Source organism: Pseudomonas sp. 2835 (genome assembly GCF_050435905.1).
Taxonomy (GTDB): Bacteria; Pseudomonadota; Gammaproteobacteria; order Pseudomonadales; family Pseudomonadaceae; genus Aquipseudomonas.
Genome location: NZ_JBNDLE010000011.1, coordinates 112,433 through 158,844, shown reverse-complemented (window position 1 = coordinate 158,844; position 46,412 = coordinate 112,433). Strand labels below are relative to the sequence as shown.

Annotated in this window: 42 protein-coding genes (1 of these 42 cut by a window edge); 25 read left to right on the top strand and 17 right to left on the bottom strand. The window is 63.5% G+C overall.

Annotated elements, in window-relative coordinates; genetic code table 11:
* Positions 1 to 104 precede the first annotated feature (104 nt).
* Complete coding sequence (gene serA / locus ABIE20_RS17565) at positions 105 to 1,334, bottom strand: phosphoglycerate dehydrogenase (RefSeq protein WP_045201808.1); 1,230 nt, start codon at positions 1,332 to 1,334, stop codon at positions 105 to 107.
* 172 nt (positions 1,335 to 1,506) lie between these two features.
* Between serA and ABIE20_RS17560 the strand changes: the two genes are divergently transcribed.
* The 4 genes from ABIE20_RS17560 (at position 1,507) to ABIE20_RS17545 (ending at position 5,692) form a co-directional block, all read left to right on the top strand.
* Entirely contained in the window at positions 1,507 to 2,904 is a 1,398-nt protein-coding gene (locus tag ABIE20_RS17560) for an FAD-binding oxidoreductase (RefSeq protein WP_429506224.1), read from the top strand.
* Between the two features lie 41 nt (positions 2,905 to 2,945).
* Positions 2,946 to 3,611, top strand: a complete 666-nt coding sequence (locus tag ABIE20_RS17555) for a fumarylacetoacetate hydrolase family protein (RefSeq protein ID WP_429506223.1) — start codon at positions 2,946 to 2,948, stop codon at positions 3,609 to 3,611.
* A gap of 150 nt (positions 3,612 to 3,761) precedes the next feature.
* Positions 3,762 to 4,694 (top strand): SdiA-regulated domain-containing protein, encoded by a 933-nt coding sequence (locus ABIE20_RS17550; protein WP_429506222.1) that lies wholly within the window; start codon positions 3,762 to 3,764, stop codon positions 4,692 to 4,694.
* 86 nt (positions 4,695 to 4,780) lie between these two features.
* Positions 4,781 to 5,692: an SdiA-regulated domain-containing protein gene (locus ABIE20_RS17545; RefSeq protein ID WP_429506220.1), complete on the top strand. Its 912-nt coding sequence runs from the start codon at positions 4,781 to 4,783 to the stop codon at positions 5,690 to 5,692.
* A gap of 3 nt (positions 5,693 to 5,695) precedes the next feature.
* Here ABIE20_RS17545 and rpiA read toward each other — a convergent pair whose 3' ends face one another.
* Positions 5,696 to 6,373 (bottom strand): ribose-5-phosphate isomerase RpiA, encoded by a 678-nt coding sequence (gene rpiA, locus ABIE20_RS17540; protein ID WP_429506218.1) that lies wholly within the window; start codon positions 6,371 to 6,373, stop codon positions 5,696 to 5,698.
* A gap of 136 nt (positions 6,374 to 6,509) precedes the next feature.
* Here rpiA and ilvA point away from each other — a divergent pair, with 136 nt between their 5' ends.
* Both ilvA and ABIE20_RS17530 read left to right on the top strand, forming a co-directional pair.
* A complete protein-coding gene (gene ilvA / locus ABIE20_RS17535) occupies positions 6,510 to 8,024 on the top strand; it encodes a threonine ammonia-lyase, biosynthetic (RefSeq protein WP_429506217.1) in 1,515 nt (504 codons plus the stop codon).
* Between the two features lie 41 nt (positions 8,025 to 8,065).
* Complete coding sequence (locus tag ABIE20_RS17530) at positions 8,066 to 8,494, top strand: DUF2269 family protein (RefSeq protein WP_045201819.1); 429 nt, start codon at positions 8,066 to 8,068, stop codon at positions 8,492 to 8,494.
* 41 nt (positions 8,495 to 8,535) lie between these two features.
* Here the strand turns inward: ABIE20_RS17530 and ABIE20_RS17525 are convergent, their stop codons facing one another.
* Positions 8,536 to 9,192 carry an HAD family hydrolase gene (locus tag ABIE20_RS17525; protein ID WP_429506216.1) on the bottom strand — a complete coding sequence of 219 codons (657 nt, stop codon included), beginning with the start codon at positions 9,190 to 9,192 and terminating at the stop codon, positions 8,536 to 8,538.
* Between the two features lie 140 nt (positions 9,193 to 9,332).
* Between ABIE20_RS17525 and ABIE20_RS17520 the strand changes: the two genes are divergently transcribed.
* Positions 9,333 to 9,812: an RNA pyrophosphohydrolase gene (locus ABIE20_RS17520; protein WP_010222140.1), complete on the top strand. Its 480-nt coding sequence runs from the start codon at positions 9,333 to 9,335 to the stop codon at positions 9,810 to 9,812.
* Between the two features lie 22 nt (positions 9,813 to 9,834).
* On the top strand, positions 9,835 to 12,114 hold the full coding sequence (gene ptsP, locus ABIE20_RS17515) for a phosphoenolpyruvate--protein phosphotransferase (RefSeq protein WP_429506214.1): 2,280 nt from the start codon (positions 9,835 to 9,837) through the stop codon (positions 12,112 to 12,114).
* A 48-nt stretch (positions 12,115 to 12,162) separates the two neighbouring features.
* On the opposite strand, the gene ABIE20_RS17510 is transcribed toward ptsP, so the two are convergent.
* A complete protein-coding gene (locus tag ABIE20_RS17510) occupies positions 12,163 to 12,909 on the bottom strand; it encodes an NRDE family protein (protein ID WP_401288772.1) in 747 nt (248 codons plus the stop codon).
* Between the two features lie 129 nt (positions 12,910 to 13,038).
* On the opposite strand from ABIE20_RS17510, the gene ABIE20_RS17505 reads away from it, so the two are divergent.
* The 3 genes from ABIE20_RS17505 to ABIE20_RS17495 are packed head-to-tail and all read left to right on the top strand — an operon-like array spanning position 13,039 to position 15,664.
* The gene (locus tag ABIE20_RS17505) at positions 13,039 to 13,821 is read left to right on the top strand and encodes a sulfite exporter TauE/SafE family protein (protein WP_401288769.1); all 783 of its coding nucleotides are present in this window, start codon (positions 13,039 to 13,041) and stop codon (positions 13,819 to 13,821) included.
* A gap of 14 nt (positions 13,822 to 13,835) precedes the next feature.
* A complete protein-coding gene (gene lgt, locus ABIE20_RS17500; RefSeq protein WP_429506213.1) occupies positions 13,836 to 14,645 on the top strand; it encodes a prolipoprotein diacylglyceryl transferase in 810 nt (269 codons plus the stop codon).
* Positions 14,646 to 14,692: 47 nt separating this feature from the next.
* On the top strand, positions 14,693 to 15,664 hold the full coding sequence (locus ABIE20_RS17495; RefSeq protein WP_429506212.1) for a thymidylate synthase: 972 nt from the start codon (positions 14,693 to 14,695) through the stop codon (positions 15,662 to 15,664).
* 48 nt (positions 15,665 to 15,712) lie between these two features.
* On the opposite strand, the gene cadR is transcribed toward ABIE20_RS17495, so the two are convergent.
* Positions 15,713 to 16,156, bottom strand: a complete 444-nt coding sequence (gene cadR, locus ABIE20_RS17490) for a Cd(II)/Pb(II)-responsive transcriptional regulator (RefSeq protein ID WP_038997693.1) — start codon at positions 16,154 to 16,156, stop codon at positions 15,713 to 15,715.
* 82 nt (positions 16,157 to 16,238) lie between these two features.
* Between cadR and ABIE20_RS17485 the strand changes: the two genes are divergently transcribed.
* The 7 genes from ABIE20_RS17485 to ABIE20_RS17455 all read left to right on the top strand — a co-directional run bounded on the left by ABIE20_RS17485 (position 16,239) and on the right by ABIE20_RS17455 (position 25,206).
* Entirely contained in the window at positions 16,239 to 18,500 is a 2,262-nt protein-coding gene (locus tag ABIE20_RS17485; RefSeq protein ID WP_429506210.1) for a heavy metal translocating P-type ATPase, read from the top strand.
* A 7-nt stretch (positions 18,501 to 18,507) separates the two neighbouring features.
* The gene (locus ABIE20_RS17480) at positions 18,508 to 19,377 is read left to right on the top strand and encodes a LysR family transcriptional regulator (protein WP_429506209.1); all 870 of its coding nucleotides are present in this window, start codon (positions 18,508 to 18,510) and stop codon (positions 19,375 to 19,377) included.
* 168 nt (positions 19,378 to 19,545) lie between these two features.
* Complete coding sequence (locus tag ABIE20_RS17475) at positions 19,546 to 20,610, top strand: putative 2-aminoethylphosphonate ABC transporter ATP-binding protein (RefSeq protein ID WP_045201841.1); 1,065 nt, start codon at positions 19,546 to 19,548, stop codon at positions 20,608 to 20,610.
* Position 20,611: 1 nt separating this feature from the next.
* Positions 20,612 to 22,336: a putative 2-aminoethylphosphonate ABC transporter permease subunit gene (locus ABIE20_RS17470; RefSeq protein ID WP_429506208.1), complete on the top strand. Its 1,725-nt coding sequence runs from the start codon at positions 20,612 to 20,614 to the stop codon at positions 22,334 to 22,336.
* Positions 22,337 to 22,375: 39 nt separating this feature from the next.
* A complete protein-coding gene (locus ABIE20_RS17465) occupies positions 22,376 to 23,401 on the top strand; it encodes a putative 2-aminoethylphosphonate ABC transporter substrate-binding protein (RefSeq protein WP_429506207.1) in 1,026 nt (341 codons plus the stop codon).
* A 120-nt stretch (positions 23,402 to 23,521) separates the two neighbouring features.
* Positions 23,522 to 24,649 (top strand): TIGR03364 family FAD-dependent oxidoreductase, encoded by a 1,128-nt coding sequence (locus ABIE20_RS17460; RefSeq protein WP_429506205.1) that lies wholly within the window; start codon positions 23,522 to 23,524, stop codon positions 24,647 to 24,649.
* A gap of 2 nt (positions 24,650 to 24,651) precedes the next feature.
* Positions 24,652 to 25,206: a phosphonate degradation HD-domain oxygenase gene (locus ABIE20_RS17455; protein ID WP_429506204.1), complete on the top strand. Its 555-nt coding sequence runs from the start codon at positions 24,652 to 24,654 to the stop codon at positions 25,204 to 25,206.
* Here ABIE20_RS17455 and ABIE20_RS17450 read toward each other — a convergent pair.
* Both ABIE20_RS17450 and ABIE20_RS17445 read right to left on the bottom strand, forming a co-directional pair.
* Positions 25,189 to 26,553: a GTPase/DUF3482 domain-containing protein gene (locus tag ABIE20_RS17450; protein ID WP_429506203.1), complete on the bottom strand. Its 1,365-nt coding sequence runs from the start codon at positions 26,551 to 26,553 to the stop codon at positions 25,189 to 25,191. The genes ABIE20_RS17455 and ABIE20_RS17450 overlap by 18 nt on opposite strands.
* Positions 26,546 to 27,937, bottom strand: coding sequence for a DUF2868 domain-containing protein (locus tag ABIE20_RS17445; RefSeq protein ID WP_429506201.1), 1,392 nt, complete (start codon positions 27,935 to 27,937; stop codon positions 26,546 to 26,548). Before ABIE20_RS17445 ends, ABIE20_RS17450 begins: the two co-directional genes overlap by 8 nt.
* Before the next feature lie 63 nt (positions 27,938 to 28,000).
* Here ABIE20_RS17445 and ABIE20_RS17440 point away from each other — a divergent pair, with 63 nt between their 5' ends.
* Positions 28,001 to 28,519 carry a dihydrofolate reductase gene (locus ABIE20_RS17440; RefSeq protein ID WP_429506199.1) on the top strand — a complete coding sequence of 173 codons (519 nt, stop codon included), beginning with the start codon at positions 28,001 to 28,003 and terminating at the stop codon, positions 28,517 to 28,519.
* A 93-nt stretch (positions 28,520 to 28,612) separates the two neighbouring features.
* Here ABIE20_RS17440 and ABIE20_RS17435 read toward each other — a convergent pair whose 3' ends face one another.
* Positions 28,613 to 30,004, bottom strand: coding sequence for an L-cystine transporter (locus ABIE20_RS17435; RefSeq protein WP_429506197.1), 1,392 nt, complete (start codon positions 30,002 to 30,004; stop codon positions 28,613 to 28,615).
* Positions 30,005 to 30,244: 240 nt separating this feature from the next.
* On the opposite strand from ABIE20_RS17435, the gene ABIE20_RS17430 reads away from it, so the two are divergent.
* The gene (locus tag ABIE20_RS17430) at positions 30,245 to 31,300 is read left to right on the top strand and encodes a haloacid dehalogenase-like hydrolase (RefSeq protein ID WP_429506195.1); all 1,056 of its coding nucleotides are present in this window, start codon (positions 30,245 to 30,247) and stop codon (positions 31,298 to 31,300) included.
* 62 nt (positions 31,301 to 31,362) lie between these two features.
* Here the strand turns inward: ABIE20_RS17430 and ilvD are convergent, their stop codons facing one another.
* Positions 31,363 to 33,204 carry a dihydroxy-acid dehydratase gene (gene ilvD / locus ABIE20_RS17425; protein WP_093377274.1) on the bottom strand — a complete coding sequence of 614 codons (1,842 nt, stop codon included), beginning with the start codon at positions 33,202 to 33,204 and terminating at the stop codon, positions 31,363 to 31,365.
* A 315-nt stretch (positions 33,205 to 33,519) separates the two neighbouring features.
* Here ilvD and ABIE20_RS17420 point away from each other — a divergent pair, with 315 nt between their 5' ends.
* A complete protein-coding gene (locus ABIE20_RS17420) occupies positions 33,520 to 35,193 on the top strand; it encodes a DUF4153 domain-containing protein (RefSeq protein WP_429506194.1) in 1,674 nt (557 codons plus the stop codon).
* A 58-nt stretch (positions 35,194 to 35,251) separates the two neighbouring features.
* Here ABIE20_RS17420 and ABIE20_RS17415 read toward each other — a convergent pair whose 3' ends face one another.
* Positions 35,252 to 36,448, bottom strand: a complete 1,197-nt coding sequence (locus ABIE20_RS17415) for a class I SAM-dependent rRNA methyltransferase (protein WP_130262400.1) — start codon at positions 36,446 to 36,448, stop codon at positions 35,252 to 35,254.
* Between the two features lie 154 nt (positions 36,449 to 36,602).
* On the opposite strand from ABIE20_RS17415, the gene ABIE20_RS17410 reads away from it, so the two are divergent.
* Entirely contained in the window at positions 36,603 to 37,469 is an 867-nt protein-coding gene (locus tag ABIE20_RS17410) for an HDOD domain-containing protein (RefSeq protein ID WP_429506193.1), read from the top strand.
* Between the two features lie 3 nt (positions 37,470 to 37,472).
* Positions 37,473 to 38,285, top strand: coding sequence for a bifunctional DNA-formamidopyrimidine glycosylase/DNA-(apurinic or apyrimidinic site) lyase (mutM, locus tag ABIE20_RS17405; RefSeq protein ID WP_429506191.1), 813 nt, complete (start codon positions 37,473 to 37,475; stop codon positions 38,283 to 38,285).
* A gap of 6 nt (positions 38,286 to 38,291) precedes the next feature.
* Here the strand turns inward: mutM and ggt are convergent, their stop codons facing one another.
* The 6 genes from ggt to ABIE20_RS17375 form a co-directional block, all read right to left on the bottom strand.
* The gene (gene ggt / locus ABIE20_RS17400; protein WP_429506190.1) at positions 38,292 to 39,980 is read right to left on the bottom strand and encodes a gamma-glutamyltransferase; all 1,689 of its coding nucleotides are present in this window, start codon (positions 39,978 to 39,980) and stop codon (positions 38,292 to 38,294) included.
* A complete protein-coding gene (locus ABIE20_RS17395; RefSeq protein ID WP_038997674.1) occupies positions 39,980 to 40,231 on the bottom strand; it encodes a YfhL family 4Fe-4S dicluster ferredoxin in 252 nt (83 codons plus the stop codon). Before ABIE20_RS17395 ends, ggt begins: the two co-directional genes overlap by 1 nt.
* 108 nt (positions 40,232 to 40,339) lie before the next feature.
* Positions 40,340 to 40,819, bottom strand: coding sequence for a pantetheine-phosphate adenylyltransferase (coaD, locus tag ABIE20_RS17390; RefSeq protein WP_038997673.1), 480 nt, complete (start codon positions 40,817 to 40,819; stop codon positions 40,340 to 40,342).
* A 112-nt stretch (positions 40,820 to 40,931) separates the two neighbouring features.
* A complete protein-coding gene (locus tag ABIE20_RS17385) occupies positions 40,932 to 42,530 on the bottom strand; it encodes a GMC family oxidoreductase N-terminal domain-containing protein (protein WP_429506188.1) in 1,599 nt (532 codons plus the stop codon).
* Between the two features lie 27 nt (positions 42,531 to 42,557).
* Positions 42,558 to 43,091 (bottom strand): twin-arginine translocation pathway signal protein, encoded by a 534-nt coding sequence (locus ABIE20_RS17380; RefSeq protein WP_429506187.1) that lies wholly within the window; start codon positions 43,089 to 43,091, stop codon positions 42,558 to 42,560.
* Positions 43,092 to 43,115: 24 nt separating this feature from the next.
* Entirely contained in the window at positions 43,116 to 44,549 is a 1,434-nt protein-coding gene (locus ABIE20_RS17375) for a coniferyl aldehyde dehydrogenase (protein ID WP_429506186.1), read from the bottom strand.
* 150 nt (positions 44,550 to 44,699) lie between these two features.
* Between ABIE20_RS17375 and ABIE20_RS17370 the strand changes: the two genes are divergently transcribed.
* Entirely contained in the window at positions 44,700 to 45,365 is a 666-nt protein-coding gene (locus ABIE20_RS17370; protein ID WP_429506185.1) for a TetR/AcrR family transcriptional regulator, read from the top strand.
* A gap of 39 nt (positions 45,366 to 45,404) precedes the next feature.
* The gene (locus ABIE20_RS17365) at positions 45,405 to 46,259 is read left to right on the top strand and encodes a sulfurtransferase (protein ID WP_429506184.1); all 855 of its coding nucleotides are present in this window, start codon (positions 45,405 to 45,407) and stop codon (positions 46,257 to 46,259) included.
* Between the two features lie 50 nt (positions 46,260 to 46,309).
* Here the strand turns inward: ABIE20_RS17365 and ABIE20_RS17360 are convergent, their stop codons facing one another.
* Positions 46,310 to 46,412, bottom strand: partial view of a hydrolase gene (locus ABIE20_RS17360; protein ID WP_429506183.1) — the 3' end only. It continues 899 nt past the right edge of the window; 103 of the gene's 1,002 nt are visible here — the last part of the coding sequence; its start codon lies off the right edge, out of view — the gene reads right to left on this strand; its stop codon occupies positions 46,310 to 46,312.

The window sequence follows — 46,412 nt, the reverse complement described above, 5'->3', positions numbered from 1 at the left end:
GGGCGCCCCCCCCCCCCCCCCCCCCCCCCCCCCCCCCCCCCCCCCCCCCCCCCCCCCCCCCCCCCCCCCCCCCACTCCCCCCGCGATTTGCCGCCTGAATTAACTTAGAACAGAACGCGGGAACGGATGGTGCCCTTGATCTGTTGCAGTTTTTCTTGCGCCAGGTCCGAGTACTCGGCGTCAACGTCGATAACCACGTAACCGACTTTCTCGTTGGTCTGCAGGAACTGACCGGAGATGTTGATCCCGTTTTCGGCGAACACTTTGTTGATTTCGCTGAGGACGCCCGGAATGTTTTCGTGGATGTGCAGCAGACGGTGCTTGCCCGGGTGTGCCGGCAGGGCAACTTCAGGGAAGTTGACCGACGACACGGAAGTACCGTTGTCGCTGTACTTGACCAGCTTCTCGGCCACTTCCAGACCGATGTTGGCCTGGGCTTCAGCGGTGGAACCGCCGATGTGCGGGGTCAGGATCACGTTGTCCAGGCCACGCAGCGGGCTTTCGAACTGCTCGTCGTTGGAGCGCGGCTCGACCGGGAACACGTCGATGGCGGCGCCGATCAGGTGCTTGTCCTTGATTGCCGCGGCCAGGTGATCCAGCTCGACCACGGTGCCGCGGGCCGCGTTGATCAGGATCGAGCCTTTCTTCATCGCGCGGATTTCTTTCTCGCCGATCATCCACTGGGTGGATGGCAGCTCAGGTACGTGCAGCGAGACGATGTCGGCCAGGCCCAGCAGCTCGTTGAGGCTGGTGACCTGGGTAGCGTTGCCCAGCGGCAGCTTGGTCAGCGGATCGAAGAAGAACACCTGCATGCCCAGGCTCTCGGCCAGGACCGACAGTTGCGTACCGATCGAGCCGTAGCCGACGATGCCCAGCTTCTTGCCACGGATCTCGAAGGAGTTGGCCGCGCTTTTGATCCAGCCGCCACGGTGGCAGGAAGCGTTTTTCTCGGGGATGCCGCGCAGCAGCAGGATCGCTTCGGCCAGTACCAGCTCGGCCACCGAACGGGTGTTGGAGTACGGCGCGTTGAACACGGCGATACCGCGCTCACGAGCGGCGTTCAGGTCAACCTGGTTGGTACCGATGCAGAAACAGCCGACAGCGACCAGTTTCTTGGCGCAGTCGAAAACCTCTTCGGTCAGTTGAGTGCGCGAGCGGATGCCGATGAAGTGGGCATCAGCGATCTTTTCTTTCAACTCAGCGTCGGGCAGAGAACCGGTGAGGTACTCGATGCTGGTATACCCGGCGGCCTTGAGGACGTCCACGGCGGATTGGTGGACGCCTTCGAGAAGAAGGAACTTGATCTTGCTCTTATCGAGAGAAGTCTTGCTCATCTGCGTAAACCTGTGTCCCGGAGAAAAATGGCAGGGAAGTGAAGCTCTCGCAGCATCGGCCTGAAGCACGATCAGCGGGGGGCGTATGCTAGCATGAGTACCCCCCGATACGCCCATCCCTGGGACGTGAAGAGTGCTCAGGGTGACTATGAATAGTTCGAGAGTTCTATCGATGACCGATTCTGCGCTGATTGATGAGCTGATGACCCTGGTAGAGCCCGGCAAGGTGCTGACCGACGCGGCCTCCCTTGAGGCCTACGGTAAGGACTGGACCAAGCACTTCGCCCCCGCGCCCTCGGCCATCGTCTTCCCCAAGAGCATCGAACAGGTCCAGGCCATCGTGCGCTGGGCCAACCGGCACAAGGTCGCCCTGGTGCCGTCGGGCGGCCGCACCGGGCTGTCGGCTGCAGCGGTGGCGGCCAATGGTGAAGTGGTCGTGGCGTTCGACTACATGAACCAGATTCTCGATTTCAACGAATTCGACCGCTCGGTGGTCTGTCAGCCGGGTGTAGTTACCCAGCAGCTGCAGGATTTTGCCGAAGACAAGGGCCTTTACTACCCGGTGGACTTCGCCTCGGCAGGTTCCAGCCAGATTGGCGGCAATATCGGCACCAATGCCGGCGGTATCAAGGTGATTCGCTACGGCATGACCCGCAACTGGGTGGCCGGCCTCAAGGTCGTCACCGGCAAGGGCGACCTGCTCGAGCTGAACAAGGACCTGATCAAGAACGCCACTGGCTACGACCTGCGCCAGCTGTTCATCGGCGCTGAGGGCACCTTGGGTTTTGTGGTCGAGGCGACCATGCGCCTGGACCGGGCGCCGAACAACCTCACGGCGATGGTGCTCGGTACTCCGGATTTCGACTCGATCATGCCGGTGCTGCACGCCTTTCGCGCCAAGCTCGACCTGACCGCCTTCGAGTTCTTCTCCGACAAGGCCCTGGCCAAGATCATGGGCCGCGGCGACGTGCCGGCACCCTTCGAGACTGATTGCCCGTTCTACGTACTGCTGGAATTCGAAGCCAGCAACGAGGAGGTGGCCAATGACGCCCTGGCCACGTTCGAGCACTGCGTGGAGCAAGGCTGGGTGCTCGACGGGGTCATGAGCCAGAGCGAGCAGCAACTGCAGAACCTGTGGAAGTTGCGCGAATACATCTCCGAGACCATCTCGCACTGGACTCCGTACAAGAACGACATCTCCGTGACCGTGTCGAAAGTGCCAGCGTTTCTCAAGGATATCGACGCGATCGTCGCCGATAATTACCCGGACTTCGAAGTGGTCTGGTACGGCCACATCGGCGACGGCAACCTGCACCTGAACATCCTCAAGCCCGATAACCTGAGCAAGGACGAGTTCTTTGCCAAGTGCGCGACGGTCAACAAGTGGGTATTCGAGACTGTCGAGAAGTATAACGGCTCGATCTCTGCCGAGCATGGCGTCGGTATGACCAAGCGCGACTACTTGACCTACAGCCGTTCGCCGGTCGAAATCCAATACATGAAAGCAGTGAAGGCGGCGTTCGACCCCAACGGGATCATGAACCCGGGCAAGATCTTCGCTGTCGAGTAAGCCACAGGCACAAGAGCATCCAATAGCGCCAGGAGTCGGTAATGAGCTATCAGCACCAGTATGTAGACGGCACGCGTATTCACTTTCCGCTGGGCAAGGTGGTGTGCATCGGGCGCAACTATGCAGAGCACGCCAAAGAGCTGGATAACCCGATCCCGAGCGAGCCTCTGCTGTTCATCAAGCCGGGTAGTTGCGTGGTGCCGCTCGACGGCGGCTTCAAGATCCCTACCGAGCGCGGCTCGGTGCACTACGAGACGGAAATTGCCGTGTTGCTCGGCAAGTCGCTATCTACCAGCCCCACTGAAGAAGAAGTGCTCGACGCCATCTCCGGTTTTGCCCCGGCCCTGGACCTGACCCTGCGCGACCTGCAGGCGCAACTCAAAGAGAAGGGCCTGCCGTGGGAGCGCTCCAAGTGCTTCGATGGCGCCTGCGTGCTGCCGCCGTTCGTGCCGGTCAGTGCTTTTGAAGACCTGACCGACATCGGCATCCGCTTGACCCTCAACGGTGAAGTGCGCCAGGACGGCAACAGCGCGCTGATGCTCAACCCGATCGTGCCGATGATCCAGCACATGGCCACGCAATTCTCGTTGCTGGCCGGCGACGTGATCCTTACCGGTACCCCGGTTGGCGTCGGCCCGCTCAACCCCGGCGACACACTGGTCGTCGAACTGCCAGGCGTCAGCCGTTTCGAAAGCCAGGTGCTCTGATCCACCGCCGTGGCAGCCAGAGAACCTGGCTGCCATACTGCCTGTCGGCTTTTGCCATTTTTTTCACAATCTATCCGGATAATGCTTGCGGACCTGGCTCTGCGAACGTGCCGGTAACGTGTTATCAACTGGCAAAAAGAGCACAACCCCATGGCCACTCCTCTTCCTTCGAGCAACTCCCTGCCGCCTGCGCGCAAGCGCGGCCTGGCGTTGCGCTGGTCCACCTGGCTGGTGGCCGCGGCGATCATCGGCTACGGCGTGGCGATCGCCATGCATTGGGATGACCGTGGCCTGCTCTGGTTGCAGGAGCGCTTTGAAAGCAAGGTCGAGCAGCAGGCCAGCATCTGGTTGCCGGACTATCAGGTCGATATCGATGCCAAGGTGCTGCCGGGCATGGAAGATGACGAAGCTTCCGACCTGTCCTACAACCCGGTGAGCAAAACCCTGTTCGCGGTCATGGGCAAGAATCCCTTCCTGGTCGAACTGACCCTTGAGGGCGACGTGCTGCGCAAGATGCCCCTGGTGGGCTGGAGCAACCCTGAAGGTGTGGCCGTTCTCGAAGGCGGGCGCCTGGCGATAGTCGACGAGCGCGATCACAAGATGACCATCGTCACCCTTGCTGCCGACACCAAATCGCTGAATATCGCCGACTTCCCGCAGTACGACCTCGGCCCCTCGAATAACCAGAACAAGGCCTTCGAAGCCGTTGCCTGGGACCCTCTGCAGCAGCGCATCATCCTCGGCGAAGAGCGACCGCCGGCTCTGTTCACCTGGAAAAGCGACGGCCACAGCCCGCTGACCGGCAACAAACAGCCGCTGCCAAGCGACGAGCTGGACCTGCGCAACCTCTCGGCCCTGGGTGTCGACCCGCGTACCGGGCACCTGCTGGTGCTGTCGGCCGACTCCAACATGCTCCTGGAGCTGGACGAGAAGGGCGAGCAGGTCAGCTTCATGACCCTGTTGGGCGGCTTCAACGGCCTGAAGAAACGTATCCCGCGCGCCGAAGGCGTGGCGATGGACGAACACGGCACGCTGTACATCGTCAGTGAGCCGGACTTGTTCTATCGTTTCAAAAAGCCGTGATTTCAGACTTTTCCTACGTCAGGATTTAAGTTTCGTTTCAGTTGAGTGTGGGAAGATTCAGGCTGTCACCCAAAGAGTCCACCTGAATGCGTCGCTACATCCGCCTGCCGCTGATTTTCCTGGTTCTGAGCCTGCTCGCCTTGCTCCTGGTTGCCGTTGCCGGGCAGCAATATCGTCTGTTCGAACGCGGCTGGTTCAACGTCAAGACCTGGTGGCAGCCGTTCGAGCAGAGCATCGGCCTGGATCAGTACCAGGTGGTGCTTGAGGCGCAACCCATCGAAGGCCTGGACGACGATATCTCGGCGCTGACCTTCGACCCTGACCGCAACAGCCTATTCACCGTGACCAACAAGCGCTCCGAGCTGATCGAACTGTCGCTGGACGGGCGCATCCTGCGGCGCGTGCCGTTGACCGGTTTTGGCGATCCGGAGGCGGTGGAGTACGTCGGCCCCAACAGCTACGTGATCACCGACGAGCGCGAGCAGCGCCTGATTCGCGTGCGCCTGAACGACAACACGCCGTTTCTCGATGCCAAGGATGCCGAACAGCTGACCCTGGGCATTGGCCTCAATGGCAACAAGGGCTTTGAGGGTCTGGCCTACGACTCGGTTGGCAAGCGCCTGTTTGTCGCCAAGGAGCGCGACCCGATGCTGATCTACGAGGTGCACGGCTTCCCCCATGACAACCCCGAGCAGCCGTATGCGGTGCATGTGGTACAGGACCAGAAGCGTGATTCGCGGTTGTTTGTGCGTGACCTGTCGAGCTTGCAGTTCGATGAGCGCAGCGGCCACTTGCTGGCGCTGTCGGATGAGTCGCAACTGGTGCTGGAGCTGGACGTGCAGGGCAAGCCGCTGAGCACCTTGTCGTTGCGCAAGGGCTTTCAGGGCTTGAAGAAGAGCGTGCCGCAGGCCGAAGGCATCGCCATGGACGATGCCGGGACCATTTACCTGGTCAGCGAGCCGAACCTGTTTTATGTGTTCAAGAAGCCGGCCGAATAGGCATTATCGCGAGGCTTTGAGGCTCTTGACCCCTTCCGAAGTCCCCAGCAACAGCAGATCCGCTGGGCGCGCCGCGAACAGGCCGTTGGTGACCACGCCGACAATCGCGTTGATCTGGCTTTCCAGCTCGACCGGGTTGGTGATCTGCAGGTTGTGCACATCGAGGATGATGTTGCCGTTATCGGTCAGCACGCCCTCGCGGTACACCGGGTCGCCTCCGAGCTTGACCAGCTGGCGGGCTACGTGGCTGCGGGCCATGGGGATGACTTCGACCGGCAGCGGGAAGGCGCCCAGAACCGGCACCAGCTTGCTGGCGTCAGCGATGCAGATGAAGGTCTTGGCCACGGCGGCAACGATCTTCTCGCGAGTCAGGGCGGCGCCACCGCCCTTGATCAGGTTCAGGTGCTCGTCGCTTTCGTCGGCGCCGTCGACGTAGAACTCCAGGTCGCTGACGGTGTTCAGCTCATACACCGGAATACCATGACCCTTCAGGCGTGCAGCGGTCGCTTCGGAGCTGGCCACGGCGCCGTCAAAGGCGGTCTTGTGCTTGGCCAGGGCGTCGATGAAGCAGTTGGCGGTCGAACCGGTGCCGACGCCGACGATGCTCTTGTCGTCGAGCTTGGGCAGAATGAAATCGACAGCGGCCTGGGCGACAGCCTGTTTGAGTTGGTCCTGGGTCATGCGGGCTCCGAAGCGGGGAGGAGTATCGTGAAGGCGCGTAGTATAGCGGCTAAAACCCCTGCCTTGCTGTGGTCGCCCGACAGGGCGCTGGGGTAGACTCGCAAACCCCGCCCAACCGCTCAGTGATGCTTTCCCGATGCTCGAACAGTACGTCAAGAAGATCCTCACCTCGCGCGTTTACGACGTTGCCGTCGAAACTCCGTTGCAGACCGCCGGCCAGCTGAGCAAGCGTCTGGGCAACAACATCCTGCTCAAGCGTGAAGACTTGCAGCCGGTGTTCTCATTCAAGATTCGCGGTGCCTACAATAAGCTGGCCCAGCTCAGTGCCCAGGAGCTGGCCCGTGGCGTGGTCACCGCATCGGCCGGCAACCACGCCCAGGGCGTGGCCCTGGCGGCCCGCGAGCTTGGGATCAAGGCCACTATCGTGATGCCCAAGACCACCCCCGAGATCAAGATCGAAGGCGTGCGTTCGCGCGGCGGCAAGGTGGTGCTGCACGGTGACTCGTTCCCGGAAGCACTGGCCTATTCGCTGAAGCTGGTGGACGAGAAGGGCTATGTCTACATCCACCCCTATGATGATCCGCACACCATTGCCGGGCAGGGCACCGTGGCCATGGAGATCCTCCGCCAGCACCCCGGCCAGCTGGACGCTATCTTCGTCCCGGTCGGTGGCGGCGGCCTGATCGCTGGCATCGCTGCCTACGTGAAATACCTGCGTCCGGAGATCAAAGTGATCGGCGTCGAGCCGGACGACTCCAACTGCCTGCAGGCCGCCATGGCCGCAGGTGAGCGCGTGGTATTGCCGCAGGTCGGGCTGTTTGCCGATGGCGTGGCGGTGGCGCAGATCGGCCAGCATACCTTCGACATCTGTAAGGACTACGTCGACGAGGTGATTACTGTCAGTACCGACGAGATCTGCGCAGCCATCAAGGATATTTACGACGATACCCGCTCGATCACTGAACCTGCCGGCGCCTTGGGCGTTGCCGGGATCAAGAAATACGTCGAACTCAGTAGCGCAACCGGCCAGACCCTGGTGGCCATCGATTCCGGCGCCAACGTCAACTTCGACCGCTTGCGCCATGTTGCCGAGCGCGCCGAGCTGGGCGAGGGCCGCGAAGCCATCATCGCCGTGACCATCCCCGAGCAGCCGGGCAGCTTCAAGGCCTTCTGCGAGGCGGTGGGCAAGCGCCAGATCACCGAATTCAACTACCGCTACCATGCCGACGGCGAAGCACACATCTTTGTCGGCGTGCAGACCCATCCGGATACCGACCCGCGTAGCGCGCTGATCCAGAGCCTGACCGAGCAAGGCTTCCCGGTGCTCGACCTGACCGACAACGAGCTGGCCAAGCTGCATATCCGCCACATGGTCGGCGGCCATGCGGCGCGGGTCAGCGACGAGCTGGTGCTGCGGTTCGAGTTCCCGGAGCGTCCGGGGGCGCTGTTCAACTTCCTCAACAAGCTGGGCGGGCGCTGGAACATCTCGATGTTCCACTACCGCAACCATGGCGCGGCCGATGGTCGCGTAGTCGCCGGCCTGCAGGTACCGGATGATGAGCGCCACCTGGTGCCGGCGGCGCTGGCCAAGATTGGCTACCCGTACTGGGACGAAACCGATAACCCGGCGTACCGGCTGTTCCTGGGCTGAGCGTCTACGCTGTTGGGCAACGCCTGAGGAAGAAATAAGAAATGGAACTGCTGACTACCCTGAAAACCGCCCACATCCTGGCCACCGTGTTGCTGCTGGGCAGCGCCCTGGGGCTGGCGATCTGGACCTTTATTGCGCGCCGCAAGGGCGATGCCAGTGCCCACACCCGGCTGATGGCCCGGCCGCTGGTGTTTGTCTGGCTGTTGATGGGCATCTGCCTGGTAAGCATGCCGTTCACCGGCTGGTGGCTGGTGCACCTGATCGGCTGGCCGTTGGGCCAGACCTGGGTGCTGGGCTCCAGCGTGATCTACACCTTCGCAGCGTTTAGCTGGTTCTGGTTGCTGGCGCGAGTCAACCGCCTGCGCACGGCGCCGACTGTGGGCAACCCGAAATTCACCCTGGCGCTGGCGGTGTTCAGCGGTGTCTGTTTTATCGCCATCGCCGGGCTGATGGGTGCCAAGCCGGTCTGATCATGCCCGCTCCCACCGAGCAGTCGCTCCCATAGCGGCGATCAATCGCGCAGGCTGATCACTTTCCAGCCGCGCTTCTGGGCTTCGGCGCGCAGGTTCGGGTCCGGATCGACGGCGACCGGGTTGGCCACCTTCTCCAGCAGCGGCAGGTCGTTCATCGAGTCGCTGTAGAAGTAGCTGTCGTCCAGGCTGTAGCCGTTTTCCAGCAACCAGCGGTTCAGGCGCGTCACTTTGCCTTCACGGAAGCAGGGTATATCGGTACTGCGCCCGGTGAAACGGCCGTCGAGCATTTCGCATTCGGTCGCCAGCAGGGTCTGTACGCCCAGGCGCTTGGCGATCGGGCCGGTGATGAAACGGTTGGTGGCGGTGATGATCACCAGCTTGTCGCCGGCATCCTGGTGCTGTTTCAGCAGGGCCAGGGCCTTGGGCAGGATGATCGGCTCGACGCAGTCGCGCATGAAATCGCGATGCCATTCGTCGAGTTGCGCCATTTCCGTGGTCGCGAGGATTTCCAGGCTGAAGTTCAGGTAGGCGTTCAGGTCCAGCTTGCCGGCCAGATAGTCCTGATAGAAGGCGTCGTTGCGGTTCTGGTACTCGACCGGGTCGAGAATGCCGCGTTCGCACAGGTAGTCACCCCAGGCGTGGTCGCTGTCGCCACCAAGGAGCGTGTTGTCCAGATCGAATAAAGCCAGGCGCATTTAAGTCACTCGCATAACATCTGAAAAGTCCCACAGAATACGGACTTTTCACATCGGTGCACATAAGGTAAACAGGCGCGTTGCTGGCCTTGTGACCTTTGTGGAACAATGCCGTGACATGCGTTTGCGAGGTTGCTGCCGTGATCGACCCCGATGGTTTTCGCCCCAATGTCGGGATCATTCTGACGAATGATCTTGGGCAGGTGCTATGGGCTCGACGGATCAACCAGGATGCCTGGCAGTTTCCCCAGGGAGGTATCAACCCCGAGGAAACGCCGGAAGATGCCCTGTACCGCGAGCTGAACGAAGAAGTGGGGCTTGAGCGAGATGATGTTGAAATTCTTGCCTGCACCCGCGGCTGGTTGCGTTATCGTTTACCCCAACGCCTGGTCCGTACCCACAGCCAACCGCTGTGTATCGGCCAGAAACAGAAATGGTTCCTGCTGCGCCTGGTCTCCAACGAGCAACGGGTGCGGATGGACTTGACCGGTAAACCGGAGTTCGACGGCTGGCGCTGGGTCAGCTATTGGTATCCGCTGGGCCAGGTGGTGACATTCAAGCGCGAGGTTTACCGCCGCGCTCTCAAAGAGCTTGCCCCGCGCCTGCTGGCGCGCGACTGACGACGGAGTTCGACCCCGAGCCATGCTCAATACGCTGCGCAAGATCGTCCAGGAAGTTAACTCCGCCAAGGATCTCAAGACGGCGTTGGGGATCATTGTGTTGCGCGTAAAAGAGGCCATGGGCAGTCAGGTCTGCTCCGTCTACCTGCTCGACCCCGAGACCAACCGTTTCGTGCTGATGGCCACCGAGGGCCTGAACAAGCGCTCGATCGGCAAGGTCAGCATGGCCCCCAACGAGGGCTTGGTGGGCCTGGTCGGTACCCGCGAAGAGCCGCTGAACCTGGAAAACGCCGCCGACCACCCGCGCTATCGCTACTTCGCCGAAACCGGCGAAGAGCGCTTTGCCTCCTTTCTCGGTGCGCCGATCATCCACCACCGCCGCGTGGTCGGGGTGTTGGTCATCCAGCAAAAGGAGCGGCGCCAGTTCGACGAGGGCGAAGAAGCCTTCCTGGTGACCATGAGCGCGCAGCTGGCCGGGGTTATCGCCCATGCCGAGGCCACCGGCTCGATCCGCGGCCTGGGCCGTCAGGGCAAGGGTATCCAGGAGGCCAAGTTCGTCGGCGTGCCGGGTTCACCCGGCGCTGCGGTGGGCAAGGCGGTGGTCATGCTGCCACCGGCCGACCTCGATGTGGTGCCGGACAAGAGCGTCGATGACATCGACGCCGAACTGAAACTGTTCAACAACGCCCTGGAAGGGGTGCGCGAAGACATGCGCAACCTCTCCGCCAAACTCGCCACCCAGTTGCGCCCGGAAGAGCGCGCGCTGTTCGACGTCTACCTGATGATGCTCGAAGACGCGGCCCTGGGCGGTGAAGTGGTGCAGGTGATCAAGACCGGCCAGTGGGCCCAGGGTGCGCTGCGCCAGGTGGTCGGCGAGCACGTCAACCGCTTCGAGCTGATGGACGACGCCTACCTGCGCGAGAGGGCTTCGGACGTGAAGGATCTGGGCCGGCGGCTGCTGGCCTACCTGCAGGAGGCCCGTCAGCTGTCGCTGGTCTATCCCGACAACAGCATTCTCATCAGCGAAGAACTGACCCCGGCGATGCTTGGCGAAGTGCCAGAAGGCAAGCTGGTCGGCCTGGTTTCGGTGCTGGGCTCGGGCAACTCCCACGTTGCCATCCTGGCCCGGGCCATGGGCATTCCGACCGTCATGGGCCTGGTCGACCTGCCGTATTCCAAGGTCGACGGCATCGACATGATCGTCGATGGCTACAAGGGCGAGGTCTATACCAACCCCAGCGAAGTGCTGCGCAAGCAGTACGCTGAAGTCGTCGAAGAAGAACGCCAGCTGGCCCAGGGCCTCGACGCCCTGCGTGAGCTGCCTTGCGTGACCCTCGACGGCCATCGCATGCCGCTGTGGGTCAACACCGGCCTGCTTGCCGATGTCGCTCGCGCCCAGCAGCGTGGCGCCGAGGGCGTCGGCCTGTACCGCACCGAAGTGCCATTCATGATCAACCAGCGCTTCCCCAGTGAGAAGGAACAGCTGGCGATCTATCGTGAGCAACTGGCGGCCTTCCACCCGCTGCCGGTGACCATGCGCAGCCTGGATATCGGCGGCGACAAGGCGCTGTCGTACTTCCCGATCAAGGAAGACAACCCGTTCCTCGGCTGGCGCGGTATCCGTGTCACCCTCGATCACCCGGAAATCTTCCTGGTGCAGACCCGCGCCATGCTCAAGGCCAGTGAAGGCCTGAACAACCTGCGCATCCTGCTGCCGATGATTTCCGGTATTCACGAACTCGAAGAAGCCCTGCACCTGATCCACCGGGCCTGGGGCGAAGTGCGCGACGAAGGCACCGACGTGCCGATGCCGCCGGTGGGGGTGATGATCGAAATCCCTGCGGCGGTGTACCAGACCCGCGAGCTGGCGCGCCAGGTGGACTTCCTCTCGGTCGGCTCAAACGACCTGACCCAGTATTTGCTGGCGGTCGACCGCAACAACCCGCGCGTCGCCGACCTCTATGACTACCTGCACCCGGCGGTGCTCCAGGCCCTGCAGAACGTGGTGCGCGATGCCCACGCCGAAGGCAAGCCGGTGAGCATCTGCGGCGAGATGGCCGGTGACCCGGCGGCGGCGGTGCTGCTGATGGCCATGGGTTTCGACAGCCTGTCGATGAACGCTACCAACCTGCCCAAGGTGAAGTGGATGTTGCGTCAGGTCAGCCTGAGCAAGTCCAAGGAACTGCTGGCCCAGGCCATGGGCATCGACAACCCGCAAGTTATCCACAGCTCGCTGCAGCTGGCCCTGAAGAACCTGGGCCTGGCACGGATGATCGGGCCAGGAGTGGGCAAGCCTTTGTGAGGTTTGGGGGCTGCTTTGCAGCCCATCGCTGGCTTGCCAGCGATAGCGTCAGACCTGCAAACACACCTCCCCCAGATGCCCGCCAAGCGGCCCGAAGCTGCGCTCCACCATTTGCCGTCGGCCATCGGCCTCGACTATCAGCACGGTACTGGCCCGCGTCCCGTAGTTCTGGCTGGCAATAAACACGCTCGACAATAACCGCTCGGTACCCAGGCCGACGCCGGTCTCCGGCAGCTCGCTGTCTGCCGCCGGCAGGTTATCCCCAAGTAATTCCAGCAAGCGCTGCGGCTGTGGATCGGCCAGTTGCAATTGCAAGCCCGCCCGCGCCTTGACCAGCTTCGGCCAGGGCGTATCCAGGCCGGCATTGGACAAACCGTAAACCCCGGCGCCCAGCAACTGCGGCGTGGCTTGCCGGGCATTCAGGTAACCCAGTTGCGTGCTGTCGGCGACCAGCAGGTTGAACCCCGAATACTGCTGGCTGCGGCTGGCAACCTGATCCAGGTAAGCCTCAACCCCCAGCTCTCCGCGCAAAAACGCCGCCACCAGCTCGCCGCGCGAGCGTGCGCCCTGGGGCTGCTGCGGGTCGCGGATATTGGTCAGCGCGGCAAAGCGGCCATTGGGGCCGACCCCCAGCCAGGTGCCGCCGGCTTCCAGGTCGCGCCCGGCATAAACCCCCGGCGCATCCTCCCAGGCCCCCAGCACACGGCTGGGGCGGGCGTAGAACTCATCACGGTTGGCCGCGACGATCAGCGGCTGGGCATGCCCGGGCCGCCAGGCAAAGACGATCAGACACATAGGTGGACCTCTGTGTTTTTGCCCACTCTACCGATAGCGTCCGACGCGATCCATCGACTTAATGTGTCTTCACTAGAGCCGCAGGCCTACCTTCCGTTACCATGCCGGACTGAATTTACGGGGGCGACAATGGAATTCGTGCTCTATCTGGCGCTGGGCGCCTGCGCAGGCGTGCTGGCCGGGCTGTTTGGGGTTGGTGGCGGCATTATCATCGTGCCGGTGCTGGTGTTCAGTTTCACTCTGCAAGGCTTCGACGCGTCGGTGCTGACCCACCTGGCGGTGGGTACCTCGCTGGCGACCATTGTCTTCACCTCGGTCAATGCCATCCGCGAGCACCACCGCAAGGGCGCGGTGCAGTGGCCGATTTTCGTCTGGATGACCCTGGGGATCCTGGTCGGTGCCGGTATCGGTGCAAAGACCGCCTCGGCGATCCAGGGCCCGATGCTGCAGAAGATCATCGGCGTGTTCGCCCTGGTGATCGCCGTGCAGATGGCCCTCGACCTCAAGCCCAAGGCCAGCCGTGGCATCCCCGGCAAGCCCGGGCTGACACTCGCCGGCAGCGTGATCGGCTGGGCCTCGGCGATCTTCGGCATCGGCGGCGGCTCGTTGACCGTGCCGTTCCTGACCTGGCGCAGCCTGCCGATGCAGCAGGCGGTGGCAACCTCGTCGGCCTGCGGCTTTCCGATTGCCGTGGCCAGTGCCCTGAGTTTTATCTGGCTGGGCTGGCACGACCCGCACCTGCCGGCGCATAGCCTGGGTTTTGTCTATCTGCCCGCACTGCTGGGGATTGCCCTGACCAGCATGTTTTTTGCCCGCTTCGGCGCGCGCCTGGCACATAAACTGTCGCCACGCCTGCTCAAGCGGCTGTTCGCCGCGCTGCTGTTTTGCGTCGGCCTTAGCTTTTTGCTTTAACGAGAGGAGTCACCATGCTGCCTTATCCGCAGATAGATCCAGTAGCCCTTGACCTGAAATGGATCAAAATCCATTGGTACGGTCTGATGTACCTGGTCGGCATCGGCGGCGCATGGCTGCTGGCCTCGCGTCGCCTGAACCGCTTCGACCCGACCTGGAGCCGCGAAAAACTCTCGGACCTGGTGTTCTGGCTGTCCATGGGCGTAATTGCCGGCGGGCGGTTGGGCTACGTGCTGTTCTATGACCTGCACGCCTACCTCGCCAACCCGACCTTGATCCTCGAAGTGTGGAAGGGCGGCATGTCGTTCCACGGCGGCTTTATCGGCGTGATGCTCGCGGCCTTGTGGTTCGGCAAGCGCAACAACAAGTCGTTCTTCGAGCTGATGGACTTCGTCGCGCCACTGGTTCCGATCGGCCTCGGTGCCGGGCGTATCGGCAACTTCATCAACGCCGAACTGTGGGGCAAGGCCACCGACGTGCCGTGGGCGATGGTCTTCCCGCCGTTCAGCGACCCGGCGCAGTTGCCGCGTCACCCGTCGCAGCTGTACCAGTTCGCCCTGGAAGGTGTGGCATTATTCCTGATCCTTTGGCTGTACTCGCGCAAACCGCGCCCGACCATGGCCGTTTCCGGCATGTTCGCGCTGTTCTACGGCATTTTCCGTTTCATCGTAGAGTTCGTGCGGGTACCCGATGCCCAGCTTGGCTACATCGCCTTTGGCTGGTTGACCATGGGTCAGTTGCTCTGCGTGCCGATGATTGTCGGTGGCATCTTCTTGATCTGGTTGGCCTACAACCGCAAACCCACGGTCAAGGCCGCCGTTTGAATTTCCACGGCAGGGCGATCCCCTGCCGTCTTTGCTACAGGTAAGCCATGAAACAGTATCTAGATCTGGTCCGCGACGTCATCGAAAACGGCACCCTGCAAGGTAACCGTACCGGTATCCGCACCATCAGCCTGCCTGGCGCCATGCTGCGCTTCGACCTGCAGAAGGGCTTCCCGGCCATCACCACCCGCAAGCTGGCGTTCAAGTCGGCCATCGGTGAAATGGTCGGCTTCCTGCGTGGTGTGAAGAATGCCGGCGAGTTCCGTGAGCTGGGTTGCAAGGTCTGGGACCAGAACGCCAACGAAAACGCCCAGTGGCTGGCCAACCCGTTTCGCCAGGGCCATGACGACCTCGGTGAGATCTACGGCGTGCAATGGCGCCAGTGGCCGGCCTACAAGCGCATCCCGCTGAGCAACCCGGCCGCCATCGAACTGGCCAAGAGCCAGGGCTTCCAGCAGATCGCCCAGGCCGAGGAAGACGGCGAAGCCTTCGTGGTGCTGTACAAGGCCATCGACCAGATCCGCCAGTGCATCGATACCATCCACAACGACCCGGGCAGCCGGCGCATCCTGTTCCACGGCTGGAACTGCGCCCAGCTCGACGAGATGGCCCTGCCGCCGTGCCACCTGCTGTACCAGTTCCACCCGAATGTCGAGACCAAGGAAATTTCCCTGACCCTCTACATCCGCTCCAACGACCTGGGCCTGGGCACGCCGTTCAACCTCACCGAAGGCGCCGCCCTGCTGTCGCTGATGGGCCGCCTGACCGGCTACACGCCGCGCTGGTTCACCTATTTCATCGGTGATGCGCACGTCTACGAAAACCACCTGGACATGCTCAACGAACAGCTCAAGCGCGAGCCGCTGGCTGCGCCGAAGCTGGTGATCAGTGATCGTGTGCCGGAATTCGCCAAGACTGGCGTGTACGAGCCAGAGTGGCTGGAGAAGATCGAACCGAGCGACTTCAGCCTCGAAGGCTACGAGCACCATGCGCCGATGACGGCGCCGATGGCGGTCTGAGTTCTGCCAGTGAACTGGCTGGGCTGCCTGTGGGAGCGGGCACCTCAATCAGTGCCCGTGGCTTCTGCCCACATGTGAATGCTCCGCCTCTGGCGCCGTTACTGCGCCATTGACCTCAAGATGCTGCAGGATCGAGCACTGGACCTCCTTGGGATGGCAGTGCTGACGCAGTTCCAGCAATTGGGCCTGCAGTGCCTGCAGCCCATCGATGCGCGCCTTGACGTGCTGGATGTGTTCATCGATCAACGCGTTGACGCTTTCGCACTGGTCATCCGGGCTGTCGCGCAGGCGCAGCAGGCTGCGGATTTCTTCCAGGGTCATGTCGAGGGTGCGGCAGTTGCGGATGAAGGTCAGGCGCTCGACGTGGGCCTGGGTGTACATCCGGTAGTTGCCTTCGCTGCGCGCCGGCTCCGGCAGCAGGTTTTCCCGCTCGTAGTAACGGATGGTTTCCACCGCGCAATCGGTGGCTTTGGCCAGTTCTCCGATCTTCATCTGCAAATACCTCGACAAGTGGCTTGACCCTATAGTGGCTACAGGGTGTTCACTTGGCAACAGGACATTTAAGGATGAACCCATGAATCAGCCTGTCAGCCACACTCCCGGTAAAGCCCCTCACGATCATGACCACAGCCATGATCACGCCAGGCATGAACATGCCGAGCACGCCCACAGCTGCTGCTCCCACGACGCCGCACCGGCCCTGGTGCAGTTGAGCAAGGCGAGCAGTGCCGGTGCGCGGTTGAGCCGTTTCCGTATCGAGGCCATGGATTGCCCGACCGAACAGACCCTGATCCAGAACAAGCTGGGCAAGCTGGCCGGGGTCGAGCAGCTGGAGTTCAACCTGATCAATCGCATCCTCGGCGTGCGCCACACCCATGCCGATACTGTCGCCATCGAGCAGGCGGTCGCCTCGCTGGGCATGCAGGCTGACCCGTTGAGCGAGGCCAGCGAAGAAGCTACCGCTGCGCCTGCGCCGGTGAAAAAGCACTGGTGGCCGCTGGCGTTGGCCGGTGTGGCGGCGCTGGGCGCCGAGGCAATCCACTTTGCCGAGCTGGCGCCTTCCTGGGTGGTGGCCCTGGTCGCTCTGGTGTCGATTCTCAGCTGCGGCCTGGGTACCTACAAAAAGGGCTGGATCGCCCTCAAGAACGGCAACCTCAATATCAACGCGCTGATGAGCATTGCCGTGACCGGTGCGGTGCTGATCGGCCAGTGGCCGGAAGCGGCCATGGTCATGTTCCTGTTCACCGTCGCCGAGCTGATCGAGGCGCGCTCGCTGGACCGCGCGCGCAACGCCATCGGCGGGCTGATGCAGTTGAGCCCGGACCTGGCCACCGTGCAGCAAGTCGATGGCCAGTGGCGTGAGCTGGACGTCAAGCAGGTCGCCCTCGGTGATCTGGTGCGCGTGCGTCCTGGCGAGCGCATCGGCCTGGACGGCGAGGTGGTCAGCGGCCAGTCGAGCATCGACCAGGCGCCGATCACTGGCGAGAGCCTGCCGGTAGAGAAGGGCCCCGGCGACAAGGTTTTTGCCGGCACCATCAACCAGGCCGGGGCGCTGGAGTACCGGGTGACGGCAGCGGCCGGGCAATCGACCCTGGCGCGGATCATCAAGGCCGTGGAAGAAGCCCAGGGCGCGCGGGCGCCGACCCAGCGCTTCGTCGACCAGTTCTCGCGGATCTACACCCCGGCGGTGTTTGCCTTCGCCCTGGCGGTGGCGGTGATTCCGCCGCTGTTCATGGCCGGTGCCTGGTTCGACTGGATCTACCGCGCGCTGGTGTTGCTGGTGGTGGCATGTCCGTGTGCGCTGGTGATTTCCACCCCGGTGACCATCGTCAGCGGCCTGGCCGCTGCGGCGCGCAAAGGCATTCTGGTCAAGGGCGGGGTGTACCTGGAAGGCGGGCGCAAACTCGACTTCCTGGCCCTGGACAAGACCGGCACCATCACCCACGGCAAGCCGGTGCAAACCGACCATGAAGTGCTCGAACCGCTGTTCGAAGGCCGTGCCCAGGCGCTGGCGGCCAGCCTTGCCGATCGCTCCGATCACCCGGTATCGCGCGCCATTGCCGTGTTTGCCAATCAGCAGCAGTTGCCCCTGAGTGAAGTAACGGCCTTTGAAGCCCTGGCCGGTCGTGGTGTGCGCGGGGAAATTGATGGCGAGCTGTATCACCTCGGTAACCATCGCCTGGTCGAAGAACTCGGCCTGTGCTCGCCACAGCTCGAAGCCCGGCTCGATACTCTGGAGCGGCAGGGCAAGACCGTTGTGCTGCTGCTCGACAAGTCCGGCCCGCTGGCGCTGTTCGCCGTCGCCGACACGGTCAAGGACAGCAGCCGCGAGGCGATCGCCGAACTGCATGAGCTGGGTATCAAGACTGTCATGCTGACCGGCGACAATCCGCACACGGCCCAGGCGATTGCCGCCCAGGTCGGGATCGACCAGGCCCATGGCAACCTGCTGCCGGCCGACAAGCTCAAGACCATCGAGGACCTGTACGCTCAGGGCCATCGGGTCGGCATGGTCGGCGACGGCATCAACGATGCCCCGGCCCTGGCCCGCGCCGAGATCGGCTTTGCCATGGCCGCGGCCGGTACCGACACCGCCATCGAGACCGCCGACGTGGCATTGATGGATGATGACTTGCGCAAAATCCCGGCCTTCGTCAGGCTCTCGCGCCAGAGTGCGGCGATCCTGACTCAGAACATTGTTCTGGCGCTGGGGATCAAGGCGATCTTCCTGGCAGTCACCTTCGCCGGCATGGCAACCATGTGGATGGCGGTGTTTGCCGACATGGGCGTGAGTTTGCTGGTGGTCTTCAACGGCCTGCGCCTGCTGCGTAAATAGAGGATGTATGTTGAGTTCCGAGTTGAAAGCCTTCTACATGGTTGCCCGCCTGGGCAGCATTACCCTGGCGGCGAAGAAACTCGGGCTCAGCCAACCGACGGTCACCACGCAGATCCGCAACCTCGAAAGCCAGTATGCGGTCGAGCTGTTCTACCGCGGCGGTCGCCGTCTGACCCTCAGTGACGACGGCACGCGCCTGCTGCCGATGGTCAAGGCGCTGCTGCAGCAGGAAGCCGATATCGAGTTCTTCCTGCGTAACAGTGGCCAGGGCCAGGGCAGTTTGCGTATCGCTGCCACGGCGCCGTACTACATCCTCGACCTGGTGAAGATCTTTCGCGAGCGCTTGCCGCAGGTGGAGGTGTCGGTGGAGATCGGCAACTCCCAGCAGGTGCTGGAATTGCTCGAGGACTACCGGGTCGATCTGGCCGCCTCATCGCAACTGGTCGAGGATGCACGCCTGGTGCGGCGGGTGCTGGGTACCGACCCGCTGGTGGTGGCGGTGCATCGCAACCATGTGCTGGCCAGTCGTGAGTCGCTGCCGCTGTCGGCGCTGGCAGGGCATTGCCTGCTGGTACGAGAGCAGGGTTCGACCACGCGCAAGCTGACCGAGCAGATGCTCGAAGCGGCAGGGGTTAAGGTTGGCTCGCTGCTTGAGATTGGCAGCCGCGAGTCGATTCGCGAAGCGGTGCTGCGCAATATCGGCATCAGCATCATTGCCCGCCATGAAGTGCCGCATAACCCCGAGCTGCGGGTGCTGAGCCTGGAGGGCGCGCCGGTGATGCATGAGTATCTGTATTGCTTGAAGGAACGGCGTCAGGCACGGTTGCCGGCGGCTTTTCTGGGGTTGGCTCAGGAAGTGGCGGCGGTAGAGGTGTAGCAGACGGGCGCTTCGCACCCGTTTCGCCGGCAACGCCAGCTCCCACAGTGCCAGCCGAGATCACACCAAAATCTGCCTATACCACTATCGGCAACTTTTGCCTCTGCGCCACAGAACCTTCGCATTGCCCGCCTAGCATGACCCTCATTCGCTCGATGAGGTCCTGCCATGAACACTCCGGTCGCAAACCCAGGCGCACAAATGAAAGTGCGCGGTATCCATAAGCGCTTTGGCGCCTTTACCGCCCTGCACGATGTTTCCCTCGACGTCGCCGCTGGTGAGCTGGTGTGCTTGCTGGGCCCGTCCGGCTGCGGCAAGACCACCCTGCTGCGCTGCATCGCCGGCCTCGAGCGCCAGGACCGCGGCACCCTGTACATCGGTGACCGCGATATCTCCGAGCTGCCACCCCAGGCCCGGGATTACGGCATTCTGTTCCAGTCCTACGCGCTGTTCCCCAACCTCACCGTCGAAGCCAACATCGCCTATGGCCTGGCCGGCAGCGGTCGCGACGAAGTACGTCAGCGGGTGGCGCAGATGCTCGAGCTGGTGGGCCTGAGCGGCAGCGAGAAGAAGTACCCCGGCCAGCTTTCCGGCGGCCAGCAACAGCGCGTGGCCCTGGCCCGAGCCCTGGCCCCGGCACCGTCGTTGCTGCTGCTCGACGAGCCGATGTCGGCCCTCGACGCTCGGGTGCGCGAGCACTTGTGCAGCGAATTGCGCCAGCTGCAACGCCAGCTCGGCATCACCACCCTGATGGTCACCCACAACCAGGACGAAGCCATGTTGATGGCCGACCGCATCGCGGTGATGAACAACGGCCAGGTCGAGCAGTACGCCACCCCGCAGGAAATCTACGACAAGCCGGCCACGCCGTTCGTTGCCGAGTTCGTCGGCCAGGGCAACTGGCTGCCGTTCCAGCGCCACAGCGATAGCCATGCCCAGGTCGGTGCACTGAACATGCGCCTGGCCGATGGGGCCAGCCAGGCCCGCAGCGGCCGCCTGTTCTGCCGCCCGGAAGCGATCAGCGTCAACCCGCCGGTGCATGAAGAGAACCTGTTCCCGGCGCGGGTGCGCGAAATCACTTTCCTCGGCAATCGCTGCCGCATGAGTTTCGAATTCAACGAGTTGCCGGGCCATGCCCTGCTTGCCGAGGTCGCCCCCGAGTCGATGCCGCGCCTGGGCTCCCAGGACATCTGGGTCGCCTTGCCGCCGCGCAGCCTGCAGGTGTTTGCCTGAGATGGCCGCGCCAATCGCCATGCCGATCGCGCACGCGAAGGCAACCCGGCGCGCCGGTGTTTCGCTGGGTGATCGACTGTTCGTGGTCGGTGGCAAGTGGTTGCTGCTGCTTTTGCTCACCGTCGCGGTGCTGATGCCGCTGCTGGCGATCTTCTGGCGCGGTTTCAGCAGCGATGCCGGCCAGGGCGGTGGCCTGGTCGCTGCTCGCGAACTGTTTGCCAGCGCCAACTTTCACTGGCTGCTGGGCAATAGCCTGAAGGTCTCGCTCAGCGTTGCGGCCATCGTAGTGCCGCTGGCCTACCTGTTCGCCTACGCCCTGCAGCGCACGTTGATCCCGGCCAAGGGCCTGTGGCGCGGCATTTCGCTGCTGCCGTTGCTGGCGCCGTCGATGCTGCCGGCCATTGCCCTGGTCTACCTGTTCGGCAACCAGGGGCTGCTGCGCGGGCTGCTCAGCGACAATATCTACGGCTTCTGGGGCATTGTCCTCGGCGAGGCGATCTACACCTTCCCGCATGCGCTGATGATCCTGCTGTCGGCACTGTCGCTGGCCGATGCGCGCTTGTTCGACGCCGCCTCGAGCATGGGCGCCGGGCCTTGGCGGGCGTTTCACAGCATCACCTGGCCAGCCACCCGGCAGGCGGTGTTCGCCGCCTTCTGCCTGGTGTTCACCCTGACCATTACTGACTTCGGCGTGCCGGTGGTGGTCGGTGGCGACTACCAGGTGCTGGCGCTGGAAGCCTACAAGGCCGTGGTCGGCCAGCAGCAGTTCGGTCGTGGCGCCTTGATCGGCATGGTCCTGCTGGTGCCGGCGCTGCTCAGCTTTGCCGTCGATGCCTGGCTGCGCCGCCGTCAGGGCGATTCGATGAGCGGCCGGGCGCAGGTGTTCCAGCCACAGCCGTCGCGGCGTCGCGATGCCTGCTTCCTGGCCGTGGTCATCCTGATTTGCGCGGTGCTGTTGCTGGTGGTGGGCATGGCGGTGTACTCATCGCTGGTCAAGTTCTGGCCTTACAACCTGTCGCTGTCGCTCAAGCACTACCAGTTCGACGAAACCGCCGGTGGCGGCTGGCTGGCCTACCGCAACAGCCTGACCATGGCCCTGGGCACTGCGCTGATCGGCAGCGCGGTGATTTTCACCGGCGCCTACCTGATGGAAAAAACCAAGGGCCAGCGCAGCTTGAACCTGCTGCTGCGCCTGCTCAGCTTTGTGCCGATGGCGGTGCCGGGCCTGGTGCTGGGGCTTGGCTACGTATTCTTCTTCAACCTCAGCAGCAACCCGCTGCATGTGTTCTACGGCAGCATGGCGCTGCTGGTGGTGTGCACCATTGCCCACTACCTGACCACCGCCAACATGACCGCAACCACTGCCCTGCGCCAGCTCGATGGCGAGTTCGAAGCCGCCGCGCTGTCGCTCAAGGCGCCGCTGTACCGGCACTTCATGCGAGTCACCGTACCGATCTGCCTGCCGGCCTTGCTCGACATCATCCGCTACCTGTTCGTCTCGGCGATGACCACGGTGTCGGCGGCGATCTTCCTCTACAGCCCCGACACCATCCTCGCCGCGGTCGCTGTGCTGAACATGGATGACGCCGGCAACGTCGGCGGCGCCGCGGCGATGTCGACCCTGATCCTGCTGACCAGCGCCACCGTTTCGCTGCTCCTGGCCTGGGCCTCGCGTGGCCTGTTGCAACGCTCCCAAGCCTGGCGCCAGCGCGCGCCGGGTCACTGATTGCCTCTCCCAACCTGTACCGTTCAAAGGAACCGCATCATGTTCAAGCCACTTGCTCTTGCCGCTGCCGTCCTCACTGCGTTCAGTGTTCAGGCCTTGGCCGCCGACACCCAGCTGACGGTGTACACCGCGCTCGAAGCCGAACAGCTCAAGAGCTACAAACAGGCTTTCGAAAAGGCCAACCCGGACATCGAAATCAAGTGGGTGCGTGATTCCACCGGCATCATCACCGCCAAGCTGCTGGCCGAAAAAGACCGCCCGCAAGCCGATGCCGTGTGGGGCCTGGCGGCATCGAGCCTGGCAATCCTCGACCAGCAGGGCATGCTGCAAAGCTATGCCCCGAAAGACCTGGGCAAGATCGGCGCCAACTACCGCGATGCCGCCAATCCGCCGGCCTGGGTGGGCATGGACGTCTGGGCTGCGACCATCTGTTTCAATACCATCGAGGCCGAGAAGCAGGGCCTGAGCAAGCCGCTGAGCTGGCAGGACCTGACCAAGCCTGAGTACAAGGGCAAGATCGTCATGCCTAACCCGGCATCTTCCGGCACCGGTTTCCTCGATGTCAGCGCCTGGCTGCAAACCTTCGGCGAGAAGCAGGGCTGGGCCTACATGGACGGCCTGCACCAGAACATCGGCCAGTACGTTCACTCTGGCTCCAAGCCGTGCAAGCTGGCTGCTGCTGGCGAATTCCCGATCGGCATCTCGTTCGAATACCCGGCCGTGCAGCTCAAGCGCCAGGGCGCGCCGCTGGACATCGTCCTGCCGAAGGAAGGCCTGGGCTGGGAGATCGAAGCCACCGCGGTGATCAAGGGCAGCAAGCATGAAGACGCGGCCAAGCGTCTGGCCGACTTCTCGGCGAGCCCGGCGGCCATGGAACTGTACAAGGAAAACTTCGCCGTACTGGCCCAGCCCGGCATCGCCAAGCCGCAGACCGAACTGCCGGCCGACTACGAGCAGCGCCTGATCAAGAACGACTTCGCCTGGGCTTCGAAGAACCGCGACAGCATCCTCGCCGAATGGCGCAAGCGCTATGACGGCAAGTCGGAGAAGGTCGCGCAGCAGTAATACCGGGTTGGCTTCATCGCCGGCAAGGCCGGCTCCCACAGGTCCTCAGTGCTGCAGAGATCTCTGTGGGAGCTGGCCTTGCCAGCGATGGGGCCACTGCAATTCTTCAAGGAACCTCAGATGACCGATCTACTCATCGTCGGCGCCGGCATCCTCGGCCTGTCCCATGCCTACGCCGCTGCCCGACGCGGGCTCAAGGTGCGGGTCTTCGAGCGCAGCGCGACGCCCCTGGGCGCTTCGGTGCGCAACTTCGGCCAGGCCCTGGTTACGGGGCAGCCACCCGGCCAGATGCTCGAACTGGCCAAGGCCAGCAGTGGTATCTGGAAGCACTGGGCGCAGCAGGCCGGCTTCGAGCTCAAGGCCAATGGCTCGCTGCTGTTTGCCCGCACCGCGCTGGAGCTGGAACTGCTCGAAGCCTTCTGTGCCGAGCGCGCACCACAACATGATTACCAGGTGGAACTGCTCAGCGGCGCCGCCTTGAACGATCTGTACGGCGGCCAGTTTCGTCACCACCGCGCGGCCTTGCGCGGCTTGCAAGACCAGCAGTTGTATTCCCGCGAAGCGCTGCCGAGCCTGATCCGCTTCCTGCAGCAGGAACTGGATGTAGAGTTTCACTTTTCAACCTTGGTACGCGCTATCGAACCTGGTCGCGTATCGACCACGGTGGGGGACTTCAGCGCCAGGCAGGTTGTGGTTTGCTCTGGCCACGACTACCAGACCCTGCTCGCCGAACCCATCGCCGCCCTGCAACCGCAGGTTTGTCGTCTGCAGATGCTCCGCGCCCGGCCGCGCTTCAAGCTCGACCTGCAGCACGCCCTGCTGACCGGCCTGAGCTGCGTGCACTACGGCGCCTTCGCCGACCTGCCGCAAGCCCAGGCGCTGAAAGCGCAACTGCAGGCCAACAGCCCGCACCTGCTGGAGCATGGTATTCACCTGCTGATCAGCCCGACGCCCCATGGCGAGCTGATCATCGGCGACTCCCATGCCTATGGCAGCGATGCTTCGCCGTTCAACGCCGAGCAGGTTGACAACTGGATGATCGAGCTGGCCGAGCAGACGCTCGGCGGTCGCATCGAGGTGGTCGAACGCTGGCAAGGCGTCTATGGTTCTGGCGGGCCGGGGCCGTTTTCCTTGCTGCAGGTGGCGCCGGGCGTCAGCGCCGCATTAATGCACAGCGGTGTCGGTATGAGCGTCGGCCCGGCCCTGGCCGAGCAACATATCGCCCGTTTGCTGGAGGAGAGTGACTGATCATGGGTAGCGCCGAACAGATTGTCAGCGAGGTCTTCGCCTTGTATCAGCAGCATGGCAATGAAGACTACATCGGCGAGCCGGTTTCGCAGCTCGAGCATATGTCCCAGGCGGCGCAGCTGGCATTGGCCGAGGGCTATGACGACGAAGTGGTGTTGGCGGCGTTCTTCCATGACATTGGCCACATCTGTGGCGGCGCTGAAGGCGACATGGGCGGCTACGGCGCGGTCAGCCATGAGCGTGTGGGCGCCAACTACCTGCGCCGCTGCGGCTTCAGCGAGCGTTTGGCCAGGCTGGTGGAGTACCACGTCGAGGCCAAGCGCTACCTGACCTTGCGTCAGCCGGGTTATTACCAGCGCTTGAGCGAGGCCAGCCGGCGCACCCTGGAGTACCAGGGTGGGGTGATGAGCGAGGCCGAGGCCGATGCCTTCGAGCAAGACCCACTGTGTGCGGTGAGTCTGCGCATGCGCCAGTGGGATGAGCTGGCCAAGGAGATGGATGTGCCGGTGATTGACCTGCAACTGCTCAAGGGCAAGGCGCTAAAGCTCCTGCACTAGCGCATCAATCTGCTCCTGGCGTTCGGCCTGATTGACCCTCGCCCCCGAATTGAGCGACGACCACTGCGGATGCGCCCGGGCCTTGCCCAGCGCTTGCGGCAGCTTGCCTTCGCGCCAGGTCTGCTCTTGCGGCGCCGCTAGCTTGATTCGCTCCAGCGCCGCATGGCCCCGGGCATCCAGGGCGTGAATCAGCTGATGCTGACGCAACGCCAACAGGCGCAATACGCTGTCATCCACCGTCAACTCGCGCTGGCCCTTGAGCTTGCCGAGCAGGCGCGAGCCATAGCTGCGGGCAGTCTGAAGCGCGCCACCGGCAATCGCTCCGGCCAGCGCCGCGGCACCGAGGGTCAGGCCGCCGACCAGCAAGTCGACCCCGGCCCCGGCCGCCGCACCGGCTGCCACGCCACTGCCCAGGCGCACGCCGAGCAGCTTGAGGGTTTCCGGGTTGAACAGGTCATCGCCCCAGCGCCCGTCGAGCAAAGGCAGGTCGCTGCTGGCGGCGTCTTCCTTGCGAAACGCATAGAGCTTGAGCAGCGCTTCGACGCAGCGTTGCTCGCGCTGGCGCACATCGCGGCGCAGGGCTTCAATGGCCAAGGCTTCGGCGTCAGGTTCGGCGACCACGCTGCGCCGGCAGGCGGCGCAGTCGAGCAAAAGGTCGGCGACCAGGCGCTTGGCGCTTTCACGCCGCGCCTGGCGCTGGGCCTGCTGATCGTCGATCAGGCGTTGCAGCGCTGGTCGCGAGTGCTCCAGCATCAACGCCAGGCTTTCGTACAGGCGGCGTTCGCCGTCTTCTGGCGGCGCGACGCTGTCAAAGCGCACCAGCGCATGCAACCCCAGCCGCGCCAGGGCTTCGCGCCAGTCAGCTTCGCGATGGTCGCTGCTGGCGACGAAGTTGAGCACCGGTAGCAACGGCCTGCCGCAGCCGGCCAGCACTTCCAGCTCGTCGCGGTACTTGGCCAGCACCGGCTCGCGGGCATCGATCACATACAGGCCAGCGTCACTGGCCAGGAGCTGGCGCAGCACCTTGGCCTCTTGCTCGAAACGCTGGCGCGCCTCGCTACTTTGCAGAAAACGCTCCAGCCGTGCCGGGCCATCGAGACGCTCGCCCGGGCGTTCCAGGCGCTCAACGTAGTCGAGCAGGGCGATGGCGTCTTCCAGCCCCGGGGTGTCGTAGAGCTCCAGCAGCGGCTCGCCGTCTACGGATAACCGCGCGCCTTCGACATGGCGCGTGGTGCTCGGCCGATGTGACACTTCGCCGAAGCCGACATCGCGGGTCAGGGTGCGCAAGAGCGAGGTCTTGCCGACATTGGTGTGGCCGACCACGGCCAGTTTCAGCGGCTTAGTCATGGCCATGCTCCAGCCAGGTCAGCGGGGCGGTGTCGGCGTAGCTCAAGCCGAGGTGCTCCAGGGCCTGGTGCCAGTCCCCGAGACGGTCAGCGTCCAGCGCCTGGCCGGGCATCGCCTGCAGCAGCCAGATGCGCGTGGCACCGGCATTACGCGCAAGCTCGGCGAGCAGCGCCAGGCTGCCGCGGTCGGGCGAGCGGCGCGGGTCGCAGGCAATCGCCAGGCGCGCTGGCGGAAAACGGCTGAGTTGTTCGAGCAGTTTGTTGCGCGACTCGCGGCTATCGAGGATGCCGGCGTTGCTTACCGTTGCCGGTAGGACGGGTGGCCACGGGCGTTGATCGTCCAGCTCCAGGCCTACCAGCAGGGCGCCTTCGCTGTGTTCGTCACCGACTCCGCGCACAATCTGCGGCAAGGCATCAGGCGCGGCGTCGTTGACGCCCAGGCGCTCGCTGCTGGGCATCAGCGCATCGCGCAGCTGGCTGTAGCCGGGCAGGTTGAGGTCCAACTGCAAGCGCGCCCGGCCACTGTGCCAGCGCCACAGGCACAAGGCGCCAAGCAGCAGGCGCGGAACGATGCCGTACACCAGCAGCACGCCGAGCAGCCATCCGGCCCAGGCCTGGCGGGCCAGTTCCAGTGCCGGTTGAGTGTCGCCGCTGGCGCGGATCATGGCCACGTCCGGCACGCTGAAACCGAGCAGTGCCGGCAGGGCGCCAAGGGCTTGGGTCAGGGCTACGAAGGTGTCGGCGCCAAGAATGGTGGTTTCCCAGACGAAGCCGTAACGCCGGGTCGCCAGCAGAATCAGCAGCATCACCAGCGCCGTGCCCAGGGCCACCAGCCACAGGCTGTGCACCAACAGGCCAAGCAGCCAGCGGTTGAGTTTTTGCCGCTGCAGCATCACCAGCAGGGCCGGGGCCAGGTGCGCGGCCTGGGCATCGCGGGCGAATTTTTCACTCAGCCACAGCCACAGGCGGCCAAGGGTAGCGCCCTGTTCACCGGCGAAGAAAAAGCCCAGCAGCCAACCCAGCAATAGCAGGATATTGAGCCCGAGCAGGCTGCCCAGGGCCCAGAACACGTTGACCGGGCGCAGGCTGTCGCCGAGGGCGGCCAGGGCCAGGCCGGCGCCGCTGAGCACGGCCAGCACCACCAGGGCGGCCAGCGCCAGGCGTGCGCCTTGTTTCCAGTGCTGCAGGGCGCTGCGCATGCCGTCGCGTTCGGCCAGCCACAGGGCGCGGCTTTCGATGCGCGCCGGCAGGTCGCCACCGGCCTGGCGGGCGCGGCGGTTGGCTTCCTGGTCTTCCAAGGGGCCTGCATGCTCTTCGCGCAGGCGCACGGCTTCGGTAAGCCAGCGTTTGTCCAGGTCAGTCAGTGCAGTCACACGGTCTTCCATTGATCAAGTCAGCCCAAAGCATAACCCAGGCATCGAAGATCGGGCTTTGCTATCCTCGCCGGCATGAAAACATCACTCCCCCTCAGCCTGATCGCGGCCCTCGCCGAGAACCGCGTGATTGGTATCGACAACAGCATGCCCTGGCACCTGCCGGGGGATTTCAAGTATTTCAAGGCCACCACCCTGGGCAAGCCGATCATCATGGGTCGCAAGACCTGGGATTCGCTGGGCCGTTCGCTTCCGGGGCGCTTGAACCTGGTGGTCAGCCGTCAGCCGGGCTTGCAGCTCGAAGGCGCCGAGGTGTTCGCCTCGCTCGATGAAGCCATGCTGCGTGCCGAGCAATGGGCACTGGCGCAGGGCGTCGATGAGCTGATGCTGATCGGCGGCGCGCAGTTGTATACCCAGGCCATCGAGCGCGGCCTGGCGGATCGCCTGTACCTGACGCGGGTTGAGCTGAGCCCGCAAGGGGATGCGTGGTTTCCGCAGTTTGATGCGGCGCAGTGGAAGTTGGCGTCGAGCCAGGCCAATGCGGCTGAAGGTGACAAGCCGGCGTATCACTTCGAGGTCTGGGAGAAGGCCTGAAAAACATCGCCGGCTAGGCTCCCACAGTGTCATATGCATCCACTGTGAGAGCCGGCCTTGCCGGCGATGAGGCCCTTCAGGGCGGCGCAGGACTCAGGAATGCGTCAGCTGCGCATGCTCCTGCGCATCCAGCACCGACTTGTCGGTCTGCTTGAGCATCTGGCTGGTAATCGCCCCAGCCGTCATCGAACCGTTGACGTTCAACGCCGTGCGGCCCATGTCGATCAGCGGTTCGACCGAGATCAGCAAGGCCACCAGCTCCACCGGCAAGCCCATGGCCGGCAATACGATCAACGCCGCGAAGGTCGCACCGCCGCCGACACCGGCAACACCTGCCGAGCTCAAGGTGACGATCGCCACCAGGGTGGCAATCCACAGCGGGTCAAACGGATCGATACCCACCGCTGGCGCCACCATCACCGCCAACATCGCCGGGTACAGTCCGGCGCAGCCGTTCTGGCCAATGGTCGCGCCAAACGACGCGGCAAAGCTTGCGATCGACTGCGGAATGCCCAGGCGCAGGGTTTGCGCCTCGATGCTCAGCGGGATGCTGGCGGCGCTGGAACGGCTGGTAAAGGCAAAGGTCAGCACCGGCCAGACCTTGCGGAAAAAGCGCAGCGGGTTAACGCCGCTCAGCGCCAGCAGCACGCCGTGCACCACGAACATCAGGCCCAGACCGATGTACGAGACCACCACGAAACTGCCGAGCTTGAGGATGTCGTCCAGGTTCGAACTGGCCACCACCTTGGTCATCAACGCCAGCACGCCATAGGGGGTGAGTTTCATCACCAGGCGCACCAGGCGCATTACCCAGGCTTGCAGGGTGTCGATGGCGGCCAGGGCGCGGTTGCCCTTTTCGGCGTCATCCTTGAGCAGTTGCAGGGCGGCCATGCCGAGGAACACGGCAAAGATCACCACGCTGATGATCGAGGTCGGCTTGGCCCGGGCCAGGTCGCCTACCGGGTTGCTGGGGATGAACGACAGCAGCAACTGCGGGATATTCAGGTCGATGACCTTGCCCACGTAGTCGCTCTGGATCGCCGCCATGCGCGCGGTTTCGGCGGTGCCGGCCACCAGGCCTTCGGCGGTCAGGCCGAACAGGTTGGTCAGGACGATGCCGATCAGCGCGGCGATGGCCGTGGTGAACAGCAGCGTGCCGATGGTCAGGAAGCTGATCTTGCCCAGCGACGAGGCGTTGTGCAGGCGCGCCACGGCACTGAGGATCGAGGCGAAGATCAGCGGCATGACGATCATCTGCAGCAACTGCACGTAGCCGTTGCCGACCAGGTCGAGCCAGCTGATGGTGGCCTTGAGGACCGGGTTGCCGGCGCCATAAATGGCATGCAGGGCAGCGCCAAACAGCACGCCGAGGACCAGGCCGACCAGGACCTTCTTGGCCAGGCTCCAGTTGCCATGACGGGTTTGCGCCAGGCCTAGCAGCAAGGCCAGGAACGCCAGCAGATTGAGAGACAACGGCAGGTTCATTGAAGCTCCAGGAAAAAAGGCGGGGCATCGCCTCTGTGTGCGATTGCGAACAGAAATGCTAACAGCATGAAAACCAACGAATTTATATCGAAATGGAATTTAGATAGTCGTTTTTGGAATAACGACAGGTCGCAAACAGAATGTTAGTGGCCGCTCAGGGGCGTGTCGGTGTCGCTGTCGGGTCGGTGCTCATTGCAGGCTTTGTTAGCGTGGGCGGGCCACTTTTCTGGAGAAAAGCACATGACGTCTGCTCCGAAAATCCTCGCCGCCGGCCTCGCCCTGTTGCTTACCGGGCACAGCTGGGCCACCGATCTCAAGCACTGGCCGGCCGAGGCTGCCAAGCAACTGGACAGCATGATCGCGGCCAATGCCAACAAGGGCAACTATGCGGTCTTCGACATGGACAACACCAGCTATCGCTTCGACCTCGAAGAATCGCTGCTGCCGTTCATGGAGAACAAGGGCCTGCTCAGCCGCGACAAACTCGACCCGTCGCTCAAGCTCATTCCCTTCAAGGACACAGCCGAGCACAAGGAGAGCCTGTTCAGTTACTACTACCGGCTTTGCGAAATCGACGACATGGTCTGCTACCCCTGGGTCGCCCAGGTGTTTTCCGGCTTCACCCTCAAGGAGCTCAAGGGCTATGTCGACGAGCTGATGGCCTCGGGCAAGCCAGTGCCAAGCACTTATTTCGACGGTGATCAGGTCAAGGCCATCGAGGTGCAAGCGCCGAAAGTGTTCGCAGGCCAAGCCGAGCTGTTCAACAAGCTGATGGAGAACGGCATCGAGGTCTACGTGATCAGCGCCGCCTCCGAGGAGCTGGTGCGCATGGTCGCCGCCGACCCCAAGTACGGCTACAACGTCAAACCGCAGAACGTGATCGGCGTCAGCCTGCTGCTCAAGGACCGCGACAGCGGCGCCCTGACCACCGCGCGCAAGCAGATCAGCGCCGGCAGCTATGACCCGCAGACCAACATGGGCCTGGAGCTGACTCCCTACCTGTGGACCCCGGCCACCTGGATGGCCGGCAAACAGGCGGCCATTCTCACCTACATCGACGAATGGAAGAAGCCGGTGCTGGTCGGTGGCGATACCCCAACCAGTGACGGCTACATGCAGTTTCATAGCGTCGACGTGGCCAAGGGCGGCATCCACCTGTGGATAAATCGCAAGGCCAAGTACATGGACCAGCTTAACGGCATGATTGCCAAGCATGCCGCGGCGCAGGCTAAAGAAGGATTGCCGGTGACGGCGGACAAGAACTGGGTGATCGTTACGCCGGAGCAGATTCAGTAAGGACGATCACGGGCCAAGCCCGCTCCTGCAGTCTGTAGGAGCGGGCTTGGCCCACGATGCTATTAAAGGCCGTCCAGCAGTGCCTTGTTGCGAACCGCACCCTTGTCGGCGCTGGTCGCCAGCAGGGCGTAGGCCTTGAGCGCCGTGGTCACTTTGCGTGGCCGCGCTTCGACCGGCTTCCAGCCTTTCTTGTCCTGCTCGACACGGCGCGCCGCCAGCTCTTCATCGCTGACCAGCAGGTTGATCGAGCGGTTGGGGATGTCGATCAACACCTTGTCGCCGTCCTGCACCAGGCCAATGGCGCCGCCGGCTGCGGCTTCTGGCGAAGCGTGGCCGATCGACAGGCCCGAGGTGCCGCCAGAGAAGCGGCCGTCGGTGAGCAGGGCGCAGGCTTTGCCCAGGCCCTTGGACTTGAGGTACGAGGTCGGGTAGAGCATCTCTTGCATGCCCGGGCCGCCTTTCGGACCTTCGTAGCGGATGATGACGATGTCACCGGCCTTCACTTCGTCGGCAAGGATGCCGCGCACGGCGCTGTCCTGGCTTTCGAAGATCTTGGCGTTGCCTTCGAACACATGGATCGACTCGTCGACGCCGGCGGTTTTCACCACGCAGCCGTCCAGGGCGATGTTGCCGTACAGCACGGCCAGACCGCCTTCTTGCGAGTAGGCGTGCTCGACGCTGCGGATGCAGCCGTTTTCACGGTCGTCATCCAGGCTCGGCCAGCGGGTCGACTGGCTGAACGCAGTCTGCGTCGGGATGCCGGCCGGGCCCGCCTTGAAGAAGTGGTGCACCGCTTCGTCGCTGGTCTGGGTGATGTCCCACTTGGCGATGGCTTCTTCCATGCTCGGGCTGTGCACGGTCGGCAGGTCGGTGTGCAGCAGGCCGCCACGGGCCAGCGAGCCGAGGATGCTGAAGATGCCGCCGGCGCGGTGGACGTCTTCCATGTGGTACTTCTGAATGTTCGGCGCCACCTTGCACAGCTGCGGCACTTTGCGCGACAGGCGATCGATGTCGCGCAGGTCGAAAGCGATCTCGGCCTCCTGGGCAGCGGCCAGCAGGTGCAGGATGGTGTTGGTCGAGCCGCCCATGGCGATGTCGAGCATCATGGCGTTCTCGAACGCCTTGAAGTTGGCGATGTTGCGCGGCAGCACGCTCTGGTCGTTGTCGCCGTAGTAGCGCTTGCACAGCTCGACGATGGTGCGCCCGGCTTGCAGGAACAGCTGCTCGCGGTCGCTGTGGGTGGCCAGGGTCGAACCGTTGCCTGGCAGGGCCAGGCCCAGGGCTTCGGTCAGGCAGTTCATCGAGTTGGCGGTGAACATGCCGGAGCACGAACCGCAGGTCGGGCAGGCGCTGCGCTCGTACTCGGCGACTTTTTCATCGCTGGCAGTGGAGTCGGCGGCAATGACCATGGCATCGACCAGGTCCAGGCCGTGGCTGGCCAGCTTGGTCTTGCCGGCTTCCATCGGCCCGCCGGAAACGAAGATCACCGGGATGTTCAGGCGCAGGGCGGCCATCAGCATGCCGGGGGTGATCTTGTCGCAGTTGGAGATGCAGACGATGGCATCGGCGCAGTGGGCGTTGACCATGTACTCGACCGAGTCGGCAATGATCTCGCGGCTTGGCAGCGAATAGAGCATGCCGTCATGGCCCATGGCGATGCCGTCGTCGACCGCGATGGTGTTGAACTCCTTGGCCACGCCACCGGCGCGTTCGATCTCGCGGGCCACCAGCTGGCCCAGGTCCTTCAGGTGCACGTGGCCCGGGACGAACTGGGTGAACGAGTTGGCGATGGCGATGATCGGTTTCTTGAAGTCTTCGTCCTTCATCCCGGTGGCACGCCAGAGGGCGCGGGCGCCGGCCATATTGCGGCCGTGGGTGGACGTTTTCGAGCGGTAATCAGGCATGAAGCACTCCTGGCGGCTAATCAGGTAACAAAAAGGGGAGTGAGCTTCTCTTGTCCTTTGCACCGAAGGCAGGTGGCCGCTGGTACGGATGAAGCCGAGATCGCCGCGGGATCGCCGTGCGCTCGGCCAGAGCTCATAAACCCGCCGGGGATGACTGGCGATGAATAGCCCGATTCTACACCGCTGCGGCCTTGAGGGAATGGCGTTGTGATAATTGGCCGTTGGCGCAGGCCGCAAGGTAAAGGCCTTGGCGTCGGCTGCCAGGCTTTAGGTAGACTTGCGCGCCTCGCACCCCACTGGCCAAAAGGATTTGCAATGCCTGCGATAAATCGATCTTTACTGTTTTACCTGGCCATTGGCCTGCTGCAAGGCCTGGTGTTCCTCTTCGCCAGGCACATCCAGATTGATATCGCCGGGCTGCCATTCGGCTTATGCGCCGCCGTGCTGGTGGCCGGGGTCAACCTGCAACTGCTCGGCAGTGCGGTGTTGCAACGCGGTACCGGTTGGCTGGTCCTGGGCCTGACGCTGCTGATCGGCTTTATCAGCAGCTGGACCTTCAGCCAGGACACCCTGGGCTGGGTCTGGCAGAGCTCATGGCTGGCCGCAGTTGTGGTGACCTACATCGGCACCGCCTTCATCCTCAGCTGGCCGACCCGCGAAGGGCTGCGACCGCGTTATGAAGACCTGTTCCGGCATGCCTGGAACAACATCTTCATCGTCCTCCTGGCGCTGCTGTTCACTCTGTTGTTCTGGCTGCTGCTGTGGTTGTGCGGGCGCTTGTTCCTGATGCTTGGCATCCCCCAGGTCGAAGACGTGCTGACTTCGGCGCCGGTAGTGCGCATCGGCCTGGCGGTAGTGTTCTCCCTGGGGATGCGCATGGGCCTGGAGAACGAAAAAGTCATCGGCCTGTTGCGCGGCGTGCTGCTGACCCTGTGCCGTGTGTTGCTGCCATTGAGCGCGCTGATCGCCTTACTGTTCAGCTTGATGCTGCCGTTTACCGGGTTGCAGCCGATCTGGAATACCGGCTACTCGACCACCATCCTGTTGTTGCTGGTGGCCATCAACCTGTTTTTGGTCAACGGCGTGTTTCAGGATGGCCATCAGGCCAATCCCTATCCGGGCGTGCTCAAGCGCCTGGTCGAGGCCTGCTTGCTGTGCTTGCCGGTGCTGGTGGCGCTGGCGGGCTATTCAAGCTGGTTGCGGGTGAATCAGTACGGCCTGACGCCTGAGCGTATCCTCGCCCTGTTGCTGATCGGCGTGATGCAGGTGCACAGCCTTGCTGCGCTGTGGGCGGTGCTTGCCTCGGGCAAGGGCTGGCTCAATAGCCTGCGGGTCAGTAACCCGTGGATTGCTCTGCTCAGCGCGGTGCTGGTGGTGCTGTTCTATACGCCGCTGCTGAACCCTTTGCAGCTCAGTGCCAACAACCAGGTCGAGCGCCTGCTTAGCGGGCGTACCGCGATCCAGGAATTCGATGCCAGAACCTTGTATCACAGCCTGGGCAAGCCGGGACGTGAGGCGTTCATGGCGTTGGAAGAGCGGCTCAAGACTGACGAGCTGTTCGACGCTGAAGGCCGCAAGAGGCTGCAGTGGATCATGGAGGAATCCCACTCGCGGTATGGCGAAGACACTCGCGGGCCGAAACTGGAATGGTTGGGCCCCGAGCAGCCTGGCAGCGAGGCGTTCGCCAAGATGGTCATGGCCGAGACTCAATGCACCGGCAGGGGCTGCTATCTGTGGGGCGTGGACATGGATGGCGACGGGCGCAACGAAGTGTTGATGATCCCGCGGCACACCTACGCATCCAGCGTTTTCCTGTTTGCCCGCGAGGGCAAGGGTGAGTGGCGCGAAGTCGGTAGCCTGCACAGTATTCGCGATAACACCGAGCGCCTGGTTCAGCTGATCCGCCATGGGCAGATGAAACCGGTGATGCCGCGCTACAAGACGCTGACCATTGATGGTGTCGACCTGACCTGGCAGCCCAACCGCTAGCGTATTGCAGGCGAAAAAAATCCCGGCACCAGGCCGGGATTTTTTATTGCATCACGCCTTAGCTGTTCGGCAGCAGGCGGCAGGTGATGCTCTTGATGTAGCGGGTTTCCGGGATCGCCGGGTGGACCGGGTGATCCGGGCCCTGGCCGCCGCGTTCGAGCAACTGGATATTGCGGTCCAGGTGGCGGGCGCTGGTCAGCAGGATGTTCTGCAGGTCGTCTTCCGGCAGGTGCATCGAGCAGGATGCACTGACCAGGATGCCGTCCTTGGTCAGCAGGCGCATGGCCTGTTCGTTCAGGCGGCGGTAGGCGCCTTCGCCGTTTTTCAGGTCTTTCTTGCGCTTGATGAAGGCGGGCGGGTCGGCCACGATCACGTCGAAACGCTCTTCGGAGGCCTTGAGCTCTTTTAGCGCTTCGAACACGTCGCCTTCGATGCAGGTCAGCTTCTCGGCAATGCCGTTGAGCCCGGCGTTACGCTCGACGCCGTCCAGGGCAAAGCCCGAGGCATCGACGCAGAACACTTCGCTGGCACCAAAGGCACCGGCCTGCACGCCCCAGCCGCCGATGTAGCTGAACAGGTCGAGCACGCGCTTGCCCTTGACGTACGGCGCCAGGCGCGCGCGGTTCATGCGGTGGTCGTAGAACCAGCCGGTCTTCTGGCCTTCCATGACCGGCGCTTCGAACTTCACGCCGTTCTCTTCCAGGGCCACCCACTCCGGTACCAGGCCGAACACGGTTTCGACATAACGGCCCAGGCCTTCGGCATCGCGCGCGGCGGAGTCGTTCTTGAACAGGATGCCGGTGGGCTTGAGCACCTGAACCAGCGCGGCGATCACGTCATCCTTGTGCTGTTCCATGGTCGCCGAAGCGAGCTGGACCACCAGGATATCGCCGAAACGATCGACCACCAGGCCCGGCAGCAGGTCGGAATCGCCGTACACCAGGCGGTAGAACGGCTTGTCGAACAGGCGCTCGCGCAGCGACAGGGCAACGTTGATGCGGTGCACCAGCAGCGACTTGTCCAGGGCCAGCTTGGCGTCACGCGACAGCAGGCGGGCGCAGATCAGGTTGTTCGGGCTCATGGCGACGACGCCCAGGGCCTTGCCGCCGGCGGTCTCGAGGATCGCCTGGTCTCCGGCCTTGAAGCCATGCAGCGGGGTCGCGGCGACGTCGATTTCGTTGCTGTAGACCCACAGGTGGCCGGCGCGCAGGCGGCGGTCGGCATTGGCTTTGAGACGAAGGCTGGGCAGGGACATGACGTCGCTCCGGGAAAAAAGAGCGGGATTATAACCCGATGCCTGGTTCCTCGACGGGGAATAGCGACAAATTGCAACAGAGCGATGGCCTTTAGCTTCACCCCTGGCCAGTACGATCAGGTTAGAATCGCCGCTCAGCCCCGAGTGTGTACTTATGTCCCAGGAACTCTCCGCCGAACAGATCCAGCATGCCCTGCAAGGCATCAGCGTACCGCCGCAGCCGCAGATCATGGTTGACCTGCAGTTCGAGCAATACATGCCCGACCCCGACCTGGAGGTGATCGCCAAGCTGATCTCCCAGGACCCGGGCCTGTCCGGCGCGTTGCTCAAGCTGGTCAACTCGCCGTACTACGGCCTGACCAACAAGATTGCCTCGATCCAGCGTGCGGTGAACCTGCTTGGCAGCCGCTCGATCATCAACCTGATCAACGCCCAGTCGATCAAGGGCGAGATGAGCGACGACACTATCGTCACCCTCAACCGTTTCTGGGACACCGCCCAGGACGTGGCCATGACCTGCCTGACCCTGGCCAAGCGCATCGGCTCGCAGGCGGTGGACGAAGCCTATGCCCTGGGCCTGTTCCATGATTGCGGCGTGCCATTGATGCTCAAGCGCTTCCCCGAGTACATGAGCGTGCTCGAGGATGCCTACGCCAGCGCTGGTGCCGAACAACGGGTGGTCGACACCGAGAACCAGGTGTTCAACACCAACCACGCGGTGGTCGGTTACTACACCGCCAAGTCGTGGCGCCTGCCCGAGCACCTGAGCAACGCCATCGCCAACCATCACAACGCCCTGGCGGTGTTCAGCGATGACTCGGCACGCAACAGCCAGCTGAAAAACCTGCTGGCGATTCTGAAAATGGCCGAGCACATCTGCGCTTCGTACCGGGTGCTGGGCAACCAGAGCATCGACCACGAATGGAATACCGTCGGGCACCTGGTGCTCGATTATGTCGGCCTGTCCGAGTATGACTTCGAGAACCTCAAACAGACCATTCGTGAAATGGGCGGTCATTGATCCATGCCGGAATTGCCAGAAGTCGAAACCACCCGGCGCGGTATCGCGCCTTACCTGGAAGGCCAGCGGGTCAGCCGGGTGATCGTGCGTGACCGGCGCCTGCGCTGGCCGATCCCCGAGGACCTCGATATTCGCCTTTCCGGGCAGCGTTTCGTCAAGGTCGAGCGGCGGGCCAAGTACCTGCTGCTCAATGCCGAAGTCGGCACCCTGATCAGCCACTTGGGTATGTCCGGTAATCTGCGTCTGGTCGAGATCGGTCTACCGGCGGCCAAGCATGAGCATGTGGATATCGAACTGGAATCCGGCCTGGCCCTGCGCTACACCGACCCACGGCGCTTCGGTGCGATGCTCTGGAGCCTTGATCCACTCAATCATGAGTTGCTGATCAAGCTCGGCCCCGAGCCTTTGACCGATCTGTTCGACGGCGAACGGCTGTTCCAGCTGTCGCGGGGCAGGTCGATGGCGGTCAAGCCGTTCATCATGGACAACGCGGTAGTGGTCGGGGTTGGCAATATCTATGCGACCGAAGCGTTGTTTGCTGCCGGTATCGACCCGCGCCGTGAAGCCGGGAGCATTTCCCGGGCGCGTTACCTGAAACTTGCGATCGAGATCAAACGCATCCTCGCCTGCGCCATCGAGCGTGGCGGCACCACTTTGCGCGACTTTATCGGCGGCGACGGCCAGCCGGGTTACTTTCAGCAGGAATTGTTCGTCTACGGGCGCGGGGAAGAACCGTGCAAGATCTGCGGCAGCATCCTGCGTGAGGTCAAACTTGGCCAGCGCGCCAGCGTCTACTGCCCGCGCTGCCAGAAGTGAAACGGCTCAACGTGGGCTGAGCACCTGTGCGGCGCCCACGCCGCGGGGGTCGCTGGCGGCTTCGAGGGTTTGCCCGGCCTTGTCCCAGTACAGCACCTGTTGATTGCCATAGCTGCGGCCCAGGTCCTTGAGCTGGTAGCCGCGCGCCTGCAGTTCGCGTTGCTGCCCGGCGTTGAAAGCCCCCGGTTCGTGCTCGACCACATCGGGCAGGTACTGGTGGTGATAGCGCGGCACCGCCGGCCATTCGGCCACCGGCCTGCCCTCAAGAAAGCCCATCATCGACAGCAGCACCATGCTCGGAATGCGGCTGCCGCCCGGCGTGCCGAAGGCGGCGAACTGGGTCGGGCTCTCGATAAAGCTCGGGCTCATGCTCGACAGTGGCCGTTTGCCGGCGGCCACGGCATTGGCCTGGCTGCCGGCCAGGCCGTAACTGTTGCTGCCATGCGGGTCGGCGGCAAAGTCGTCCATTTCGTTGTTCAGCACCACGCCGGTGCCCGGGGCAGTAAACGCGGCGCCGAACGGTAGGTTGACCGACAGCGTCGCGGCCACGGCATTGCCGTCGGCGTCGATCACTGCAAAGTGGGTGGTGTGATCCCCCTCGCGCCAGGCCGGGGCGGGCGGCAGGCTGCTGCTGGGCGTTGCCTGGTGCACGTCGATGCTATCGGCCAGCGACGTCAGGTAATTGCGCGCGAGCAGCTGTGGTATCGGATTGCTGACGTAGTCCGGATCGCCGAGCAGGCCGCGGTCACGGTAGGCCCGGCGCAATACTTCCAGTACGTAATGGCTGCGCTGTACAGGCTCGGCGCTCTGCCAAGGCAGGCGCTGCAGCATCGCCAGGCTCTGGGCCAGGGCCACGCCACCGGCTGACGGCGGCGGGGCGCTGATCAGTTCGCGTTGATTGGCCAGCTGGTAGCGCAGCGGCTCGCGTTTGGCGGTGCGGTAGTTGGCCAGGTCATCCAGGCTCCAGATCCCGCCTGCGGCCTGTACCCCCTGCACCATGGCCTGGGCGGTCGGGCCGGCATAGAAACCGTCGCGGCCCTGGCTGGCGATGCGTTCAAGGGTTATGGCCAGTTGCGGTTGGCGGATTTTAGCGCCCAGGGCCGGCACTTCACCGTTGATCAGGAACAGACGGGCGCTTTCTGGATTGTCGCGCAGTGCGCTCAAGCGCATTTGCGCGCGGTCGCGGTAGATGCGGTCGACAGCGAAACCCTGGTTGGCCAGGCGTATGGCCGGGGCCAGGGTGCTTTTCAGTGGCAGTTTGCCGTAATGGGCGGCGAGATCGGCGAGGGCTGCCGGCAAGCCGGGAATCGCCGCGGCCAGCGGGCCATTGATCGACAAGCCCGGCTGGACCTTGCCGTCCTTGAGGTACATGGCTTCGCTGGCCTTGCCCGGTGCGCGCTCGCGGGCATCGATAAAGGCGTAGCGGGCAGGCGTGTGGCCCTCGCGCAGCAGGAAGAAGCCACCGCCGCCCAGGCCTGAACCATAAGGTTCGACCACTGCCAGGGCGGCGCTGACGGCAATGGCGGCGTCGAAGGCGTTACCGCCCTGCTCGAGAATTTCGCGGGCGGCGGCAGTCGCATCGCTATGCGGCGTGGCAATCGCCGCGCGGCCTGGGCCTTGTGCCTGGGCACTGGCCATCCCCAGCGCCAGGGCGGCGCCAAGGACCAGCGGAGCAAGCCGGGCGACGAACGGCATCAGGCCTTGCCGGTAATTCGGCGGTATTTTTCCATCAGCTGCGCTTCGGTCTCCGGATGCGCTTCATCCAGCGGGATGCAGTCGACCGGGCAGACTTGCTGGCATTGCGGCTCGTCGTAGTGGCCGACGCACTGGGTGCACAGGTTGGGGTCGATCACGTAGATCTCTTCGCCTTGAGAGATCGCAGCGTTCGGGCACTCGGGTTCGCAGACGTCGCAGTTGATGCAATCGTCGGTGATGATCAGGGACATGGGGACTCCGGCCAGGGCTCAGAACCCGGGCATTTGAAAACCAATGGGCATAATTGTGCCGCATTAGCGCCCGCAGTGCACGCGGGCGCCATGGTCAAATCGCCGATGTCACTTCTTGAAGCGTTCGGTCAGGGCCTCGGCCACCACCGGGTGGACGAATTTGGTGATGTCACCGCCCAGCGCCGCGATTTCCCGGACCAGGGTCGAGGAAATGAACGAATAGCGCTCTGAAGGCGTAAGGAACAGGCTCTCGACGTCGGGCGCCAGTTGGCGGTTCATGTTCGCCAGCTGGAACTCGTACTCGAAGTCCGAAACAGCCCGCAGGCCGCGCAGGAACACATTGGCCTGCTGTTCCTTGGCGAAATGCGCCAGCAAAGTGGAGAAGCCGATGACTTCGACATTGGGCAGGTGCTTGGTGACCTCGCGAGCCAGTTCCACCCGTTGCTCCAGCGGGAACAGTGGGTTTTTCTTCGGGCTGGCGGCGACCGCAATGATCACCTGGTCGAACAGCCGCGAGGCACGCTCGACCAGATCGCCATGGCCCTTGGTAATAGGGTCGAAAGTACCTGGGTACAACACTCGGTTCATCGCGTCGTCCTGGCAGGAGTGCGTTGGGGAGTCGGATGGTATCGCAGCAGTGGCGGTCGGCCAAGTCGCCCGACCACGCTGAAGGCACTATAGACAGTGCGGCCATTTGTTGTCATCTGCCAACAACCAGGCGTGCAGCCAGGGCGTCGCTGAGCCGGGCACTCAAGCCATACACCGACAGTTGCGGGTTGGCGCCGATGCTGGTGGGGAACAGCGAGCCGTCGTGGATCGACAGGTTTTCCAGCTGATGATGCCGGCCCAGGCTGTCGCATACGGCCTGGCGCGGGTCTTCGCCCATGGCGCAGCCGCCCATGACGTGGGCGCTGCCCAGCCGGGTACGAAACAGCTCGAGGTTCAGGCCGTCGATCATCTGCCGGGCTTCGGCCAGGGTTTTCATATGGCCGGCATCGCTATGCACCGGCATCACGCTGTCGGCGCCGGCGGCGAACTGGATCTCGGCCATGCTCTGGAAGGCCCGACGCACGCCGTCCCAGGCATAGGGCGACACGGGGTAGTCGAGCACCGGCGAGCCATCGCCACGCAACTGCACCTCGCCGCCGACGCTGTCCGGGTGAAAGCCGTCGCGCAGCAGGGCGAGCATCACGTGGGTATGCGGCAGTTGCTCCATGCGCAGGGCGTTGTCCTTGCCGAAGCTGCCCAGCAAGGTGCTGGCCAGCGCCGGGTGCAGGGGCGGTACCTCGAGCTTGTAGCCCATCGGACCGCTGACGCCGTCGCGCCATTGGAAATGGTCGGAGTAGATCGACTGCGGCGCGCCGTAGAACGGATTGACCTTGTCCTTGAACAGCCCGGCGCTGAAGTTGACCAGGTGCAGGAAGGTGCGCTTGCCCAGGCGCTCATGGGGGTCCGGAGCGTCCGAGCGCAGCAGCAGGCCGGGGCTGTTGATACCGCCGCCGGCAAGGATGTAATGCCGGGCCTTGACCCGGATCTGCCGGCCGGTGGGCTCGACGCAGCGCGCGTCCATGGCCACGCACTGCAGGCCGCTGATCTGTTCGCCGTTGTGTTCCAGGCGCTCGGCGCGGGCCAGGTACAGCAGCTCGCCGCCGTGCTCGAGGGTTGCCGGAATGCTGGTGACCAGCATCGACTGCTTGGCGTTGACCGGGCAACCCATGCCGCAATAGCCCAGGTTCCAGCAGCCGCGCACGTTGCGCGGGATCACCTTCCAGTTGTAGCCCAGCGCCTCGCAGCCGCGGCGCAGTGCTTCGTTGTTGGCGTTGGGCGGCATGATCCACGGCTCGATACCCAGGCGCTGCTCCATGCGTGCGAACCATGGCGCCAATTCGGCGCTGCTCAGGCCTTTAACCCCGTGTTCGCGGGCCCAGTGCTCCAGCGTTGGCTCCGGTGTGCGAAAGCTGGAGGTCCAGTTGATCAGGGTGGTGCCGCCGACCGCGCGGCCTTGCAGGATGGTGATGGCGCCGTCCTTGCTCATGCGGCCGATGCCTTCCTGGTAAAGGCTGGCGTAGGCCTGGTCTTCAAGCATGTGAAAGTCGCTGCTGGTTTTCAGCGGGCCTTCTTCGATCAGCAGTACCTTGAAGCCTGCAGCGCTGAGCAGTTCGGCACTGGTGGCGCCGCCGGCACCGCTGCCGATGATGGCGATGTCGGTCTCAAGGCTCAGGTCCTGGTCCAGGCGCGAGGCGTCACGGGTTTTCCAGCCACGGCCAAGGCCGTCGCGAAACAGGTCGGGTACGGGCATCTTCAGCCTCTTGTGGTTATCGATGGATCAGACCTTGGGCGGCCCGGGGTAACCGCAATGGGCCCAGGATTCAGGCAGTTCGTACCAGGCCATGTGCAGCAGTTGCAGCAGCGAGGCATGGCCCATGCGCAGCAAGTTCAGCGAGCTGTCCTGCCAGCGCTGCAGAAAGGCTTCGATCTGCACGCTGCTGGTGTTGTCCCAGCTGCCCCAGATGCCGGTCAACGGTCCGCGGGTAACCGCCATGGCGAGCACGTCGAACAGTTGCCGGGTCAGCTTGAGCATGGCCGGCGACAGCGCGGCGAGTTTGTTGTCCAGCCCGCGCAGCAAGGCATCGCGGTTGTCCGCCGCCTGGGTGCCGGCCAGGACTACCGGAATCAGCGCGTGCAGGATCGGCAGGTCGTTTTCGCGCAGGGTAATGAAGCCGCTGGCCGGTGTTTGCGCCGAGCAGCCGCCGAGGCTGGCACCCAGCCCGGCGGTGGCGAGGAAGGCGCTGGCGCCGAGGCTGAACTTGAGTAGCCCGCGCCGGCTCAGCACGGGGTTTACAGGCAGGCTTGTGGTCATTGTTATCAGGCCCGGGGAGGTTTTTCAGCGAATGAACAGTTTGTACACCAGCTTGAGCAGCGCTTTGCCGTAGGGCGGGTAGATCAGCCGCGCGGCATTGAAACGCTGCTTGGCGAACACCGCCCTGGCCTTGCTGAAGGTCAGGAAACCTTCATGGCCGTGGTAATGGCCCATGCCCGAGGGGCCGATGCCGCCAAACGGCAGGTCGTCCTGGGCGACGTGCAACAGGGTGTCGTTAAGGCACACGCCACCGGAGTGGGTCTGTTCCAGTACCCGTTGCTGCTCGTTATGCTCGTAGCCGAAGTAATACAGCGCCAGTGGGCGCGGGCGCTGATTGATGTAGGCCAGCGCCTGGTCAAGGCTGTCGTAGGGCACCAGCGGCAGCAGCGGGCCGAAAATTTCGTCCTGCATCACGCGCATGTCGTCGCTGACCCCGAGCAGCAGGTGCGGTGGTAGGCGCCGGCCCTGGCGCGGCTCTTGTGGATAAAGGTCAATGATCTCGCCGCCCTTGCTGCGGGCATCCTCAAGGTAGCTTTCCAGGCGGGCCAGGTGGCGCGGGTTGATGATCGCGCTGTAGTCCGGGTTGTCGGCCAGGGTCGGGTAGAAGCGCCGGACGACGTCGCGGTAGGCAGTGGCGAAGTCAGCCAGGCGCTCACGTGGCACCAGCACGTAGTCGGGAGCCACGCAGGTCTGGCCAGCATTGAGGGTCTTGCCGAAGGCGATGCGTTCGGCGGCGTCGGCCAGCGGTACGCTCGACGAGACGATGGCCGGCGATTTTCCGCCTAGTTCCAGGGTTACCGGCGTGAGGTTTTGCGCGGCGGCGAGCATCACCTGGCGGCCGACGCTGGTGGCCCCGGTAAACAGCAGGTGATCGAACGGCAGGCGCGAGAAGGTCTGGGCCACGTCGGCCTCACCCAGCACCACGCTGACCAGGTCTTCGGGGAAGATGCTGTCGAGTAATTGCTGGAGCAGCAGGCCGGTCGCCGGGGTCGCTTCGCTGAGCTTGAGCATCACCCGGTTGCCGGCGGCCAGGGCGCAGGTCAGCGGGCCGATGGTGAGAAACAGCGGGTAGTTCCACGGCACGATGATGCCGACCACTCCCAGCGGTTGGTACTGGACCTCGGCGCTGGCCGGCTGGAAGGCCAGGCCTACCTTGCGCCTGGAGGCTTTCATCCACTGCTTGAGGTGCTTTTCGCCATGGCGCAGGCCCTGAATGCTCGGCATCAGTTCGGCCAGCAGGGTTTCGTCGGCGCTACGGCCAGAGAAGTCTTCGCTGATCGCTGCGATCAACGCGTCCTGATGCTCCAGCAGGGCTTCGCGCAGGCACTTCAGCCATTGCCGGCGCTGCGGCGCAGAGGGCAGGGGGTTACCGGCAAAGGCCTGGCGCTGGGTGGCGAACACTGCGTCAAGGGCGGCGAATTCGGTGGGCGGCAGGGAGCGGGTAGCGTCGGCAAGCATGCGAAACTCCACGGCAAGGCAGGTTTTCTAGAGCATATACTCTAATATGTGTCCGGTGCGACTGTTTTTCACAGCGCCTGCGGGTACATACCGGTGTGGATACACCGTAAGATGGACCTATTCATTCAAGCTCAACGCCTGGAATTGATCATGGCCCCGCGTATCAAGACCCGCGAGCGCATCGTGCAGAACAGCCTGGAGCTGTTCAACCAGCAGGGCGAGCGCAGTGTCAGCACCAACCACATTGCCGCGCACATGGAGATTTCGCCCGGCAACCTGTACTACCACTTCGCCAACAAGCAGGAAATCATCGCCGTGCTCTTCACCCAGTATGAAGAGCTGGTTGAGAGCTTTTTGCGCCCGTCCCAGGGGCGCGTTGCCACCGTTGAAGACAAACGCTTTTACCTCAAGGCGCTGCTGGCGGCGATGTGGAACTACCGCTTTTTGCACCGCGACCTGGAACACCTGCTCGACAGCGACAAGGAACTGGCCGCCCGCTATCGACGCTTCTCCCAGCGCTGCCTGCTGCAGGGCCAGGCGATTTACCGCGGCTTCGTCGAGGCCGGTATCGTCGAGATGGACAGCGTGCAGATCGAGTCGCTGACCCTCAATGCCTGGATCATCCTCACATCCTGGGTGCGTTTTCTCTGCACCACTCGCGAAAATTCTGCGCACTTGAGTGAAGAAGCCTTCAAGCGCGGTGTCTATCAGGTATTGGTGCTGGAGCTTGGCTTCGTCACCGCCAAGGCGCGCCCCGCCGTGGACGCCTTGTGCCAGGAATTCTACGTTTCGCTTAACCAGGCGCTGGAGCAATAACGCCCGGGCCTTATCCGTTCAATCGTTCAGGAGACTGTCATGCCCCTCGCGCAACTGATCACCGCCCAGCAATTGGCCGAACGCCTGGAGGCGCCGGCGCTGGTGATTCTCGATTGCCGTTTTGCCCTGGAAGACATCGATTATGGTCAACGCAGCTACGCCGAGGGGCATATTGCCGGGGCGCATTTTGCTGACCTTGAGCGCGACCTCAGCGGGCCGATCGTCAAGGGCCTGACCGGCCGCCACCCACTACCGAACCCCGCACAACTGGTCGAGCGGCTGCGCGCCTGGGGCATCGACAACGACAGTGAGATCGTTGTGTACGACGACGGCCCGGGCGCCTTCGCGGCCCGGGCCTGGTGGCTGCTGGCCTGGCTGGGCAAGCGCAGTGGTGTATCCATCCTCGATGGCGGTCTTAAAGCCTGGCACGCGGCCGGGCTGCCGCTGAGCCTCGACCCGCCGGTCAAGCGCGAAGGTAACTTCAGCGGCGAGCCAGACGATAGCCTGGTACTGGATGCCACGCAGTTGGCCGAGCGCCTGGGCCAGCCGGAACTTACGTTGATTGATGCCCGTGGGCTGCCGCGTTTTCGCGGCGAGGTCGAGCCAATCGATCCGGTGGCCGGGCATATTCCCGGTGCGCAGTGCGCGGCCTTTACCGACAATCTGGGCGCCGACGGGCGGTTTCTGCCGGCTGAGCAGCTCAAGCAGCGCTTTGCCCAGAAGCTGGATAAGCGTGCGCCAGAGCAACTGGTCGCTTACTGCGGCTCGGGGGTGACGGCTTGCCACAACCTGTTTGCCCTGGCGCTGGCGGGGTATCCGCTGGGCAAGCTGTATGCGGGCTCGTGGAGTGAGTGGATTACCGACTCCCAACGGCCGGTGGCCACCGGCGACTGATCAAGACAGTTGCTCCCCCTGTGGGAGCCGGCCTTGCCGGCGTTGCTTTTTCAGTCAGCTCTGTTTATCGCCAGCCACTGCGGAATCCGTCGCTCCAGGTAATACCCCGGATTGCGCACGCTGCCATCGACAAACCCTACATGCCCGCCCCGC

Bases quoted from the DNA above. Each gene is read 5' to 3' on its own strand.
- ABIE20_RS17525 (WP_429506216.1), bottom strand. From the start codon at position 9,192: ATGCGCCTGGCTTTATTCGATCTGGACAACACGCTCCTTGGTGGCGAC.
- ilvA (WP_429506217.1), top strand. From the start codon at position 6,510: ATGCTCGAACAGTACGTCAAGAAGATCCTCACCTCGCGCGTTTACGAC.
- lgt (WP_429506213.1), top strand. From the start codon at position 13,836: ATGCTGCCTTATCCGCAGATAGATCCAGTAGCCCTTGACCTGAAATGG.
- ilvD (WP_093377274.1), bottom strand. From the start codon at position 33,204: ATGCCTGATTACCGCTCGAAAACGTCCACCCACGGCCGCAATATGGCC.
- ABIE20_RS17445 (WP_429506201.1), bottom strand. From the start codon at position 27,937: ATGGAAGACCGTGTGACTGCACTGACTGACCTGGACAAACGCTGGCTT.
- ABIE20_RS17475 (WP_045201841.1), top strand. From the start codon at position 19,546: ATGAACACTCCGGTCGCAAACCCAGGCGCACAAATGAAAGTGCGCGGT.
- ptsP (WP_429506214.1), top strand. From the start codon at position 9,835: ATGCTCAATACGCTGCGCAAGATCGTCCAGGAAGTTAACTCCGCCAAG.
- rpiA (WP_429506218.1), bottom strand. From the start codon at position 6,373: ATGACCCAGGACCAACTCAAACAGGCTGTCGCCCAGGCCGCTGTCGAT.
- ABIE20_RS17545 (WP_429506220.1), top strand. From the start codon at position 4,781: ATGCGTCGCTACATCCGCCTGCCGCTGATTTTCCTGGTTCTGAGCCTG.
- ABIE20_RS17435 (WP_429506197.1), bottom strand. From the start codon at position 30,004: ATGAACCTGCCGTTGTCTCTCAATCTGCTGGCGTTCCTGGCCTTGCTG.
- ABIE20_RS17530 (WP_045201819.1), top strand. From the start codon at position 8,066: ATGGAACTGCTGACTACCCTGAAAACCGCCCACATCCTGGCCACCGTG.
- ABIE20_RS17480 (WP_429506209.1), top strand. From the start codon at position 18,508: ATGTTGAGTTCCGAGTTGAAAGCCTTCTACATGGTTGCCCGCCTGGGC.
- ABIE20_RS17555 (WP_429506223.1), top strand. From the start codon at position 2,946: ATGAGCTATCAGCACCAGTATGTAGACGGCACGCGTATTCACTTTCCG.
- ABIE20_RS17395 (WP_038997674.1), bottom strand. From the start codon at position 40,231: ATGTCCCTGATCATCACCGACGATTGCATCAACTGCGACGTCTGCGAA.
- ABIE20_RS17505 (WP_401288769.1), top strand. From the start codon at position 13,039: ATGGAATTCGTGCTCTATCTGGCGCTGGGCGCCTGCGCAGGCGTGCTG.
- ABIE20_RS17550 (WP_429506222.1), top strand. From the start codon at position 3,762: ATGGCCACTCCTCTTCCTTCGAGCAACTCCCTGCCGCCTGCGCGCAAG.
- ABIE20_RS17450 (WP_429506203.1), bottom strand. From the start codon at position 26,553: ATGACTAAGCCGCTGAAACTGGCCGTGGTCGGCCACACCAATGTCGGC.
- cadR (WP_038997693.1), bottom strand. From the start codon at position 16,156: ATGAAGATCGGAGAACTGGCCAAAGCCACCGATTGCGCGGTGGAAACC.
- ABIE20_RS17495 (WP_429506212.1), top strand. From the start codon at position 14,693: ATGAAACAGTATCTAGATCTGGTCCGCGACGTCATCGAAAACGGCACC.
- ABIE20_RS17455 (WP_429506204.1), top strand. From the start codon at position 24,652: ATGGGTAGCGCCGAACAGATTGTCAGCGAGGTCTTCGCCTTGTATCAG.
- ABIE20_RS17380 (WP_429506187.1), bottom strand. From the start codon at position 43,091: ATGACCACAAGCCTGCCTGTAAACCCCGTGCTGAGCCGGCGCGGGCTA.
- ABIE20_RS17370 (WP_429506185.1), top strand. From the start codon at position 44,700: ATGGCCCCGCGTATCAAGACCCGCGAGCGCATCGTGCAGAACAGCCTG.
- ABIE20_RS17485 (WP_429506210.1), top strand. From the start codon at position 16,239: ATGAATCAGCCTGTCAGCCACACTCCCGGTAAAGCCCCTCACGATCAT.
- coaD (WP_038997673.1), bottom strand. From the start codon at position 40,819: ATGAACCGAGTGTTGTACCCAGGTACTTTCGACCCTATTACCAAGGGC.
- serA (WP_045201808.1), bottom strand. From the start codon at position 1,334: ATGAGCAAGACTTCTCTCGATAAGAGCAAGATCAAGTTCCTTCTTCTC.
- ABIE20_RS17420 (WP_429506194.1), top strand. From the start codon at position 33,520: ATGCCTGCGATAAATCGATCTTTACTGTTTTACCTGGCCATTGGCCTG.
- ABIE20_RS17510 (WP_401288772.1), bottom strand. From the start codon at position 12,909: ATGTGTCTGATCGTCTTTGCCTGGCGGCCCGGGCATGCCCAGCCGCTG.
- ABIE20_RS17460 (WP_429506205.1), top strand. From the start codon at position 23,522: ATGACCGATCTACTCATCGTCGGCGCCGGCATCCTCGGCCTGTCCCAT.
- ggt (WP_429506190.1), bottom strand. From the start codon at position 39,980: ATGCCGTTCGTCGCCCGGCTTGCTCCGCTGGTCCTTGGCGCCGCCCTG.
- ABIE20_RS17560 (WP_429506224.1), top strand. From the start codon at position 1,507: ATGACCGATTCTGCGCTGATTGATGAGCTGATGACCCTGGTAGAGCCC.
- mutM (WP_429506191.1), top strand. From the start codon at position 37,473: ATGCCGGAATTGCCAGAAGTCGAAACCACCCGGCGCGGTATCGCGCCT.
- ABIE20_RS17375 (WP_429506186.1), bottom strand. From the start codon at position 44,549: ATGCTTGCCGACGCTACCCGCTCCCTGCCGCCCACCGAATTCGCCGCC.
- ABIE20_RS17385 (WP_429506188.1), bottom strand. From the start codon at position 42,530: ATGCCCGTACCCGACCTGTTTCGCGACGGCCTTGGCCGTGGCTGGAAA.
- ABIE20_RS17410 (WP_429506193.1), top strand. From the start codon at position 36,603: ATGTCCCAGGAACTCTCCGCCGAACAGATCCAGCATGCCCTGCAAGGC.
- ABIE20_RS17365 (WP_429506184.1), top strand. From the start codon at position 45,405: ATGCCCCTCGCGCAACTGATCACCGCCCAGCAATTGGCCGAACGCCTG.
- ABIE20_RS17440 (WP_429506199.1), top strand. From the start codon at position 28,001: ATGAAAACATCACTCCCCCTCAGCCTGATCGCGGCCCTCGCCGAGAAC.
- ABIE20_RS17465 (WP_429506207.1), top strand. From the start codon at position 22,376: ATGTTCAAGCCACTTGCTCTTGCCGCTGCCGTCCTCACTGCGTTCAGT.
- ABIE20_RS17470 (WP_429506208.1), top strand. From the start codon at position 20,612: ATGGCCGCGCCAATCGCCATGCCGATCGCGCACGCGAAGGCAACCCGG.
- ABIE20_RS17430 (WP_429506195.1), top strand. From the start codon at position 30,245: ATGACGTCTGCTCCGAAAATCCTCGCCGCCGGCCTCGCCCTGTTGCTT.
- ABIE20_RS17415 (WP_130262400.1), bottom strand. From the start codon at position 36,448: ATGTCCCTGCCCAGCCTTCGTCTCAAAGCCAATGCCGACCGCCGCCTG.